Below are 57,469 nucleotides of genomic sequence, written 5' to 3'. Positions count from 1 at the left end.
ACGATGGTGCAGTCGCCGCTGGTTCGCGAGACCATCGTCGAGACGGTGTTCGACACGCGCAGCCTGCCCTTCCTCGCCGACCACAAGGTGGCGGACGAAGTCGTCGTGCCCGGGGCAGCGTACCTGGCCATGCTGGCCAGCGCCGCGGACGTGATGGGCTGGCGCGGCTGCCGGCTCGAGCAGGTGTTCTTCCTGAACCCGCTGGCGCTCGGCGAGCCGGCCCGGCGCACCGTGCAAGCCGTGCTGTCGCCCGAGGGCGAACAAGCGTTCACCTTCGACATCGTGAGCCTGCCCGCCGCCGGCAGCGAGGCGGCGGTCAAGCATGCGAGCGGGCGCCTGGTTGCCGCCAGCGCACCCGGCGATCCCGTGCGGGTGGAAGCGATCGAAGGACGCTGCCCGCGGGTGCTGCCCACCGAGGAACTGTTCGCGGCCATCGCCGAACACGGGGTCGACTTGGGACCCGCGTTCCGTTGGGTCCAGTCCCTGCGCGTCGGCGATCGCGAGGCAGTCGCCACGCTGGCCGCCCCGCCCGCCACGGGACCGCTGCAAGGCCACGCTTTCCATCCCGCACTGCTCGATGCCTGCTTCCAGGTCGCCAGCGCGACGCTGTCCGATGCGGGTGCCGAGATGCAGTTGCCGTTCGCGATCCGGTCCTTGACGGTCGGCGCGCAAGCGGGCGCGGGCCCATGGCATTGCCACGCGGTGCGCGTCGCTGACAGCACCTGGGACATGCGCTTGACGGATGCGGCCGGCGCCGTGCTCGCGGCCTTCGAGGGCTTCGAGCTGCGCCGCGTGCCGCAACAGGCCTTGCAGCAGCGCCGGCTCGCCGACTGGTTCTACCGCCCGGAGTGGGTTGCGCAGCCCCCAGCTCCCTCCCCCGAGACCGCGCAGCTGCGAACGTGGCTCGTCGTGGGCGCTGCCGCCGACGTGGCGGGGCGACTGGCGACCGCGTTGCGGCTCCAGGGCCTGCACGTCGTGCTTGCCGCGGCCGTCCAGGCCGACGACCTGCGACGGCTGGGCAGTGCGAGCGGTGCGGGCACCATCGGCGTGGTGGACGCATCCGCGCTTCCGGGCGACCCGAAAGCGCCAGCCCTCCCCGCGCAGGCGGAGGCGACGTGCGTGGCGCATCTGCATGCCACGCAAGCGGTGCTGGCCAGCGGCGTCGCGGCGCGCCTGTTCACCGTCACGGCGGGGGCGCAACCGGTGCAGGACAGCGAAGCGCCCGACCCGGCGCAGGCTGCGCTGTGGGGCATGACGCGCGCGCTCATCCTCGAATGCCCCGACCTGCGGGCGACGGCGATCGACCTGGAGAGCGGCGAGCTGGCGGCCACCGAGCTCGATGCACTGCTCGCCGAACTGGCGCAGCCGCCGGGCGAGGCGCAGGTGGCGTTCCGGGCCGGGACGCGCTACGTGGCGCGACTGGCGCGCGCGCGCGACACGCTCGCGCCCACGGCCGGCGCACCGTTCCGCCTGCAGCTGGCCGAATACGGCAGCCCGGACCAACTGCGGGTGGTGCCGCAGGCGCGACGCGCGCCGGGGCCCTCGCAGGTGGAGATCGAGGTGCGGGCCGTTGCGCTCAATTTCCGCGACGTCCTGATGTCGCTCGGCCTGCTGAAGGAGTTCTACGCGGAGCGCTTCGGCATCACGCGCGCCTCCGACATCCAGCTCGGGTTCGACTGCGCCGGCGTCGTGACTGCCGTGGGCGAAGGCGTCCTCACGCTGAAGGTCGGCGACGAGGTCATGGCTGCCGCCCCCGGATCGTTCGCCAGCCATGTGGTCGCCTACGAACAGGTCACGGTGCGCAAGCCGCCAGGCCTGGACTTCACCGCGGCCTCCGCCGTCCCGAGCGTGTTTTGCACGGCGTGGCACGCCCTGGTCGACCTCGCGGGCGTGAAGCGGGGCGAACGCGTGCTGGTCCACGCCGCTGCCGGCGGCGTGGGGATGGCGGCGCTGCAGGTCGCGCTCGCCGCGGGCGCCGAAGTGTTCGCGACCGCCAGTCCCTCGAAGTGGGAGGCGCTGCGTGCGATGGGCGTGCAGCACCTGATGAATTCCCGCGACACCGGATTCGCGGACGAGGTGCTTCGCGCGACGCGCGGCGAAGGCGTGCACGTGGTGCTGAACAGCCTCAATGGCGCGGCGATCGAAGCAAGCTTCCGCTGCCTCAAGCTGGGAGGCAGCTTCGTGGAGATCGGCAAGATCGGCATCCTGACGGCCGAACAGGCGGCGGCGCTGCGGCCCGATGCGGCGTACCACACGTTCGACCTCGGCGAACTGCCGGGCGCCGACCCCGATGCGTTCCATGCCATGCTGGACCACCTCCGCACGCAGTTCGAGCGTGGCGAGCTCACCGCCCTGCCGCAGGTGGTCTATCCGCTGCAGCAAGCCGTGGAGGCGTACCGGTACATGCAGCAGGCGCGGCAGGTGGGCAAGGTGGTCCTGCGCTTCCCGCAGCAGCAGCCGCGCCGCCTGCGGCCCGATGCGAGCTATCTCGTGACGGGCGGGCTCGGCGGGCTCGGGCTCAAGGTGGCGCAGCAGCTGGTGGCACAAGGCGCGCGGCACGTCGTGCTGGCCGGCCGCAGCGCCCCGCGGCCGGAAGCGGAAGCCGCCGTCGCGCAGATGCGCGAGACGGGAGCGCAGGTGATGGTGCTGGCCGCGGACGTGGCCGAACCGGAGCACGTCCAGCGGCTGCTCGCCGCCTGCGCGGGCATGGCGCCGCTCGCGGGCATCGTGCATGCGGCGGGCGTGCTGCGCATCGAGCTGGTGGCGCAGCAGACGCCTGCGACCTTCGCCGAAGTGATGGCGGCCAAGGTCCGCGGCGCGTGGAACCTGCACCAGGCCACGCGCACCATGGCGCTGGACCATTTCGTGTGCTTCTCGTCCATGGCCGCTCTCGTGGGCTCGCCAGGACAGAGCAACTACGCCGCAGCCAACGCCTTCCTCGATGCGCTGGTGCACTCGCGTCGCAGCCAGGGGCTCGCCGGCCTCGCGATCGACTGGGGGCCGTGGGCCGAGGTCGGCATGGCCGCGGACATCGACATGAGCCGCGCCGGGATCGACCGGCTGGACGCCGCGGGCGGCCTTGCCGCCGTGCAGGGGCTGATGGCGCTGGACCCGGACCTCGCGCCGGCGCAGCTCGGCGTGCTGCGCGTGCGCTGGGACGTGTTCCGCGAAGCCGGCATGCCGGCGGACTACGCGAGCTTCGTAAGCCAACTGGCGCGCCAGGCGGGGGCGGCGGGCACTAAGCAATCCGACATCCTGCAGCAACTGGGCCAGGCCGACGACTCGCAACGGCCTGCGCTGGTTGCGGCCCACATTCGCGCGACTCTCGCCACGGTGCTGGGCCTGGCTGCGGACCATGCCATCGCGCCGGAGACGCCCTGGATCGACCTGGGCCTGGACTCGCTGATGATGGTCGAGATCAAGAACCGGCTGGAACGCTCGCTGCGGGTGAGCCTGCCGGTCGAACTGATGATGGCCAACGTGAGCCTCGCCGCGATCGCGAACCATGTTCTCGCCAAGCTGCCGGCGCAGGTGGCCGAGGCGCAGCAGCCGGCGCCGGCCACCGCAACGGCCGATGCGTCGAACCCGGACGAAACCGTCTGGAACGAGATCCTGGCGCGCGTGGAAGCCATTCCGCAGGCGTTCCGGACCGCGAGCGAGCAACGCGGACGGCAGGTGCTGGTGGACGGGCGCTGGCGGACCGACTTCGCGTCCTGCAACTACCTGGGCCTGGACCTGCATGCGGAGGTGATGGCGGCAGTGCCGCCGGCGCTGCAGCAGTGGGGGACGCATCCGAGCTGGACGCGGGCTGTCGCCTCGCCGGCGCCGTACGCCGAACTCGAAGGCGAACTGGCGCGGATGGTGGGTGCGCCGGACACATTGGTCTTCCCCTCCATCTCGCTGCTGCACCTGGGCGTACTGCCGACGCTGGCCGGCTTCGACGGCATCATCCTGAAGGATGCAGCGGCGCACCACTCGATCCAGGAAGCCTGCCTGCGCGCGCGCTCCGATGGCGTGGAATGGCAGGCCTTCGGCCACAACGATGCGGAGGACCTCGCCGGCAAGCTCGCCCGCCAGCCGCCGGGTCGCACCAAGGTCATCGCCACCGACGGCGCCTATTCCATGGGTGGCGCCTACCCGCCGCTCGCGGAGTACGCGCGGCTCGCCAGGAAGCACAACGCCGTCGTCTATGTCGACGACGCGCATGGCTTCGGCATCCTGGGCGAAGCTCCGGACGCGGCAATGCCTTACGGGCACGGCGGCAACGGCATGCTGCGGCACATGGGCCTGGACTGCGTGGCCGACCGCATCGTCTACGTCGCGGGCCTGTCGAAGGCCTTCTCTTCGTACGCGGCGTTCGTCACCTGCACCGACGCCCGCGAGAAGCTGAAGCTGCAGACTTCCGGGCCGTACGTCTTCTCGGGTCCCACCTCCACGGCCAGCCTCGCGACCGCGCTCGCCGGCTTGCGGCAGAACCGCATCGACGGCGAGGCCAGGCGCGCGCGGATCCTGCAGCTCACGCGCCAGCTGGTGCAAGGCGCGCGCGGCCTGGGCTTCGAGGTGGACAACGAGGGCGACTTCCCGATCGTGGGCGTGGTGATGGGCCACTGGGAGGCGATGCAGCGAGGATGCCGCACCCTTTGGGAGCACGACATCCTCATCACGCCGGCGACGTATCCCGCCGTGCCCGAGAACCGGAACCTCGTGCGCTTCTCGCTCACGGCCGCCAACACCGACGCCGAAGTGGCGCGTGCGCTCGCCGCCTTGCGCGCAGTGCACGAATCGGCGCCGTGAGCGTGCGCATCTTCACCAGCCAGCCGGGCGCCGGACCGCCGCGGCTGCGGGTGCTGTGCTTCGCCCATGCGGGCGCCGGTGCGGCCATCTTCCGCACCTGGCCCGAGCACCTGCCGGCCGGCATCGAACTCGCCTGCCCGAGCCTGCCGGGCCGCGATGCGCGCGCGATGGAAGCGCCGCTGTCCGACATGCAGGCGCTGGTCGCCGACGTGGCCGGGACGGTGTTGCCGCTGCTGGACTTGCCGTATTGCCTGTACGGCCACAGCCTCGGCGCGTTCGTCGCCTTCGACCTGGCGCATGAACTCGCCAGGCAAGGCGCACCGCGGCCACTGCACCTGTTCGTGGGCGCGCAGCGCGCCCCGCGCCTGCCGCATTCGCAGGAGCCGATCTACCAGCTGCCGGACGCGGCCTTTCTCGACGGCGTGCGCAGCCGCCACGATGCACTGCCCGCGGCGCTGCTGGCGGACGCGGGGATGCGGAGCTATCTCACGCGCCTGCTCCGCGCCGACTTCACGCTGGTCGAGGCGTACCGCCATGCCGCGCGCGAGCCGCTCTCGTGCGGCATCACCGTCTTCGGAGGCAGGGAGGACACGGCGGTTCCGCCTGCTCTCCTCGCGGGCTGGGCCGAAGAAACCACCGCCCCTTGCGAGACCGTGCTGCTTCCGGGCGGCCACTTCTTCTTCCGCAGCCACGCCGCTGCGTTCTTCGCGGAGTTCAGGCCGCGCCTGGCAGGCGCCATGCCTGCAGGAGCGCTTCCGTAGCGGGGCCGGTGGCCAGCACGATCGCCGCCCGGGCAATGCCTTCGTGCACGGAACTGCAGCCTGCGACTTCGCCGCGCGAATCCACCGCGCCGGGCGGGCGGATCACGAAGCGCCCGGATTCCCAGTTGACCGCGACGTCCGCATCGGCGAAGCCTAGCCGCCGCCGCAGCAACGGGAACTGGCACTTGAACCACGCTTCCTTCGCGCAGAACAGGACGGCGGCGCGGGCCTGGCGCGCGTCATGGCTCACGGCCTCGACCTGCCCCCTCTCGCGACCGGAAAGCACCAGCGGCTCCAGTCCCCTGTGGAAGCGGCCGACCGCTTCCATGTCGATGCCGATGCCTCGCACATCGCCTCGCGACGCAACCGCAACGGCCACCCGGCCCGCTCCATGGGTGATGCAACCGGTCGTGGCCGGCGGCCACGCTGGCACCCCATCCCCGTCTGCTCCGATGGACCCGTGTCCCGGGTCCAGTGCGGCCAAGGCTCGATGCGCGAGCAGGCGGCCCGCTGCGAACTCGCGCCTGCGCTTCTCGGTGGCGCGCAGCACGAGCGCCGCCTCGGCTCCAGCAACGGTCTCTCCGAGCTTCGCGATGGAGTCTTCGAGAACGGCAGTTGAAACAGGCAGCAACTGGAGAAACGACCCGTAGTGCGATTCCATGGAAGCAGATCGTCCTAAGTTTTTGATCGTTCGCGAATACTCCGAGGTGCTCACGCACGCTCGTTCCGACGGAAGGGAACAGAACGCGCGGTTTGGCCATCCCACCCCTCTTGACATCAACTTTACGCAGGATCAATCTTGAGTTACTAGACCTATTACAGGTTGGGACCACTGGATTGGGAGTTCAAGAACAAAAGTAAAGCACCGTATCCAGTAACGGTTTCGCAGGAGGGAATGTGGGACGCATTTCTCTCACCCGGCCCCGCACAGGGCACGCCGGTCGATTTTCCCGTGCCTTCACGTCAAGCGCCAGCATCGCAAAGGCGCAGGCCACTTCCACTGGAGGGCTCGCACCGTGAGACTCCTGCTGGTAGAGGCCGATACGCAGCTGGCGACAGCGGCCCAGGAGTACCTTCGCCGCAGCGGTCTCGCGGTCGACCAGGTCTGCTCGGGCCGGCAGATGATCGACGCGGTGGAGGACCACTGCTACGAGGCGGTCGTCCTGAGCACGAACCTGCCAGGGGACGACCCGGTCGCCCTCCTGGCGCGCCTGAGGCGGCAGTCACGCCGTCTTGCCGTTCTCGTCACCATCGCCATGAGCAGCTGGTGTGAACCGCTGGAGCTGCTGGAACTCGGAGCCGACGACTACCTCAGGCGGCCCTACACGCTCAGGGACCTCGCCGCCCGGATCACCGCCACGACGCGCCGGCTGCCCCCCCACGAGCCCGACGACGGCGCCACCAGCTTCGCCGGCATCAAGCTCTCTCCCCTGACTCACGCAGTCACGGTGGACGGCAAGCCGGTGGCCCTCACGCGTCGTGAGTACTCGATCCTGGAGCTCTTCATCCGCCGCAAGAACCAGGTTCTCACACGCTCGCAGATCGAGGAGTCGGTATACGGCTGGAACGAGGAAGTCGCCAGCAACACCGTGGAGGTCTACATCCATGGACTGCGCCGCAAGCTCGGCACCCCGCTCATTCACACGATCCGGGGGGTCGGCTACCAGCTCGCCTCCGAAGCGCAGCCGATCATGATGTCGCGGCGAAGCCCGGCGGAAGGTTCTTCAGAACCCGCCTGACATAGGCCCGGGTCTCGGGGTAGGCCGGGACCTGCCGCCCGGCCCTGACCACGGCCTGCTCGCCCGCGTTGTAGCCGGCAAGCGCCAGCTCCAGCCGGCCATCGAAATAGTCCATCAGCCATTTGAGGTAGGTCGCGCCTGCGAGGACATTGCTCCGGATGTCATTCAGGTCGGCGACCCCGAAGCGCCTGGCGGTCTCCGGCATCACCTGCATCAGCCCGATGGCACCCTTGGGCGAAACCGCGCCCTGCTCGTAGCTCGACTCGGCCTGGATGACGGCGTGCAGCAATACGGCCGGGACGCCGACGTCGCTCGCAACCGCCTTGACCACCTCGTCGATCTGGGCCCGCAGGCGAACGGCCCGCAGCAGGCTGGAATCCCGGCCCGCTGCCCCTTCTTTTCCGCCTTGTGCGGGCGAGGCATCGCCTGGCCTGACGACGAGATTGGGCGTGGCTTCCGATGCGAAATTCGACAGGACCAGGGACCCTTGCGGATCCGGGTTGCTTGCATAGATCTGCGCGCCGCAAGGCGCGGCGAGCGCAAGGATGGAACAGGAAAAAAGCCAGCGCCGCACGTCAGTGATCGCCTGTGCATTCGAGCGAGCAAGCGTGTCACGCATCGCCTGCATGTCAAGTGCGCACCACCCGATCCAACGCCGGTTCGCCCCCCCGTTTGCGTGGGGTGGCTCCTACTTTCAACGCGCTCTTAACGCGTTCTTAACGCGGGGAAGGTCCTCTCTTTAAGGGTTTCTTAAGACGGGTACGCACACTTGCCGCCATGCGACCGATACCACCTTCGAGAGGGACAACCCACACTCCGATGGACTTGCGGGCAGCGCCACGATCCCGTGGCTTCACGCTGCTCGAACTGCTGGTCGTCATCGTCATCATCGGCCTGCTCGCGGGGTTGGTCGCGCCCCGCTACTTCGACCAAGTCAGCAAGTCCAACACCAAGATTGCCAAGGCGCAGATCGACTCGCTGGGCAAGGCCCTCGACCAGTACCGCCTCGACGTCGGGGCCTACCCCACCACCGAGATGGGGCTCGCCGCGTTGAACACCAAGCCTCCGAATCTGGAGAAATGGGCCGGCCCTTACCTGAAGAAGGCGGTTCCCCCCGATCCCTGGGGCAATGCCTATGTCTACAAGGCTCCGGGCGATCACGGCGACTACGACCTGAGCTCGCTCGGCTCCGACGGCCAGCCCGGCGGCACCGGCGAAGCGCAAGACGTCACCTCGTGGGGCCCGTGAGGGGAAGGCACGCATGGCCATCACTTTCGAGCTCGTCGTCCGGTCGGCCGCAGGCGCGATCCAGACGCTTGCCTTCTCCGCGGCGGACGCCGCCGACGCGCGCAGCCACGCGGTGCGCGATGGCTTCCAGGTCCTGGCGTGCACGCCCCGCGCGTCGATCTCGAGGCGGCACGCCCGCAATTCGGCGCAAGCCCGCCGCGGCCTCGACATCACCACTTTTTCGTACGAGCTCGCGTCGCTGCTCTCGGCGGGACTGTCCGTGCTCGAAGCACTGCGCACGCTGGCCGCCAAGGAAGGAGTCGCGGCACGCAGGGCGATGGTGCTCGACCTGATCCAGGACGTGGGCGAAGGCCTGCCGCTCTCCGGCGCGCTGGCCAAGCATCCGGGGCGCTATCCCCCGCTGATGATCGCCACCGTCAGCGCGAGCGAGCAGACGGGCGACCTCGGCCTGTCGCTGCGCCGCTATGCCGAACACCAGCAAAGCGTGCGCACCTTGCGCGACAAGGTGGTGGGCGCGACCATCTATCCAGCCCTGCTGCTCGGCATCGGCCTGCTCGTGGTCGCGCTCCTGCTGGGGGTGGTCGTCCCCAAGTTCGCGGTCCTCATCGAGAGCACCCGGAAGGAATTGCCCTGGACCTCGCAGCTGATGATGTCCTGGGGGCGTTTCGCGGCCGCCCATGCCTGGGAACTGGGCGCCGGCGCACTGGTCCTGGCGATCGCTGTCGTGAGCACGGTTCGCCGGGTCCTGCGCGATGGCGCCAAGGCACGGTGGATCGACGCACTGCCCTTCGTCGGCAGCACGGTCCGCAAGTTCCGCCATGCCCAGCTCTATCGGACGACCGGAATGCTGGTGCGCGGCGGCATCCCCGCACCGCGCGCCTTGAAGCTCTCGTCCAGCCTGCTTGGCGACGCTGACGCGGCGCGCCTGGACACAGCGCTGCGGATGATCCAGGAAGGGCGTGGCCTGAGCAGCGCCCTGAACGACGCCGGCTTCGCCGATCCGGTGGCCGGCAGCATGCTCGCCGTCGCCGAGCGGACCGGCGCGCTCGCCGAGATCCTGGAGCGCATCGCGCAGTTCAACGAATCCAGCCTGCAACGATCGGTCGAACTGACGAGCCGGCTGTTCGAACCGATTCTCATGATCGTCATCGGCCTCGTCATCGGCGCGATCGTGGTCCTGATGTACCTGCCGATCTTCGACCTTGCATCGAGCCTGCAATGAGCACGATGACCTTGGACCAGGATCCAGGCCCGGCGACGCCGGCCTTCGACGCCGCCCTGGTGCGCGAAGCGCGGCGATCGGCCGGCTCCCGGCCGGTGCTCGAATGGCTCGCCGAGCAGGTCGGCACGAGCGAGGAAGAACTGCTGCCGGCCGCCGCCCGCCACTTCGGCCTTCGCCCCCTGGGCATGACCGAGTTGCGGCTGCTGAAGCCGGACTTCGGCCTCGCCTCCTTCGCCGACTGCAAGCGCCGCGGCTGCCTGGTCGGCGCGCTGGCCGATGGCCGCCTGACCGTCGTCGTCGCCGATCCGACCGACGCGCGCTTGCGCCGCTGGATCGAAATCCGCACGCGGGGCCGCAGCGCCGACTTCGCCTTGACGACGCGAGCCGACCTGCTCGCCTTCCTCGTCACCGCCGAAAAGAGCGTGCGCGCGATGGACGCGGTGCGCCTGCAGCAAGGACGCGCCGCGCTCACCGAGGCCGGGAATTCGATCACGATCGCCAACATCGACGCGACCGAAAGCCCGATCGTCCGCCTGGTCGACTCCACGCTGTACGACGCCCTGCGGACCGGCGCCAGCGACATCCACCTCGAGACGCAGCCTGACGGCATGGTCATCAAGTACCGCCTCGACGGCGTGCTCGAGGTCGTCAAGGAAATCGACGACCTCGAGACCGCGCACCAGGCGATCTCGCGGATCAAGGTCGTCTCCGAGCTGGACATCGCCGAGCGCCGGATCCCGCAGGACGGCCGCTTCCAGGTCGTCGTCGACAACCGGGAGATCGACTTCCGTGTCTCGATCATGCCCAACCTGTTCGGCGAAGACGCCGTCCTGCGCGTGCTCGATCGCAAGCACCTGACCGGCCAGTTCAAGGCGCTGACCCTGGACACGCTCGGCTTCGACGCGCCGGTACTGAGCTTCATTCGCGAGGCCGCGCAGATGCCTTATGGCCTCCTGCTGGTCACCGGCCCGACCGGCAGCGGGAAGACGACCACGCTCTATGCCGCGCTTTCCGAGATCAACACGGGGCTCGACAAGATCGTGACCATCGAAGACCCGATCGAGTACCAGTTGCCCGGCGTGCTGCAGATCCCGGTCAACGAGAAGAAGGGGCTGACCTTCGTGCGCGGCCTGCGCTCGATCCTGCGCCACGACCCGGACAAGATCATGGTCGGCGAGATCCGCGACGCGGAGACGGCACACATCGCCGTGCAGGCCGCGCTCACCGGCCACCAGGTGTTCACGACGGTTCACGCCAACAACGTGTTCGACGTGATCGGCCGCTTTGCCAACATGGGGGTCGACACGTACAGCCTCGTGGCGGCGCTCAACGGCGTGGTCGCGCAGCGGCTCGTGCGAATGAGTTGCACCCACTGCGCCGAAGCGACGGATCCGCCGGCCGAACTGTTGCGGCGCAGCGGCATCGACGCGGCGAGGCGAGACGCCGCGCGCTTCAAGCGCGGATTGGGCTGCGCGCAATGCCGCGGGACCGGCTACCGCGGCCGCCGCGCGATCGCCGAGACGCTGCCCATGAACGACATCCTGCGCGACCAGCTGGTGGGACGCGCGCCGCTCTCGCAGATCCGCCAGTCGGCGCGCAGCGGCGGTTTCACGAGCCTGCGAGACGCTGCGGTCAACCTGGCCTGCGACGGCAGCACCACCCTGGAGGAGATCAATCGTGTCACTCCCGTGGAATAGATCGCTGCTGCTGCAGGTAGCGCCGGAGGGCATCGTCGCCACGCTGTCGACCGGCTGGCCGCGGCCGCGGCACATCCAGGCGTCGGCGGCGTCTGCCGACAAGCTGCCACTCACGCCCGCCGGCGAAGGCAATTCCGCAACTCTCGACGCCGACGCGCTGAACGCCGTGCTGGACGAACTCGAACTGGCCTCGCCATTGCGCGGCGCGCGGCTGGTCGTCGAGGTCGCCGATCCGCTGGTCCAGTTCGATGTTGCCGAAGGCGACTTCGCAGCCCTGGGTGGTCGCCAGTTGCAGGCGATCGCGCTCGCCTGCATGGGGGAACTGCTTGGCCATGCAGTCGACGACTACGAGGTGCGCTGGAGCCTGCAGCCCGGTGAACGCCATCTCGTCATCGCCGCCTTGCCGCGCGAATTGGTCACCGCCCTCGCAGAGGCAGCGAACCTTCGCGGCGCTCGCCTCGCCAGCGTGCAGCCCACCTTCGCCCGGCGCTGGAACACCTATGCACGCGGCGTCGTGGCACCGACTGCGGTCTTCGCGAGCACGTCCGGCGCGCATGCCGTGGTTTCGTGCGTGGTCGAGCGCGCCTTGTGCGCGGTCAGCACCGGCCCCTGGCAGGATGACGACAAGCCAGCCGGCGCCCTCACGCTGCTGGACGAGCGGGCCGATCGGCTGCTCGCCAGCCTTGGCGTGGAGGCGACCGATGCCCTCGCCTGCATGGTCGTCAGCGCAGACGTCGATGCCCAGGCGGCGCCGTCTCGATGGACCGTGATCGAGCCCGCCGAGGTGCCCGCATGAAGGCGCCGCCGCTCCGCCTGGAGTTCGCGCCCGGAGCGCGTCCGCGCTCGCGCCTCGGGTGGGCGATGCTGGCCTGCGCCATCGCCGTCCTCGCCGTTCAATTGACGACGCTTGGCTTCGCCTTGTCGGAACGCCGCCATCAATTGCAGGCCCTGGCCCACCTGGACGGCCGCCAGCGCGACGCGGCCCGGCCACGGCCGGCCGCGGGCAAGCCCGACCCCGCCTACCTGGCCAAGGTGAAGTCGACGCAGCAGGTGTCCAGGAGCCTCGCCGCGCCGTGGCCCGACCTGCTGGGGGCGATCGAGTCGGCGCCGCAGCAGTCGGTGGCGCTTCTGGCGGCCGAACCGACGACTGCGAAGCAATCGTTCCGCCTGACCGCCGAGGCACGCGACCTGGACGCCATGCTCGCCTACCTGGCTGCATTGCAGAAGGACCCGCGGCTGGTGTCGGTCGTCCTCGTCTCCCACCAGGTGCAAGCGCAGACGCCGGGGCGGCCCATCCGCTTCCAGGTGCAGGCAGGATGGGGAGCGCCCTTGTGAAGCCGCTCCTGTCTCGCTTCTGGCGGCGCGCGGTCCGCGCCATCGGCTACTCCGGGCCGGCGGCCCTGCTGCTCCTGCTGGTGGCACTGGGCGTAGCGCTCTGGCTGCCTCGCCTGCACCGCGAGCTCCAGCGCACGCAGGCCGAAGTGTCCGATCGCACGGCCAGGCTGCGCACCCATGGCGCGGTCCCGTTGCGCGAGCCCAGCGGCGAGGAGCGGCTGGCGCAGTACATCGAGGGCTTTCCCCTGCCGACCCAGATGGCCGCCGATCTCGGCGCGATCTACGCGAGCGCCGGGCGCAACAGGCTCGATCTTCCGAAAGGCGACTATCAGCTGAAGGCGGAGCCGGGTTCGCCGTTCGTCACTTACGTCGTCACCCTGCCCGTGCATGCGGAATACGCGCCGGTGAAGGCGTTCGCCGCCAACGTGCTGCTGGAATTGCCGCACGCCTCGCTGGACGAACTGCGCCTCAGTCGCGACAGCGCGCAGGGCGAGGTGCTCGATGCGGTGGTCCGCTTCACCCTCGTCTACCGGAGCCGGTGAGATGGGCGCGTCGAACCGGCTGATGCTGCGCACACTGGCCCTCGGGGGCGCCGGACTGGTCACCTTCTACGTCGCGGCGGAATGGTCGCGCGCGGAGAAGGATGCCGTCGCCGCGGAAGAAGTCGGCCTGCCGGCAGCGCCCGCCAGCGCGCCGATCCCCGCACCGCCGCGACCCGCGGCCTCGGCAGCGGAGCCCGCGGCTGCGAACGGACCCGCGGCTGCGGCGTCACGAGCCGTGCCCTCGGCCGAAGGGCAGGCCTTCAGCCGCCTCGACTGGCTGCCGCCGCCGCCGCCGCCCGCTCCGCCTCCGCCACCACCGCCGCCCGCTCCGGTCGCTCCGACCGCGCCGCCGCTTCCCTTCACCTTCATCGGCATGGTCGAAAACGGCATGGGCAAGCCGCAGGCCTTCCTCGCCAAAGGCGACGCCCTGCTCGTCGTCTCCAAAGGCGAACTGCTCGAGAACAACACCTACCGCGTGGACTCGTTCGACGCGAACCAGGTCGTCATCACCTACCTGCCATTGAGCATGAAGCAAACCATCGATGTCTCGGGGGCGGCGAAATGAACAACGGACGACGCGGTCTTGGGGTGCTGGCGAGCGCCGTGGCGCTCCTGGTGGCCGGTTGCGCCGGGCAGCAGGTGCACCAGGACGCGATGGACTTGTTGAACCGGGGCGACCACGATGCGGCACTGCTGAAGCTGCAGGAAGCCGCGCGGCTCAACCCGGGGAACGCGTCCTACCGCGTCGACCTGCTGAACGAAGTGAACACCTATTCCGCCGCCCTGGCGCACCAGGGCGACGAAGCGCGCGCCAATGGCCAGCTCGACGAAGCCGCCGCCCTGTATCACAAGGCCCAGAAGGTCAATCCAGCCAACGAAAGGGCGCTGCGCGGCCTCGGCGCCATCGAAGCCGACATCCGGATGGCCGGGCTCCTGGCCGAATCGGAACGCCTGTTGCGCGATGGCCAGCTCGAAGCAGCCCGCGACAAGGCCAACGCGGCGCTCCAGGTGGGGCCGCGCAACCCCGCCGCGCTGCACCAGCTCGAGGCCGTGCAGCAACAGATCGACAAGGCGAAGGCGGCCCGGGCGGCCCAGGCGGCGGCGCAATCGGTGATGAACCGGCCGGTCACCCTGCAGTTCCGCGACGCCAACCTGCGCATGGTCTTCGAGGCGCTCTCGCGGACCACGGGCCTGAACGTGATCCTGGATCGCGACGTGCGGGCCGACCTCAAGACGACCATCTTCGTCAAGGACGCCTCCGTCGAAGACACGGTGGACCTGATCCTGCTGCAGAACCAGCTCGAGAAGCGCACGCTGAACGCCAACACGATGTTCGTCTACCCGGCGACGGCGGCCAAGCAGAAGGAATACCAGGACCTCCAGGTCCGCACCTTCCAGATCTCCAACTCCGACGTCAAGTACCTGCAGACGGTGCTGAAGACGGTCCTGAAGATCAAGGAGGTCTCGATCGACGATCGCAGCAGCACGCTCGTGGTCCGCGACACGCCGGAAGCCATCGCCGTCGCGGCCAAGGTCATCGCCGCCCATGACGTGCCCGAGCCGGAGGTGATGCTCGAGGTCGCCGTCCTCGAGGTCAGCCACGACCGGCTGTCCAACCTGGGCATCGAATTCCCGACCGCCTTCTCGCTCACGACCCCCACCGACGTCACGACGCTGGGCGACTTGAGGGGGCTGAGTTCGGGGCGCCTGCTCATCTCGCCGCTCACCACCAACTTCAACTTCAAGCTGCAGGACACCGACGCCAACCTGCTGGCGAGCCCGCGCATCCGCGCCCGCAACAAGGAAAAGGCGCGCATCCTGATCGGCGACCGGGTGCCGACCATCACGAACTCGGTGACTCCCGTGGCCAGCGGCAGCAGCGTCGTCACCGGGCAGGTGCAGTACCAGGACGTCGGGCTCAAGCTGGAGTTCGAGCCGCAGGTGTACTCGGACGATGAGGTCGGCATCAAGATCAACCTCGAGGTGAGCAACATCGCGAAGGAGATCCCCGGGCCGAACGGCTCGCTGGCCTACCAGATCGGCACCCGCAACGCGCAGACCGTGCTTCGCCTGCGCGACGGCGAGACGCAGATCCTCGGCGGGCTGATCTCGTCGGAGGACCGCAACACGGCCTCGAAGATCCCGGGGCTCGGCCAGCTGCCCGTGGTGGGCCGGCTGTTCAGCAACAACAACGGCACCAACAACAAGACCGAGATCATCCTGTCGATCACGCCGCGCATCATCCGCCCGCCGGCGGTGATCGATCCGGCGGTCCGGGAGGTCTTCTCGGGAACCGAAAGCAGCATCCGGCAACGCGCCTTGCAGCTCGATCCCGTGGGCAGCGTGAGGGTCCAGTCGACCGGTGGTGGCGCCGGTGCCGTCGGCGGCGGTGCGACGGGTCCCGCGCCGGCCACGGCGCCGGTGCGCACGCCCGCGGCGACGACGCCGCCCCCGGCCGCGCTGCCGCCGGCCGCGCCGCCACCGCGGCCGGCCACCAGCGCGCCGGCCACGGGGACGCCTGCGCCTGCGGGCGCGGCTGCGGGTCCGACGCCGCCCGCGGGCGCGACGAACTACTTGCGCAACCTGAACCAGTACCTGAACAGCCGTGCGGGAGGAGGCGCCGCACCAGCGGCCCCGTCCGCTCCACAGGCCGCTCCACAGCCGGCTCCACAACCCGCTCCACAACCCGCTCCACAACCCGAGCCGCCGGCGACACCGGCTGCCGAACCCGCGGCACCGGCAGCGCCCGACGCCGCGGCCAGCGAACCGAAGGAAGGCTCATGAACGCTGCCCGCAGCCGCGCGCCCGCGCGCGGCTTCACGCTCATCGAGCTGCTGATCACGCTGGCGCTGGTCGGCTTGCTGGCGATGACGAGCCTGCCGCTGTACCAGGTCACGGAGCGGCGGCTCAAGGAAAGCGAGCTGCGCGAAGCGCTGCGGACCATTCGCAGCGGACTCGATGCCTACAAGGCCGCAGTCGACGCCGGCGCACTGAAGAAGGAGGCCGGGCAATCGGGCTATCCGCCGACGCTCGAGATCCTCACCGAGTCCTTGCAGCGCGCCGACGCTGCCGACCCGAACGGCACGGACGCGGCGAGCCGGATCCAGATCCTCCGGCGCCTGCCACGCGACCCCTTCTTTGCCGACCCGCAGGTGCCGGCTGCGCAGACCTGGAACCTCCGCGGCTACGCCAGCCGGGCGGACGACCCGCAGCCGGCCGCTGACGTCTTCGACGTGTCTTCGAAGTCGACCGCGACCGCGCTCGACGGCACACCGTACGCATCGTGGTAGCGGCCATGCGCAAACTCCGCCACGGGTTCACCTTGATCGAGATCCTCGTCGTCATGACCCTGATCGCGCTGCTGCTGACGCTCGCCGTACCGCGCTACTTCCGCTCCGTCGACAGCGGAAAGGCCACTGTCCAGCGGCAGAACCTGGCGACGATCCGCGACGCGATCGACAAGTTCAGCGCCGACCTCGGCCGCTACCCCGAATCGCTCGACGAACTGGTCGCCAGGCACTACCTGCGCCAGGTTCCCGTCGATCCGGTCAGCGAGCTGGCCACCTGGACCATCGTCGCGCCAGCCGATCCGACGCAGGGCAACGTCTACGACGTGATGCCGGCCTCATCGCCGGCTTCGTCGCCCGCCGCACCACCGGCCGCACCACCGGCCGCATCACCGGCCTCGTCGGGGGCCGCATCATGAGCGCGAGCGCTTTCCTGCATCGCACGCCTTCCCGCGTTGGCCAGCGCGGCGCCGTCCTGCTCGCCCTGCTGGTCGCACTGGCGCTGCTCGCGGTCGGCCTGATGCACACGGTCGATGTCTGGAGCATGTCGCGCCAGCGTGAGCGTGAGACCGAACTGCTCTTCGTCGGCGACCAGTACCGGCAAGCGATCCAGCGCTACTACACGTCGGCGCCTCGGGGCGGGCAGCGCGGTTATCCGCCCAATCTGGAAGTCCTGCTAGATGACGACCGCTTTCCGACCCCCGTGCACCACCTGCGTCGCGCCTATCCCGATCCGATCACCGGCAAGGCCGAATGGGGGCTGCTGAAGGCCGGCGACCGCATCGTGGGGGTCTACAGCCTGTCGGAGGCCGCGCCGCTCAAGAAGGCCAACTTCAGCCCGGCGCACCAGGCCTTCAAGGACGCGGCGTCGTACCAGGACTGGGTCTTCGCCTACGTGCCCCGCCGCGGAGTGGTCGTGCCCGCAACGCCTGCGTCCGCGGCCCCCCCGGCGACACCGCCACGCAAACCGCCTACCTCGCCCCGCCGGAGCCCGTCATGAGCATCCGCGTTCTCCTCGTCGACGACAACAACCTCTTTCGCAAGGGGCTGGCCGCCTTGATCTCGGCGCACCCCGACTTCACGGTGGTGGCCGACGTCAGCACCTGCAAGGAGGCGGTCCAGGCGGCGCTCCACATCGACCCCGACGTCGTGGTCACGGACATCGCGCTCGGCGGCGTCAACGGCCTCGAGTGCGTGGCGGAGCTCAAGCGCCGCCAGCCGCACGTTCGTATCATCCTCCTGACCAGCCTGCGCACCGAAGGGCACGTGCGCGCCGCCCTGCGCATCGGCGCCGACGGCTACCTGCTGAAGAACGCCACGATCGAGGAAGTGCAGCTGGCGCTGCGCAATGTCGCGATGGGCAAGAAGTACCTGAGCCCCGACGTCTCCGAGCACGTCTTCGACACCTTCCTCCACCCGCAACGCGCCCAGGCGCCGATCTCCCGCCTCGACGGGCTGACGACACGCGAGCGCAGCATCCTGCAACTGATCGCCGAAGGGCGCACCAACAAGGGCGCCGCGGAGTTCCTGAGCGTGAGCCCCAAGACGGTGGAAAAGCATCGGGCGACCCTGATGCGCAAGCTCGGCCTGCGCAACGCCGCGGAATTGACGATGGTCGCGATCGAGCTCGGCCTGGTCGAAAGGCCCGATTCGCTCGCGCGCCTGAACCCGGACTCGCTCAGCGCCGGCGAGCCGCGCAGCTATCGCACTCGCCAGCCCCTGGAGCGCGAGCCAGGCAGCTTCGATGGGGCGCCGCTCGACCCCGACATCCCGCCCGCGTACGCGCCACGCTGCGAGGCGAACGACGGCTGAAGCCCTTCAGGGCACTTTCCAGCCCTGGTCCGGGAGCAGGCGCGAACCCTGGCCGTCGGCGAAGTGAACCAGGTAGCCGCCCTTCGAAGCGAAGCGCTGGCCGGTGGCCATGGCCAGCCGCGGGTAGTAACCCGTGACGATGCGGTGCTCCAGCATCGACTGCATGCGCTCCACCAGGTAGTCCCGCCCCAGGGCGTCCACCATGTGGCTCAAGGTCTCCGAAAGCAGGCCACAGGCCAGGTAGGTGTCGGTCTGCACCTGCAGGTCGACGATGGGAATCTTGCGCATCCGGAACCAGCCCAGCACGAAGTCGACCCGCACCCGCCGCCGATCCGGAAGGTCGAACGGATAGGCCAGTTGCGCGCGGGCTCGCCAGTCTGGAGGCAGCGGCGCACCCTCGAGTCCTCCGAGCAGGCCGGAGAGGTACACGGCCGTCCCCGCTGCCGGTGCGGCACCGAGCGTCGCCATGTCCCGGGGGCGCAGCCACAGGACCAGTGCGTCGGGCGCCGCGGAGCTCGAAAGCTCCTCGCCAACGGTCCTGCCCGGCACTAGCGCCTGGCTCGTGACTTCGACGCCGTGGCCCTTGAGCGCAGCGGCGAGTGCGGCGGCCCCGGCCGCGCCGCTGTCTCCCGGGCGGTAGAACTGGCGCACGGTCCTCGCCTTGCCGCCTTCTTCCGGTTGCAGGATGGCGTCGGCCATCAAGTCGGCCTCGAGCATCACGCCCCGCGTGAAGTACAGCGAGTAGAAGTCGCGCTGCTGGTCGACCGGGACTTCGACGTTGGGGAACAGGCAAGGGACCGCCGCGCGTTCGCAGAAGGCGTGCACGGGCGCCCAGGTGCTGCCGCCCAGGCCGGAGACGACGGCCAGCACCGGCTGGCTGGCCAGGAACTGATCGAGCTGGCGTTGCCAGTCCGACGGCGGCCCCGCCAGCTCCCAGACATGCAGTTCCCAGCGGCGATGCTCCATCTCGAGCGTTCCGGCGTACACCGACTTGCCCTGGCCCATGATGCGGGGCGCGGCGCCGAGTTGCCGCACGTTGCGCGCCGCGAAGAACTGCTGCAGCACCTCCAGCATTCCACGCCGCTTCACCGGATCGGCATCCGGGGTGATGATCGTGGCGAAGTGCAGCGCCGTCGCGGAAATGCCGGGCACGTGGCGCTGATCGAGCTGCTTCAGGTAGCCGACGAGCGCCGCCATGTCGGCCTCTCCCAGCTCGTAGCGAGGCATCAGGTAGCTCAGTGGCTTGTCCTGCGAATCCACGCCTTCCCGAATGGCACGCGCCAGCGTCGCATCCGTGTAAGGGGGTCGATCGGGCCGCATCCCTTCGACGTAAGGCAGGTCGAAATCCTTGTTGACCTGCGTGAGCGGGCGGAACAGGTAGCGGCCGGTGATCGGCGGGATGAAGCTGCGGCCTTCCCGGCTGCCCAGGCCGCTGCGCTGGTGGCAGTTCGCGCAGGCGGCTGCAGTGCCCTGGACCTTCGAGGCTGCGCTGCGGCTGCCGGCGACAGCCTGGCCGGAGCTCGCCGTGCCGCGCAGGTAGATGCCCGCGCCGGTGTCATTGTTCGGATCGGGCAAGGAAGCCGCTCCGGCTGCCCACGCCGGGTCCGACAGCAGTGCCGCGAGCGCCAGGCCAGGGACGAGCGCTCGCCAATTCACGGCAGGTTTGCCGGTGGCTGTCCGCCACGACCCGTGGCTATGCTGCGGGTGTCGACGATGACGCTGTTCTTGCGGCTGGTCGGCACTTCCGGCCGCGCGAAAGCGCGGTCGTCGAGGTCTGGATTGAGCGCCACGCGTTCGATGACGAGCTTGTTCGCAGCGCCGCTGATGCCTGCCCCGGTTTCGATCTCGGTCGGCAGCCGCAGGCCCTCGAACTCGCGGTATTCGCGGAACAGCACGGACACGGTGCCCACCTGGCCCGTGCCGGCGCGGACCTGCCGGTCATGGCGGACCTCGAGAAAGGTCTCGGCGTCGATCCAGATGCGCTGCTCGCCCCCCGAAAAGGGCAGCGCCACCTTCAGGATGTAGGCACGCCGGCCCCCCGCTTCGCCCTGCCCCGCGAGCGTGACGACCGCTCCCTTGGCGACGGCGTCCATCAGGGGCCCGTCGATCACCGGAGCAGTGCGTGCGAAGCGGATCTCGTCTTCGGTGTACGGTGCAAGCTCCGGCCTGCCGTTGCCCGCGTTCGGCCGCAACTTCCAGCCGCCCTTGCCATCGTAGATGCGGATGAACCGGCGGCCGTCGGTGACCAGCTCGAAGCGCGTCTTGCCGGGCCGCTTCTGCTCCAGCAGGAACTGGCGGTCGGGCTCCGTCCGCGCGCCGCTCTCGACGTGGCCCGTCCACGCCATGGTCTCGAGGCGTTTCCATGCCCCGACCCCGCCGCGCGCTGCGGCGTTCCTCTCGACGATCTCCGCGACGTCGACGTTCGCTGTGGCCTGGGCGAAAACGACCGGCGCGATGCACCCTCCGGCCAGGCCGATCAGGAGGGATCTGCGCAGCATGGGCACGAGCGGCCCCTAGAGTGCCGAGGCCTTGGGACTGCCCGCGCCAGGCTCGCCGGGCTGCGGCTTGCCGAACAGCGCGTCATCGAGCTTCGGGTTGATGGCCACCGACTTGACCACGATCTTGCGCGTCTGCTTGACGCCTTCGACGACGGTCTCGAGCGTGTGGGGAATGTTCAAGCCGTTCACGGTCTTGTAGTCGCGGAAGAACACCGCCACCTTGTGCACGCGGCCATCGAGCTTGCGCGGTTCACCGTCGATCTTGACCTCGAGGAAGCTGGCGGCGTCGATCCACAGGTTGCGCGACGCACCGGCGGCATTCGTGAGCTTGAGCCGGTAGGCATCCTTGCCTTCGACCTTGTCGACGCCGGCCACCTCGACCCGGGTGCCCTTGCGCTCCGCGTCGATGAGGGGCCCATCGAGTTCGTCGCTGGCCTGCTCCGACTTGAGCTCCGCCGGGGTCATCGGCTCGGCCTCGATGCGCCCCAGGTAGGGCCGGTACTTCCAGCCCTGCCTGCCGTCGAAGGTCTGCACCGCCGTCTGGTTCTCGAAGCGGATTTCCAGCCGGCTCATGTGCGGCCGCTTCAGGACCAGCGTGTAAGGCAGCTTGGCGTCGGTCTTGCCGCCGGCATCCATGTCACCGCTCATGGACATCGTCTGCACGGCACGCCAGGCCGCCGCGCCGCCCCGCGCCGTGGCGTTGCGTTCGGAAATCTGCGCCGCCGTCAGGTCGGCCGCCGAGGCGGCGGAGCCGAGGAGCGCCAGCGAGGCGGCGCACAGCGCCAGGGACATCGGGATTGTTTTCACAGCAGGGCCTCCGTTGCAGCAATCAAGCGCGTCACTCCACCATCAGGCCATCGGCATGGAAGCTGCCGATCAGCACGTCCACCCGGTCACCGGGCTTGACGAAGTTCCCCTTGTTGGAGAACACCATCCAGTACTCCTTCCCGGCCTCGGGGGCCATGGCCTGGCGCAGCGGCCCGACCTTTTCCATGACCGGCACCTGGAGCACCACATGGGCGCGCGGGCTGAGCAGGGCCGCGGTGTTGTGCTTGTCGTTCAGCCCCTGCGCGAGATCGACGTTCACGACCCGGTAGCTGAACCGGATCAGGTTGCCGGAATTGGTCGAGCGCACCCGCAGGTCGTCGATGCCCCAGCGCGAGGCATAGAAGTTCTGCGCCTTGGAGCTCTCCCGCTGCTGGCGGAACGGGGACTTCTTCGGCCCGGACGCCGCTGCCGATGCGCTCGCCGCGGCCGCTGTTCCAGAGGGCAGCGGGGCGGCGGCGGCGGCGCCAGCCACGAGGAACAGCGGGGCCATCGCTCCGGCGAACACCGCGCGCACGGACGGCGCGAACCGGCTCATCGGGCACCCACCTGGCTGTGCGGCTTGCGCCTGTCGGTGAACGGCGAGTAGCGGACACCGGCCGGCCCGGATGCGGCCTGCGCCGCGGCCTGCGCCGCAGCACGCTCGCGTGCAGCGCGCGCATGCGGCGACATGCGTGCGCTGGCCGGCGCGGCCGGCGGCGCAGCGGCAACCAAGGTGTTTGCTTTCCCCGCTGCAGGGCCGCCGGCGGGGGCAGGCTGCGCGACGGAAGTGCCCAGGACCAGCGACAGGAGCATCACCGCGAACGCGCGCCCGGCAGCTCGGTGGGAAGCTTGGCGCGCGCTCACGGCGTGACCCCCTTGCCCGGCGTGGCCGTGGCGGGCGGCATCCCGCTGCGCTTGCCGGGGGGCCCCGCCTGGGCCACGGTCGCGGCGCGCGGCTGGATGTACTGGGCGCGCTGGGCGTCCGTCAGCTGCGCGCGAATCTGTTCGGAGGAACGGTCGCCAATGGCGAGAGCGCGCTGGCGCCGCTCGGTCGGCGTCAGCTGCGTGTCCTGCTGCAGGCGCTGCATCTGCTCGCTTCGCGCCACCAGAATCGGCTTGATCTTCGCCTGCTGCGCCGCGTCGAGCTTCAGGTCGATGGCCAGTCGCTTCAGTTGCCCGTCCACGCCGGTCGGGGCCTTTGGCCGCTTGTTCCAGGGCCCGGACGCTTCTTCGGCATGCGACATGGCGCCGGGCCCCGCCGCGCCCTGAGGCTCGCTTGGCGCCTCCGTCTTCTCGCCGGCTGTGGCGTCCGCGGGCGCCTGTGCCAGCGCACCCAGCGACACGGCGCCGGCGAGCACCACCCAGGCCGCCGCCCGGATCCAGCGCAGCATTCCGTCGCGGGAGGGTCGCGACTGACTTTCGAAGAACGTTGCGGTCGACTGCATGTCGGGTACCCTCCTGAAACTGCGCTCAGCGCCGGTTCATCTTGTCCACGTAGGTCGCCAGATCGTCATCCGACGTCCCGCCGATCGGGCCGCGCTCCATGCGCGGCTTGAAGTACTTCTGCTTTTGCGCATCGGTCAGCAACGCGCGGATTCCGTCCTCGGTCTGCTCGCTGATCGCCTGGGTGCGTGCGATGCGCAATGCGCCGGGAACCGATTCGTCCTGCCAGGCCCGCACGATCTGTTCGCGCTGGCCTTCGAGCAAGGCCCTGACCTTGAGCTGCTGGGTCGCATCCAGGTCCAGCTCCCGGGCGAGCAGTGCGATGCGCCGGTCGAGCGGCGACACCGCATCCGCGGCGATGGCGGTGTGGGCCGCCGCGGCCACCCCAAGTGCTCCCAGCACCCTGAGCAGCCGCCGCCTGGCAAGAACCCGGATCATGGCGTTGCGAATCCGGTCAGGGTCGCGGCTTGCGGCGAGCCGGTTCCGGTATCCGTGAACGTGATCGTTCCGGTCCTGTTGGTGCCGCGTGCGGAGCCCGTGTTGGTAAACCTCACCGCCACCGTGCACGATGCGCCAGGTGCCAAGGCCACGCCGGTGCAGTTGTCAGGTCCTGCGAGCGTACCGTTGGTGAAGAGGTAAGTCAGCGCCGTACCTCCGGTCGCGGCAACGTTCGTGACGCTGACCTGCGAACCGCCGGCAGCGGCCGTGTTGGCAAACGTCACCGTGCCCGTTCCGGTGTTGACACCGCTAGCCAGCGTGATCGTCGGCGCCGCGATCGTCACCGCCGCGCGATTGGCCACGCTCGCCCCGGTCAGGTTCTCCACCGTCGGCGCGAGCGTCCCGGCCGTCGTCGAAGCCACCGTCAGCGTCCGCGTGTAGCTGGTGCCGCCGGTTCCCGTTCCAGGCGCGAACTGGACCTTCACCGTGCACACGGCTCCGACGGCCAGGGTCGCCCCGCAGTTCGGCGCGCTGGCCGGGAAGGTCCCGGTCGTCACGCGGCTGAACGGCTGCGGCGTGCCGCCACCGAAGGTGTAGGTCAGGTTGGTCAGGCCGTTGCTGCCGGTGTTGGCCACCGTCAGGTTCAACACCGCGCTGGTCGTGCCGGCCGCCCAGTTGCCGAAGGCCAGCGGGTTCGGAGTCAGCGTCACGGCATAGGTCGGCGCACTTGCCACGCGTTCGACCGCGCCGATCGCAATCGCTCCCGACGTCGCACGGCTGTTGCCGAAGAAGTCGTGGTTGTTGCCGGCTTGACCGACACCGCCCCCGATCGCCTGCGAGTTGCCAGGAATCGAATAGGCGCCGGTGTCCAGGGCCGTGCTGGCGACTGCGAGCATCTGCTCGCCGGCGGTAGCCGTCGCCACGCCGGGGCGGGCCAGCGTCAGCGGACCGTAGACCAGGTTCAGCCAGTTATGGCCCTCGTCGACCGTCGCCGTCGGCTGGATGCTGTTGAAGACGAACAGCTGTGACGTGCTGGTGGTCTCCGACGCGCCCACGGGTGCGTTGTAGCCCAGGCAGGTCGCGGCGCCGCTCAGGCTGGTGTTGCCTCCACCCGCGCACAGTTCGGGCGGGACGCGGGCGCCGTTGCAGATCTGCGCGACGACCGGATTGGCCACGCCGACCCGATTGGTGGGACTCGCCTGCACGTCGTTCATGTTGGAGATGTCGCCCGTACCGGTCAGGATCGAGTTGGTGATCACAAGCTTGTTGTTCGTGGGACCGATCAGGCCCGCCTGGACATCGTCGGTCCGCAGGCCGACGTCCCAGTAGGACGCACCGGCCGGACACTGCCCCGACGCGGTCTGTGCCGCCAGCGGCGTGTTGTTGGACGCGGCTCCCGGGGCGATCACCACCAGGTTCTGCTGCGAGATCAGGCCGCTGCCAGGACCCACGATATTCACGTGGAAGGTGCGGTTCTGCCAGAACAGGTCGTTGACCATCGCCGGCCGCGAGAACGTCATGCAGTCGGCATTCACCAGGGTGCTGGCGGTGCCGTTGGCGTAGCCGAAGCCGTTCGGGCAGATCATCTTCTGGCCGGCGATGGACGGCAGCGCCGCGATTGCGCTGACCAGGTTCTGCGTATGCGCCATCGTCACCAGGCCGGAAGGCTGGGGACCGTGCGGGGCGTCCCGGCCCAGGCAGCTCGGATCCTGCGGCAGCGACGGGTCGGTCTGCGAGTTGCAGCCAGGCGGCGGGTTGCTCGCGTTGATCGCGCCGAGCGTCTTGAACAGCACGCCGGCCGAAGCGGTGGTGTCGTTCGAGGCGATCGTGTTGTTGATCATGCTGACCTTCAGCGCATCGCGCATCGACACGCCGCCGCCGTCGTAGCCGGCCACGTTGTTGGCGATGATGTTGTTGGTCACCGTCACGTCGTACCAGAGGTTGGGCCTGGCCTGGAAGGCGATCACTTCGCTGCCGTTGATCTGCTCCAGCGCGATGCCGCCGCCCGTGCCGCTCTCGGCACTGTTGCCGTAGATCAGGTTGGCGTCGATCACCAGGCCCGGGCCGGTGCCGTCACCCAGGCCAGGCGGGCAGTCGGTGTCGGAGGCGCCACCGCACTCGTTGCCGTTCAACGTACGCGGCTCGTTGGCTCCCTGGATCACGATGCCGCCGCCGTTGGTGGGCAGGGTCGGGTTGGTGCTCTGGTTGAACAGGATGGCGTTGTTGGCGATCCTGCCGTTGAAGGTCACGCCCAGCGACTGGATGCCGCCACCGTCGCCCGTGCTCAGGTTGCCGGCGATCCAGTTGTGGTCGATGCTGTAACCATCGCCCCCGGCGCTGACCGTGACGCCGCCCGCGCCGGCGGGGGTGCCCGTCCACAGCGCATCGCCGATGGAGGCGTTGTTCCACAGCATGTTGTGGTGAACGCGCACGTTGGTGTTGAAGCCGAACGGAATCGCCGCGCCGTTGGGGGTGTTGGCCGAGGAGTAGATCGGCGGGCAGAGCGGCGCCGGCGTGAGACCGGTGTTGCAGATGACGCCGTCGTTCAGGTACACGCCCGGCGTTTCGCCGTTGCCGACGTTGACCGCCCCGGCCAGCGTGCCGTGGTTGGCCGAGATGCGGTTGTTCGCCACGTCCAGGCTGTGGTTCCAGCCGTGGATGAAGATGCCGCCGCCGCCCTGCGAGCTGTTGAGGACGGCCAGGCCGTCGATCCGCGACGGATTGCAGCGGTAGTTGCTGGTGCCGTAGTTGCCACCGTTCTTCGCGACGGCACCGGTGTGGACGACGCAGTCGTCGGAGTTGGCTGGCACGTTGCCGAGCGCCGTCGAGCCGTCGGTCAGGTAGATCGAACCGTCGGGGAAGGCGCCGGCCGCGGTCGGATCGTTGCCGAGGAAGAAGGGATCATTGGCAGGGGCGCGCACGCCGCGGCCCACGACCGTGATGCCCGCGCCTTCGTAGGCGCCCAGCAGCGTGGGTTCCTGCAGCACCTGGGCCAGGTTGCCGTTGCCGCTGGCCTGCCAGCCGGTGATCGCCTCGAACGGAATGCGGTCGCCCGTCAGGAACATGTCGTCGGGGCACAGGTACTGGCCGGTCGGGTCGAACTTGCCCGGGTCGTTGCCGATGTTGGGCACGCCGTTCAGGTCGAGACCGAACACGCAGACCATCTGGCGCCGCCATTGGTCCATGTGACCGGCCGGATGCGCGTCGGCATTGATCGTCGCCGCGGCCGCGCCTACGCCTTGCAGGCGAACCGGCTTCCACATGATCAGGTTCTCGCGATAGGTCCCGGGTTGCACCAGGATCAGGTCGCCCGGGCTCGCGCTGTCGATCGCCACCTGGATCGGGCTCTGGTTGACCGCGCCCGGAGTGAGGCTCATGCGGCCGAAGGCGGCGCCGTAGTCCTTGACCGACTTGCCGGACGGCGCGGTGACGGCCGTCTGGGACACGACCCACGGCGCGCTGCCGCCGACGGTGACCGTGATCGCATCGATCGAACGCTTGCCGTTGTCGCCGCGCGTGATCACGAGCTGGCCGCACTGGGCCGCCTGGCCTGGTGGCGTGCCGTGCTGCTGGACCTTGCAGTTGAACGCGTTCGACAGGTTGTTGGGCACCGTGGCCGTGATGGCCGTGTCGCTCCACGCCGTGATCGTCAGGCTCGCCGTCGTCGCTCCGTCGGGCGCGACCAGGACCGCGGTCCCGCTGCTGCCGAAGCCGTAGTGGCGGGTGATGGTCTTCTGGTTGTAGGGCGACGTGCTCGCGTTGGGGCCGGAGAAGTGCGGGTTCTGGATCGTCTTGTCACCCAGGGCGGTGATCCGGATCGCCATCGCGCCCGAATGGACCCAGGGACCCTGGGGTTCGGAAGCGCTGGAGTTCACCACGGTCTTGATCGCCGGCGTCTGGTTCGGGTACTCCGTATCCGGCAGGTTGTAGTTGTCCGCGAACGCCTGGGTCGGAATGACCGGCGTATCCATGTAGGTCATCGTGCCCGGCATGAACGGCTGCTCGTAGCAGAAATTGCTGTAGGCCGGGTTGTAGGACGGGTCGGTCATCGAGACGCCGTTGACCATGATGGGGCCCGGATCGTTCATGCACGCGATCGACATCATCGGCGCGTAGCCGGTCGGGTTCGGCGGGTTCGGCGACCAGGTCGAGAAGTACAGGCCGTTGTAGACGCCCCACTGGTCGGCATAGACGCGGGCCACCTCGTTGCCGTTGAAATCACGCAGGCCGACCGGCAGGTTCGGTGGGCCGAACTTTTCGCCGAACTGCGGCGAGAACGGGTCGAACTCCGACGCGAAGTCGTTCGTGATCAGGCCGGTGAAGTGTCCGGCGATATGGGGGCCGCTGAAAAGGTAGAACTTGGCCGTCACCGATGCTTCGTCGGCGAGCTTGATTTCCTTGCGGTCGCAGAGGCGGCGGATCGCACCGGCGAACGGCGAAGCCTGCTGCGAGCCCGGGAATTCGCTCATGTAGTCAGGCACCTGGCGCTGCGCACCGACGCACGGCCAGAACGCCTCGATGCTGCCGGTGTCGCCTTCGTGGCGCGGGAAGGTCTTGGAACCGAGATCGACAGTCTTGTTGAGGCCGCCGGGACTCGCGGCGTTGAAGGCGGAATTGACCGCCGCCTGGTCGGGCATGATGAAGATGTTGCTGACACCGGCGAACTGCTGGCTCACCGGCGCGACCATCACGTCACCCATCAGGATGTTCTTGTCTTCTTCCTTGACCAGCTGGTAACCCTCAGGAACGATGACTTCGACCACGTACGTGCCGGACGGCAGCATCGGGGTGCCGTCATCGGGGTTGGTGACGCACGACGTGCAGTTCGTCTTCGCCGGCTTGCCGGTCGAGGGATTCATGGCCGTGACGCTCGGGAAGCGGTAATAGCCGTCGTAAGGCGCGGGCTGGGCCTGGTTCAGTTGCGACCACCCGTCGTAGCACTTGAACTGCGCCTGGTAAGCCAGCGCCTTCTTGTTGCCGCTGCCGTCCGGCGTGTCGAGCCACATCTTGCTGTTCTTCAGCGTGGCGAAGAACGGGCTGTCACCGGCTTGCCCCGGGCAGTTCATGTTGGGAACGAAACCGGCGTTCGCGCCCGAGCCCGCAGTCAGCAGCGAGGTGCCGTCGGCGCCGGTGCGGAAGCCCTGCGCCCAGTCGTCCCAGCTCGCGCTCTTCGTCGTGTCGACCAGCTTCAGGGTCTCGTTGCCCTGGGCGTCGACGTCCTTGCGATAGAGGTTGATGGTCGCGTGCGGGATGCCCGGCTCCCAGGACAGCTGCAGCAGCAGCGAGGGGTCGTCGAACGGACGGGTGGACGCATAGATCACCTGGCCCTGGATGCCGCCGTTCTCGGCGGGCGCGGTGCCAGCCGCCTTCTTGAACGGCTTGACGCCGAACTCGATGAAGGTGTTCTGGCCAAGCAGGCCCTGCCAGCCCATCGTGTTGCCGAAGGCCTGGGGCGGGAACAGCGCGCCGGTGGAGCCGCCGTTTCCGGCGTCGCCCGGGAGGCAGTCCGCGGTGTCGCAATACTTCGCGCCCGGCACGCGCAGGTCCGTCGGCAGCTTGACGCGAACGTTGGTGTTCGCCAGGTTGGCCGCGACCGTCGTGCAGCCGGTGTAGCCGGTCGTTGCATCCGGAACCGCCTGCGACGAACAGTCCACCGGACCACCCGCGTCGTAGACGCTGTGCGTCAACGTGGGCTTGAACCGCGTCTGCGTGGTCTCCACGACCAGCCAGTTCATGAGCGGGAAGACTTCGTTCCACGCGGCGTAGCCGTTCAGGTCGGTGTTGTTGAAGAAGCCGATCGAACCATCGCGATAGCGGATGTTGGTGTTGACCAGGGCCAGGCCGGGCTTGGCGTCGCTGGAGACACCGCTGCCGTCCGTGTCGATGTACGTGCGGGTGTAGAGGTTCGAGCGCCACTGCGTCACCGGGAACTTCTTGGCTGTCGTGCCACCGGCGCCGATCTCCACGGTGCCGACCAGGCCGTCCAGCATGATGTCGTTCCACTGGTCGAAGACGGACAGCTTGAACGTTCCAGCGGGCATGCCGGTGAAGGTGGCCGTAGCGTGCGTCTTGCCGTCGGCGTCAGTCGTGAACACGCAGGGCTGGAGGGCGAAATCCTCGGCGTCCGCCACCCCGATCGAGACGTAGCACTGGGTGAAGCTGTAGTGGTCGTAGCTCTCGCTGTCGTACGTCCGCTGGTCGGGCGTGCGGCTCATGTGGTTGTTGGTGACTTCGACGGTCAGCGTGTTGCTGCAGGAAGCAGCGCCGCCCGGATTGAGCGACGACGCGCAGTAGCCAGCCTTGCGCGCATTGATCATCGCCGGGTTGGCGAAGCCGATCGCGACGTGGAAGCCGCCGGGACCGAATTCCTGGAAGTACCCGGGCTCGTTCGGGATGATGAATGCCTCGTGCGGCTTGCCGCCGTCGAGCGTGTTCGTCTGCAGCCATTGCTCGCCCCGCGCGATGCGGTCAGCCGCCGGGAACGCCTGGATCTCGTACAGCCCGGGGTACAGGTTGGCGATCACCGCCTGGCCGGCCAGCGGCGACGGGGTGATGCCGTCGGACTCGTACTTCGGGCAGGTCGGGATCATGCCGACGAGCGTGTCGGTGCGGGCGGTGATGGGGCAGGCGTCGAGGCCGGTCAGCGGATCGATGTAGCCGGCGAGCGAATTGCTCACGGGCATGTTGAATTCGTCGTAGGTGATCTGCCCGGTGGCGTCACCCAGCTGGCCGGCCTGGTCGAACAGCTTGATCTCGAAGCCACCGAGGCCGGCCTCGGTCGGCGCGATGACGTCGACGCCGCCACCGGCATCGTTCTCGCCGTTCAGCGGGTTGTCGTCCTGGAAGACGAAGACGGAAATCTTCGCGGTCGGCAGCGGGATCTGCTGCAGGTTGACGGTGGCCGCCGTCGTGCCCGGGGGCAACTGGACGCCGCCCTGCTCGTGGCCGCAATTGCCGGCGGTGCCGCTGGCCGGGTCGTAGAGCACCCAGTTCGGACCAGTCGCGCTGTTCGGGTCGGTGCTGAAGGCGCCGCAGTCCTTGACCGTGCCGCCGAAGCCGGAGATCGTCGGATTGATCGCGTCGCCCGGCAGGATCGAGAGGAAGTACCGCTTCTTGGGGTCGAGCAGGACGTCGCCCGGGCTGACCGGGGTCTTCTGCGACGCGTCGGTACGGCAGACGCCGTTGCCCACGTCGCATGCCGCAGGGGCGCCTTGCAGCGTCTGGCCCACTTCGCACGACACCGTGCCGACGCAACCGGAGGCGACCACCGGCATGCTGGAGCTGTGGAAGTTGTAGCCGAGGCTCTCGACCGGCAGGGGCGGACAGCTCGAAGGCCGGATCGCGGGGTCCGTCGAATTGACCTGGCACTTGGGGTCGATCCAGAAAGTGCGGTCCTCCTCGATGATCCAGCGGTAGTCGGAGATGGCCCCACCGGTCGGGCCGTCCTTCACGGCCACGGAGAGGCCGCTGCCCTTGACGAAGTTCACGGTGGCGAGGGCAGTGTTCGACGAGGTGCCCTGCGCGTTCTTGACGCTGTAGTTGAAGGTCAGGCTGCAGGGCGCCGCGCAGGACGGCGTCGCGACGAAGGACCCATCGGGGTTCACCGTGACGGTGCCGTTGGTCACGCCGGCCGGCGGGTTCGCGGTGAGCACCAGGCCCGAGGCGTTGGTGACTCCCGACAACAACCCCGGCGGCGCCGATGTGAAGCGCGATGCGATCGCGCTGTTGAACGTGATCGGCCCGGCAACTGGCGCGGCGGCAGCGGCCGCGACCGAGACCGTCACCGTCGAACAGAGATTGGCGTCGCCCGACGGTGCATTGTTGGCGCAGTAGTTGAACGTGACGGGCGCAGCGAGGCTGGCATCGCTCGCGTACGTAAAGGTGCCGTTGGCATTGAGGGTCAGCGTGCCGGTGGCTGGTGCGGCGCCGTCCAGGCGCACGCCATAGACGCCGATGTCGTTGGCCATCAGGCCCTTGCTCGCGTCGCTCACGGTGAGGGTCGCCCCGGGAACGACTTTGTAGGCGTCGGGGTTCGCCTTGGCCAGCACCGCGGAGGCAGCCGAGCCGGTGCCGCTGGTGGCGCCGCCGGCGACGGCGATGTAGGCCTGCATGCCGCCATCGCGCTGGTTGTTGGTCGACAGGCTCAACTGCCGGTCGTAGACGGCGTAGGTTGCCGGTGCATAGGCCGTCGCACCGGATCTTGTCGGCGCGATGATCGCGTCGAAGGTCTTGCCCGGAGGCATCGGGATCGATGCCTGCACGCCCGTGGCCTTCGAGACCTTGTTCCCATCCTCGGCGAGCGGCGTCATGTTGGCGCCGACGACGGCAGGCGCGTGCATGCGCTGGCCGGCGTTGACGATGCGCAGCAGCACGTTGCCGGTGGTCGCCACCGCGCCCGGGCCGGGCAAGGTCGATGCCGCCAGGTTGCCGCGGTCGAATGAGGTTCCGTTGATCAGGTAGTAGCGCGGCGAGTAGTTGACCGCCGGCGGGTAGCAGGCGATCGTTGCGCTCACGGCTCCACTATCGGGATCCTTGCAGTTGCCCGGCCCAGCGTAGTTTGCGCGTTCGTTGAACGTGGGGCTGGCTACCGCGGTGGCTACCGCGGCGTTCTGGTCGGGGTCGATCTCGCTGAAAAGCAGCGGCACGTCGGTGTCGAAGCCCGTGCCGTAGGCGGTGTTCGGCGTAGCTTCGGTGACGACGAGCACACCGTACAGGCCCATGGCATGCTGGATCGAGGGCTGGGTGCCCGAGTGGAGCAGGTAGGTTCCCGGCCGCAGGTTGAGCCACGTGAGGGCGGTATTGGTGGCAGCCGGCGCCACTTCGGTCGCGAACGAGCGGACGCGGTCGGCCTGCGCCGGTGGCTGGAAGGTCGGTTGCTGCGCCAGGGAGACGGCGAGAACCGCACCCGTCCCCGTGCCGCTGGTGACGGCCGCGGACGGCGCGGATGTGTACGCGTCACCGGGGCTGTCGACCTGCACGGCGGTGATGTTGCCGCCCGCGCCGACGCTGGCGACTTCCGCCGTGGCGCCGCTGCCGCCGCCGCCGCTGATGGTGACGACGTCACCGACGTGGTAGCCCGTACCGGCCGTGGAAACAGTGACCGCATCCACTGCACCGAACGTGCCGCCCAGCGATCCCGGCCACGTCGTGCCCTGCGCCGGGTGCGCGGGACTGACCATGCGGGAGGGCGCGTTGCCGAGGCCACCCCCCAGCTGGCCGTCGATGACGATCGAGGTCGGCACCTTCAGGTTGTTGACGAGGGTGATCGTCAGCTGGCCGGCAGGGACGCGTATCAGGGGTGGCGTCCAGCCAGGCCCGGTTCCGTTGATCGCGCCGCACGAGGCGCCCGTCCCCGTCACCGCGCCGCATGCGTACCCCCACATGGGCACGGACTGGCCGTCGGGAAGGACGGCCGTCGCGGACGCGGCGGTCAGTGTGACCGTGCTCTGCGCGATGGCTGCGCCGGCCGCATGCGCGAGGAACATCGCGGCGAGGACGGTGCGAACCAGGCTCATCTTGATCGTAGCCATGTCTTTGTCCCTTTCCTCACTTCGACTCGTCGATGAGGTAGACCCACGGGTCCACCAGCAGCATGGTCATCAACCCACCGGGAAAGATGTTGTTCGTCGTGATCTCTCGCTCGTTATGCGAGTGCCACATGAACGCGAAGCCCGCTTCCGAACTGGGGGAGTTGGCGATGGTCCCGAACGGCGGAATCGGCGTCGGTCCGACCGAGCGCAGGTTCGCATCGGGCCCAAGGTAAGGGCTACCGCTGTACCACGGGCCATTGGTCAGGACGTTCGGGTCCGGCAAGGTGACGGGGCCGCCGCTGCCCACGTTCCCGAACGGCTTGACCTCGAGCGCCTTGCGATGGTCTCCGCACCATTCGTAGAAGTTGTTCGCCGTCGGCGTCTTCGTGAAGAAGCCGTTGGCGTCGCAGTCCGTGGCCGGATTGAAGTCGACATCGCCGCCCGACGCCGCGACACCGACACCATGGCCGTAGATGTCCCAGTTCAGGTTCTTGCCGACGTACTGGAACAAGGCGTCGATCGTCTGGCCGGGGCTCGTCGTGGTCGTGAACAGCAGCGGGCCGGAAAGCTTGCCGTTCGCGTTCAACAGCATCTGGCCGTCGCGCGCGAGGACGCGGACATGGTTCGCGTGCTCGTGGAAGGGATGCTGCAGGCGCCCCTGCCCGATGATCCGCAGCAGCATGACCTCCCCGGGGTGCAGGTGCGGGTTGGCGTTGTACGGCTGGTTCGGATACTGGGGCGTGTAGTTCGGGTCCAGGGTGTCGGGCATGGACCGGCCATTGAGAAGGAAGTAGGCCGGGTGGTAAGGCTCGGTCTCGACGTTCATGCAGCCGGCCGGGCTGTTGCACGCGATCGCCGCCTGCGCGGCCGCCTGCTCGTGGATGCGCGGGTCCATCTCGGAGGTCTGGAACACGTATTCGCGGTCGTAGCAGGCCGAGCCGTGGTCGTATGCGGCGCCTGCGAGGCGGAAGTCGGACGGGCTGCCGGATCCCCGGTCGGCCTGCTGCGCCGCCGTCACCTGGGTGGCGGCGCAGGACACTGACAGGCCGGTGGTGCTTGGCAGGACGATCAGCGCGCCGTACATGCCCATCTCGACCTGCAGGTCGCCCTGCGTGCCGCTGTAGTACGAGTGGGTGCCTTCAGCGTCCGCCTTGAACGTGTAGGTGACTGCGCCTGCGTGAGCCGCTTCCTGGGTCAGCAGGCCCGGCGTGCCGCTGGCCGTTCCGGTGCACGTGCCATCCGGATTCAGCGTCGCCGCGCAGGCCTTGAACCCGGAGAACACGATGGACGTGTTGCCGGCGGCCGCGGGCAGGTTGTTGTGCAGCGTGACCGCGACCGTGTCGCCCTTGTGGACGATGAGGGTCGGGCCCGGGAGCTGCATCTGCCCGCAGAAGCCGGCGATCGCCGCAGGCGCGAAACCGGCCGGCGGGGTGTTGCAGCCATAACCCCAGGTATAGATCGACGCGCCGTCGGGTTGCGTCGTGTAGCCGGCGGAGGCGACGAGGTCGAAGCTCGCCGAGCCGCTGACCGACCCACCCGTGATTCCCGGCGCGGCGGCCTGCGCCGCCCCTGCGACCAGGAGGCTTGCCAGGCCGCCGATGAAACGATGGCGGCGTGCGACGGCAAAGAGCTTGTGGTTGTCTTGCATCGCGGCTCTCCTCAGTTGCACTGCTTCGTGGCGGCATTGACGGTCGTCGGGCAGATGTTCACCTCGGTCATCATTCCGCCGAAGTTCTCGGCGTCGTTCGACAGGTGATCGAGCTCCGCCGCGTACAGGTAGAACTTCTGGCCGGCGACGGCGCCGCTGGCCTCGAGGATCACGTCCACCGACTCCCCGCCACCGAGGTGGATCGAGTTGGAGTAATAGTCGGTGTTGTTGCCGTCGGCGTCGCGCAGGAGGCGCGCGTTGTAGCCGACGACGTGCATCCGCACGCCTAGCGATGCGAGCGTGTGGTACTCGGTGACGTTCAGGTCGCTGAAGCGAAGCAGCGCGCGGCCATCACCGCAGACGTTGCCGCTGCCCTGGTTCAGGCAGGGGATGTTGATGATCGTCGGCAGCGGCTGCGAGAAGCGCTCGACGCCGTCGGACGACTGCGTCTTCATCGGGTCCGGGTTGACCGTGTCCGGGTAGCTGCGTCCATTGAGCAGGAAGTACTTGTCCTTGTTGTCGACGAACGATTCCGGATTGAAGGTCATGCCCACGAAATGGAAGTTCGGGTCGAATCCGTGCAGCTGGATCGGGTACTCGACGTCGTAGGCCGTGCTGCCATCGCCGTCGTTGTAGGCGTACATGCGCCCCGCGGCGCGCGTGGCGCCGTTGTCGGAGCCGGGGCTCTGCGTCGAGCACAGCAGGTCGGTGCCGGCACACTTCGTCGCGACCGCGGTGGGCGCATTGCTGGCCGTCAGCGCCGCATAGAGCGAGGCGTTGGTGGCGACCGTGTTCTGCCTGGGCCGCACGTAGATCTGGCCGACCATCCCCATCTGCAGGTGCTCGGGCGGGGAGATGTGGCAGTGCCAGATGTAGGTGCCGGCCTCCGGCGCCAGGTAGTAGTAGGTGAAGCTGCCGCCGATGTTGATCGCCACCGATGCGTCAGGCACGCCGTCGTAGAACGACGAGGCATTGGGATAGCCGTGGAAGTGCACGGTGTGCTGTTCGAACAGGTCGGGCCGCATGATCATCCCGACGTTGGTCAGGGTCAGGAAGAGTTCGTCCCCCTCCTCGATCGACATCGTCGGTGCCGGCGCGCTGCCATTCAGGACGCCGACGTCCATGACCAGCCGGGGGTCGACGTGCCCGGTGAGCTCCGTGCCGGGCGCGGCCGTGTTGTTGCCGGTGGTCGGATCCTGGTTGTCGACCGCCTGGCTGTCCGGAACCAGGCCGATCGCGCCGTTGAACGCGTAGGCGTAGCTGTCAGGCGCGCCGACCTTGACGGCCTCCAGCACGCCGTCGGCGCCATATCCGGCTGTGTTCGGCACACCTACGTTGCTTTGCAGGAAGTCCTGGGCCGTCGTCGTGCCCGGGAGGCCCTTGACGATGTTGCTCAGGCCGGAAAGCGGCCCGAACGCGAACAGGTAGGTCTGCGTCCCGTCCCCCATCGTCGCGAAGCCGTCGCCACCGGAGATCTGCTGGCACTTGATGTGCGGGTTCGCCATCGAGGGCAAGGGGTTCAGCTTGCCCGAGATGTTCCTGGTCCCGGTGGGGTTGGTCGCCGGGTTGGTGTCGAGCGGCCGGGTGATCGTGTCGTAGTTCGGGTCGCCGCCGGTGTTGGCGGGGTGCAGCGTGGTGCCGGCAGGGCACTGCACGCGGAAGCTTTGGGCCTGCGCGTTGAGCCCAAGGATCGCCAGTGCCAGGACAGGCAGCAGTCGGAGCAGGCGTGACTGATCGCTGAACATGAAGGCTCCTTCTTCGTCGTGGGTCTCTTATCGCGACGCGTGCCGCGTCGGAAGCTCGGCCAGCAACTGGTCGGCGGTGGCGAATCCGTCGATGCGGACCCAGCTGGCGCCGGGCGCTGCGCGAACCAGCATCACGGGGGCGTGGTCCATCTTGTTGCCTCGATAGACGTCGAACGCGCGTTGCACCGTCTGGCTGGCCGCCAGGGTGCCCGTGTAGTGCCGCCACTCCGGCCCCGCCCCGAAGCGCTGCGCGTATTCGCGCAGCTTCGCCGGCGTGTCCTGCTCGGGGTCGATCGAAATCGAGACGATGTGCACCGAGTCCCGGGACGTCCCGAGCTTGCGCTGCAGCTCCGCAAGCGTCTGGCTGGTGAGCGGGCAGACGGTGGTGCAGGTGGTGTAGATGAAGGTCAGCACCACCGGCCTGCCGTCGTTCATTTCGTCCGCCAGGACGACGGGCTTGCCGTCCTCGCGAACGAGCGACACCGCGGGCAGCCGGTAATCGCGCACCGAACGGAGGGTCTCGGGGGTCACGTGGTGATGGGCGTGCGCATGGGCGTCGTCCATGGCCGGTTCGGGCATCGAACCGTGGGCGAGGGCCCCCATGCTCAGGATTGCGGCGCAAAAAGCCACCACCCGCCGGATGACGTGAGCGGCATTCAACGGATGATGGATGCGCATGGACGCCTCGCAAAAAAATTGACGATGGGTCCCGAACGACTTGCAATGCCTGGTGCCTGTGCGAGTCATGGTAAAGAGCCGTCCGTTGGCGGCAATGGACTCGCTTCCTACTTTCAAGGGTGGGGTGACCCTACCGATCCCCCCCTCGCCAGGGTTGCTGAACCCGTTCCTTAAAGTCTCCTTAAGAAATCGGGCACCGGCCCGCATTTCCGGACGCGTATTCCCTCAGGTGCCCGGCGCGCCGTCGGCGAATACTGGCTGCGGGCCCGGCCACATGAGTTGAGAGCGGTCCGTGTGGACAGACCCGGATGTTCTGGCACTTGGTACGAGTTCAATCCAACTTCTCGAAGGAGCTTCCCATGAAGTCCATCCAGTTCGCAGGGGCCATTGCAATCACGGTGCTGGCCTGCACCGCCGCATATGCGGGTGACGAGCAGTCGTTCTCCGCGTTGCAGGGGGTCGAGGCGCAGGCCCTGTCATCGTCCGAGATGAACGCCGTCTACGGCCAGCTGACGATCGACGAGATCAAGGCTGCGGTCATCGCGAAGGTGCAAAACCCGGTGCTCGAGGCCTACCTGCTCGCGCAGATCGACCACCTCGTCGCGACGTATCCCAACGCGGTCGCCCGCGTCCTGGCGTTCCTCACCGCTCGCGGTTACTGAGCGTTGCGGTCCACGCCGTGGAGGAGAGAGCGTGCCGATTTCCGGCGCGCTCTCTCCGGCCCGATGACCAGAGCGCTTGCCCTCCTCCTCGCCGCAAGCGCCCTGCTGCCGCTCCGGTGCGCCGCCCAGGACGCCGGCAACGCACCGGCCCGGCCCTCTTCCCGGGTCGCGTCCGTCCGCGAGCTGCGCGACGCGGGTGTGGTGCGGCAGCGATACGACTATTCCTGTGGCGCCGCCGCCCTGGCGACGCTGCTGACCTACGGACTGTCCGATCCCGTCGACGAGCAGGCCCTCCTCACCGAGCTGCTGGAGATGATCTCCGCCGAAGACCAGACGACGGTGCAGCGCAAGGGACTCTCGCTTCTCGACCTCCAGCATCTCGCTGCCGTCCACCGCCACGCGGCGCAAGGCTTCCGCATTCCGGTGTCGCAGCTGGAAAAGCTGCGCCGGCCGGTGATCGTGTTCGTGCAGTCCCGTGGCTACCCGCACTTCACGGTCCTCAAGGGCGTGCGCGGCGACCGCGCCTGGCTGGCCGATCCGTCGCTGGGCAACGTCCGCATGCCGCTCTATCGCTTCGTCGACATGTGGGCGGATGCGGAGGGCCGCGGCATCGTCTTCGCCGTGGAGCCGAGCATTGGCAGAGCCTGGCCGGAGACGTCCGCTCTGGACGTGCCTGACCGCCCCGTCAACCTGGAGGCGGTCACGGCGCGGCGCCTGTTCGAAACCGCATCACCCTCGCGAGGAGACCATGGCATTCGCTGAAACGCTGCGTTCCGCCACGATCGCGTGTTCCATCACGCTCCTCGTCGGCTGCCTTCCCTCCGGCGCCATGGCCGCGGGAGAATTGCCTGCGCCAGCGGCGAGCTCTTCCCAGCCCGAGGTGCTCACGCTCGATGAAGCGGCGCGCTTCCTGCGCGTGGAGCCGCAGGCGCTCGCCGACCTTGCGAAATCCAGTTCGGTGCCGGCGCGCTCCGTGCAGGGTCAGTGGCGCTTCCTCCGCGCGGCCCTGGCGGACTGGCTTCGAGGCGACCGGTTCGTGGCCGCAGCCACCCCGCCCCAGGCGGCGCGCGCCGCCGCTTCCGCGCCCCAGGCCGTCGGCGAAAAGCCGAACGCGCGCACGGCGGAAGAGACCGCGCTGCGCGACCAGGGCGTCCTCATGCCGGCGGGGCGGACCAGCGTCGAGGCGGGGCTGTCGTATTCACGCTCGGAGCGCCAGAACTTCGGACTGCTGCGCGTCGTGCAGAACACCACGACCGCGAGTTTCACCGCGCGCTACGGGCTGCGTGACGACCTGCAGGTCTCCGCGCGCCTGCCGGCGACCTACCGCCGGATCTCCACCGACGTCGTGCCCGCGTTGGGCAACTCCACGTCGACGAGCGACACCTATGCAGGGGACCTCTCGTCGAGCGTGCTCGGGGTGCTGGCGCGCGAAGGGGTTGGCCGTCCGAACGTCGTGGTGAGCGGCGACGTCGTCGTGCCCACGGGGCCGGGCGACCGGGGCGTCGGCGCGGGCATCGTCCTGAGCAAAAGCTTCGACCCCGTGGTCCTGTTCGGCGGCGCCAACTACATGCGCGGATTCCAGGTGGACGGCGTCGATCCGCGGCGCACGCTGGGCGAGAACAACGTGGGCTTCAACTTCGGCTACGTGTACGCGCTGAACGACTCCGTGGCGCTGAGCGGCACTTTCATCGGCTCGTACAAGACCTATCCACGCAGCTTCGGCACGAGCACCCTCACGCCGAGCCGGGAAAGCTATCAGCTGCAGCTCGGGGCCACCATGCAGGTCGGTCGCGGCGTCTTCGTGGAGCCGGCGATAGGCATCGGCATCGGGGGCGCCTCGCCGGATGTGACGCTGTCCGTCAACGTGCCGTTCGCATTCTGAGCGGGTCGCTCCGCCAGACGTCAGCTGCAGCATGTGGAATAAATGACAGGCGGGCGCTTGCCCGCGAGGCCCAGGCCGCGGCACGCTTGAATTGCGGCGGTCCGCAGGCAAGTATGGCGCCTCACGGTCCGGTGGCGGACCGGTTCCCCGGAATACTGCGATGTTCAAGCGCGTGGCTTTGTTGTTCAACCTGATGCGCGGCGACGCGCGCACGCTCTGGTTCGCGTTGCGCCACCCGGAAGCACCGGCGTGGCTGAAAGTGGGGGTCGCGCTCCTCGTCCTCTACGTCCTTTGGCCCGGCATTCCCGTCATCGGGCTGATCGACGACATGATCGTCGTGCCCTTGGCCATTCGATTCCTGCTGAAGCGGCTTCCCGCGGAAATCGCCGCGCAGGCGGCAGCACGCGCAGGGCGCTGAACGTCTTTCGTGCGGTGCCCGCTCAGGTCGATCGGCCAGCGGAATTGGTCCGCATGTAGGCCATGATGCTTTCGCTGCCCGTGCCGGAACGGCGTCCCGAAGGAGAAAAATCCGCCGTGACCGGCAGCTGCTTCAACTCGTCCTGGTAGACCGACTCCCGCCTGGACCGCTCGACGGCCGCAGCGGCAATCGTGGCCAGATAGCGGAGGGTTTCAGCCTGGGCGCTCGTCGGTGCCGTGGGCACCTCGTGGTACACGGCAAGCGTCCCCAGCACACCGATCTCGGACAGCAGGGGAAACGACCAGCACGCCTGGATGGCATGCGCGTCGGCCAGGCCCGAATAGGGCTGCCAACGGGCATCCAGCCTGATCTCGGGAACGATATCTTCGGCGCCCAGGTACGCCACGCGGCCGCACGCCGGCTGTTCTTCGGCGACCTTGAAGCCCTGGACCGCGTCCACATACCCCTGAGGCAAGCCGCCGTTGACCCCCAGGTTGAGGCAGGCCGCCCCCAGGTCATGCAGGTACAGCGCCGCCCGGCATCCCTCGCTGGTGATCGCCCTCGCCGCACTCACGACCTCCGACAGCACGCGCGCAAGCGGCGCCTCACGCCCCGCGGCTTCCACCAGCTTTGCCGTCTCGCTCCACACCTTCTTCGATTCCATCTTCGCCTCTATGGGGACCGAAGAGATTCTAGGGAGACTTCGCCATTTGCAAGTAGGACTACTCCCACTTTGCCCCGTCGAAGCTGACGGTTTCGGTGCCGGTCACCCGTTCGTCGACGCTAGGCGGACCACCGTCTTGTCGTCCCGGGCCGCGGACCCCATGGGCCGCAGCTGGCCGAGGATCGTGGCGCCCTGGTGCATTTCGAGGGCCACGTACTGGACGTCGCCCTCGATCCGGGCCTTGGCCTGCAGCTCCAGCACTTCGCGCGCTTCCACCGGGCCCTTGACCGTGCCGTTGATGATGACGTGGTCCGCCTTGAGGCCGCCCTCCGCCACCGCGCCTTCGGAGATGACCAGCAGGCTGCCGCTGTCGGAAGTCGCGTGGATCGAGCCATGGACTTCACCGTCCACCCGCAGGCCGTCCTCGAACTTGAGGTCGCCGTTGATGTGCGTTCCCTGGGCGATCAGGGTCTTGATGTTGGTGGTGGTGTCCTTCTTGCCGAACATGGAGTGCTCCTCAAAGATTTGGGCTGCCGTGGCCGACCCGATGAAGTGCATGCTGCCGGAACCATCCGCTCCGCGAAGGCGACCAGTCGTGCGTGTCCGTGTCGGACGGCTGCTCGACTGCCTGTCTGGCGCTGGCTTGCTGCAGGGCTTGCTGCCGCGCTCAGGCAGGTGAAGCCTCAGCCTGCACTTCGGCACGGAAGCGCCCCGGGCTCTGGCCCTGCGCCCGGCGAAAAGCGGCGCTGAACGCGGTTTCCGACTGGTAGCCCACCCGCTCGGCGATCGCGGCGAGCGGCTCGCTGCCCTGTGACAGCGAACGCCGCGCCACCGTCATGCGCCAGGCCGTCAGGTACTCCAGCGGCGCGCTTCCCACCAGCTCCTTGAAGCGCACGGCAAAGGCCGTGCGCGACATGCCGGCGACCGCGGCCAGGCCTTCGACGGTCCAGCGCTGTGCCAGGTCGCCATGCAACGCAGACAGCGCCACGCTGATGCGCCGGTCACCCATCGCCCGCAGCCAGCCTTCGGGCTGCGGACCGCTTTCCAGGTGGATGCGCAAAGCCTGCACGAGCACCAGCGTCGCGATGCTCTCCTTGGCGACGAAGGCGCCCGGACGCGCCGCGGCCATCTCCCAGCCAAGCAATTCCAGCAGGCCGGCCAGCGGCCGCGAGGCCGGGTCGCTGGCGCGCAGGTGCACGAGCGGTGGCAGGTGGCGCAGCAGCAGCGCCTTCACGTCGGCATCGATGCTGAAGCCGCTGCTGGCCATGACCACCGCGGGCGCTTCGTGCTCGCCCGGGCCGGCGTAGCGCACCGTGCCGTCGGGACCTCGGTGGTCGCGGAAGGACAACACGCCGTCCTGCATGGTGCCCGCGGGAACGCTGGCGCAACTGAAGGACCGCCCGTTGGACAGCAGGTAGAAGTCACCAGGCTCCAGCGTCGCCGGCTTCAGGCCCTCGACACGCAGCTGCACGCGGCCGGCCAGCGCCGCGCCGAACTTCAGGTCGGAGACATGCGACGGGAAGCGGAAGGCCCAGCGGCCACTGGCCTCGAAGCGGGACGTGGTGCTGGTGCCCAGCTTCAGCATCGCCAGCACGTCCGACAGCGGATCGACGGAATTGAACGAACTCATAGGATTCCTGAAGGGCCGATTATTCATTCATTCGGGTTCGGCCGGCAACATGGCCGCATGTCCTCCACCAAATCCTCGCTCCGGCTCGCCGTCGTGCTGGGCCTGCTCACCGCCATCGGGCCCTCGGGCATCGACATGTACCTGCCGGCATTGCCCGCCATCTCCACCGGCCTGGGCGCCTCGGCGCAGGCCACCCAGGCGAGCCTGATGGCCTTCTACCTCGCGCTCGGCGCCGGCCAGCTGGTGGCCGGCCCGCTGTCGGACCAGTGGGGCCGCCGGCCGCCCGTGCTGGCCGGCCTCGCCCTGTTCATCGCGGCCAGCCTCGGCTGCGCACTGGCGCCCGACATCCACTGGCTCGTCGCGTTCCGCCTGCTGCAGGGGCTGGGCGCCTGCGCCAGCATGGTGACGCCGCGCGCCGTGGTGCGCGACCTGCATGCGGGCGCAGAAGCCGCGCGCCTGCTGTCGCTGCTGATGACGGTCTATACCGTGTCGCCCATCCTCGCGCCGCTCGCGGGCAGCGTGGTGGCCGCGGCGAGCGGCTGGCGCGCGGTGTTCTGGGTGCTCGCAGCGGTCGGCGCGACCGGCGTGGCGCTGGTGGCCTTCGCGCTGCCCGAGTCGCGGCCTCGCCATGCGCGGCAAGCCGCTGGCTTGGGCACGGCGCTACGTGGCTACGGGGCGCTGCTGCGCGACCGTCGCTTCCTCGCGCCCGCCTTGCTGGCCTCGTCCAGCCTCGCAGCCTTCTTCGTCTACGTGGCCAACTCCTCGTTCGTGTTCACCGGGCACTACGGTTTGTCCGGCCGGACCTACGCCCTGCTCTTCGCCTTGAACGCGGTGGGCTTTGTTGCGGGCACGAGCTTCGGCCCGCGGCTCACGGCGCGCATCGGGCCGGCGCGCAGCCTGCGCCTGGCCGTCGCCGTGCAGGCCGGCTCCGTCGCCCTGCTCACGGTGTGCATCGCGCTCGGCGTGGACAGCCTGGCGCTGCTCGTGTTGCTGCTGGCGTTGACCTACGGTCTCAACAGCCTCGTGGTGCCGTCCTGCTTCGTGCTGGCCATGCAGGACCACCCGCAACTGGCAGGCAGCGCGTCGGCCCTGATCGGCACGTTCAACTTCGCGGGCGGCGCGCTGGCGATGGCCATCGCGGCGCCGTTCATGGACGGCAAGCCGCTTTCGATGGTGCTCGCGGTCGCCGCCTGCTGCGCCGTCGCCCTGGCGATCAGCTGGCGGATGGATGCCGGCGCTCAGCGCATGCCAGGCGCGGACGCGTTGCTCGGGCGGCGATAGGTCGTCTGCGGCGGTTCGTACGAAGGAGGGGCGTAGCCGGAGCCGCCGCTGTAGCCGCTGCTCCGGCTCTCGGACCGGTTCGCTCGCTCGAGGATCGCCGTGGCCCGATTCCTCCAGCCATCCATCTCCGCGCCGATCTCTTCGCGCTCGCGCGTGAAGGCAGCCCGCCGGTCGCTGGCGTTGAAGACCAATTCCTTGTTGGCAGGGGTCAGCACGGCGGCCAGCGGCTGCCAGGCCGCGTCCGGGATGCAATTGGGTCTGCCCCAACGCGAGCAGGCGTAGCGACCGACGCCCACGTTGTCCTGGTAGGCCTTGCCGTAATAGAGCCAGTCGACGATGCCATCCGACCTGGGTGCGGAGTTCGCGTTGAAGCAGCCCACGTACTGGTTGAACTCCGCAGCCGCCGCATTGAAGCCATCGGGATCCGAGGGGATCGGGATGTTGAAGGAGCCGCAGGTCTGCTTGAACGTCTTCACCGCATGCGCCGCCTTGACGATGTCCCGCAGGCTGTCGGCGTCCGCCTTGCGCAGGTTCTCCATGAAGAAGGACGAAGGGTCGGCGTCCACCGCCGCCCGGGCCTTGGCGATGGCGCGCGCAACGTCGTCGAAGGCCCGGTTCTCGAATGCCTGCGCGACCGTCTGGACCGACGGATTGCCTGCGTACTTCTCCTTCACCTTGCCCAGGCATTTCGTCGCGCTTTCGGCGAACGGGGGGACCAGCCGCCGCTCGACGCTGGCGGTGTCCTGGTCCGACTCCGCCAGGGCCTTGGCGACGAACTCCGGCGGGAACTCGCGCATGAAGCGGGCGCATGCCTCGATCTCGCTGGCCGGCGTCGCCTCGGGCTTGCGGGCCTCGACGACGCCATCGCCGAAGGCATATCCGGCCTTGCCCCAGCCTTCGTTGCCCTCCCGCATCCAGAAGATGTTCTCGTAGCCTGCCATCACCGCGCGCTTGGACGCGATCTCGGAATACGGGCACGAGGCGTGGTGGCAGTAGATCAGCAGCGGTCGCTTCAGGTCGCCGCCGGTGAGCCTGGCGTACTGCTCCTTGACCATGGCGTTCCCGTCGCCGCGCAGGTGCAGGTTGCCGGCATCAGGCAACGCGTTCGCATTGGGCAGGCGCCGGTCGGCGTCGTCCATGGCCTGGATGATCACCAGCCGGCTCCCGAGCTTGTCGACCAGGCACTTCGCCTCGCGCGGGGAGACGGTCGTCACGCCATTGATCTGCGCCTGCGTGCTGCCGCGGGCGGCGGGGTCGGCGCCGGCATTGCAGGCCTTGGCGACCGCGGCCAGGTTCTGGGCGGACGCAGTCACGGACGCGCCGGCGGCAAGAAGGGTCACGGCAAGGACCAGTGCAATGCGCATTCGGATGGGCCTGGTTGGGAGGTACACCGAATCTAGCGAGCGGAGCCCGACCCATGCACCCCCTGGCTGGGGGGTGTGGCCGAAATAGCGGACGCCGGTGTGGCGCCGCCGCCGCATCGGCAACGCATGTCGATCCGGGCGTGCGCCATTCGTCGTGCAAGCGAAAGGAAACTCTGAATGCACGCCCAAACCCTCCCCACCACGACGCCGTCTTCCGCCGGCTGGTCCAACGTCGCCGTCCTCGTCGGCCGCTTCATCTTCGTGGCCATGTTCGCGATGGCGCTCGCCATGAAGCTCATGGACATCCGCGCCACCGCCGCCTACATCGGCAGCGCCGGCTTCCCCGCGGCGCTCGTGCTGGCCTGGCTGGCCGCCCTGTTCGAGGCTGCGCTGGTCGTGTGCCTGGCCACCGGTGGCTGGTTTCGGCCGGCGGCGCTGGCGGCGGCTGTGTACGTCGTGTTCCTCGGCTTCGCTTTCCATGGGCCGTCGAAGTGGGCGGCGAACCAGATGGAGTTCGGCTTCTTCGTCGACCACTTCACCTTCCTCGCCGGCCTGCTGTATGCGGCGGCGCATGGGCCGGGGAAGCTGGCGAGGCGCGCCTGACGCGGCGTGCAAGCCATCCCTGCTGGAAAACTTCGCGGGCGGCGCGGGGACTCAGGCCTTTCCCAGCGAGCGCAGCAGCGTCGTCAAAGCCAGGCCCAGAGCGACGAGGGCCGGCACTTGGCGCAAAAACAGCATTTTGATCGACCGCGCATGGCGAGCCGAGGCTTCGAGCTCCACGATGCGGCTCTCCAGCCCACCGATCCGCTCTTTCAAGCCCGCGGCCAACGCGGCGTCCTGCGAGTCCTTGCCAAGCCGCCATAGATCGAGTTCAACGAGCCGCTGCGCCAGCGCCGCCGCAGCCGCCTCCGCCAGTGCCATCTGCCGAGCCGAATCCGCGTCGCGCTTGTCCTTGTCAAGCTGCCACTCGGCGACCTTGCCCAGTTGCTGGCCGATGGCATCCACGCGCTGGCGCTCCGTTGCGAAATTCGCCTGCACTTCGTCAAGGCGCCTCACGGATTCGGCGTGCGCGTTCGCGGCTTCGAACAGATCCTGGTCGTGGACCCTGAGCCGGTCATCGTGGCTTTGCACCAGGTGCTGCTGCTGGATCTGGTCCTCGACTTGCTGCTGCAGTTCGCCAAGGAATGCAAGCGCTGCGCCCTTCTGGTTGCTGTCAAGGGTCCGGGTATCCCCCTCGATTCTGGAGATCTTGTCCGTCAGTGCCGCGTTGAAGGCGTGCAACAAGCGGTTCTTCTGCGTCTGCACCTTCAGCATCACGCGCACCACCTGTTGCGTCACGCCGATGCTGTTGCTCAAGGCCAGGACCTGCGTAGTCAACTCCTGGGTGCTCGAGCCGGTGATGCCGGCTTTCATGGCCCCGAACCAGCCACGCTTTTCCAGCTTGTCCTTGAGGTCGCTGACCTCTTTGTTGGTCGCCTCCCCCTTTTTGACGGCAGCGTTGATGTCACGAAGCGCAGCTTCGAGGTCCGCGACAAAGTTGGAGACCTCGCGTTCCTCGGAAGCGACGAGGGCCAGCGGGCCGGCCGGTGCAGGGACGGGAGGGGTCGTTTTCGAATTCAGATACGCAAGCACGGCTTGGATCGCGGGAATGGACACGGCGACGAATACTCAGGAACGTTTGGGAAGAAGAGCGCGAATGTCCAGCGGCTGGATCGCCTGGTGCTGCGACAGGACGGCGGTCTGCCGCCGCATCTGGTCCATGACCTGGATCGTGGACGCCAGGTAGTCGCGCAGGTCGGCCATCATTTCCAGCTCCCGCTCCGCGTTTCGAATGAGCTGCTCGCAGCTTGCGCGTGCGTTCTCGAGCGATTCCAGGAAGCCCTGCTTGAACGCGACGATCGCATCGATGATCCGGGTCACGATACCTTGCAGCGCATGGCTGGACAGCCCGAAGCCGATGGCCGCGACCGCCGATGAAACGTACGGGGCGAAGGGGCCGAGCACCGCCAGGTTGCTCTCCATCACCTGGTCCAGCGCATCCCAGATCACGAGCGAGCCGCTGACGATGACCGTTTCGCTGATCTTGCGTACGAGTTCCTCGCGCGACATGTTGGCCGCGCCGCGATAGAGATTCCACGCGCCGTTGGCAAGGTCGAACAGGTTGCGAGCCATGTTCAGGACCTGGCCGATGGCTTTGGAGAGCGCATTGACCACGAACTCCACTACACCCCGAAGCAGCTGCAGCGGCTTCTCGATGACGCCGCGCAGGACAACGAGAATCTTGTCGAGGAAACGCTGGATGCGGGCAGCCATCTTCGCCTTCCCGCCGCCGAAGACGTCCACGAGCTCGTCCTTCACCGCCTTGATGGCGGCGTTGGCCAGGCGTTCGAGCACGTCATAACCGACGTTCTTGAACGCCTCTCCGGCGGCTCCCTTGGCCAGCGATGCCGTGCTCCCCGAGGCGTCCTTGAGCTTCTTGGCCTCCTGGTTGCTGCGGGTTCCCTGCTCCGTCAGCAGTTCCTCCCGCTTGTTCTTCAGCCGGTCGTCGCCCTCCTCGAACTCGCCGAAGTTCTCGCGGATCAGGTGCGCTTCCAGGGCAGCCGCCGACTCCTTCGACTCCATCTTGATGAACTTGACGGTGCAGCCGTTCTCGAACTGGTCCGCCAGCTTGTAGCGTTCACCCCCCGCGCGCTCGGCCTGCTGGTACTCGTTGAAATGCCCTGCGTGCCAGCGCTTGCGCATGTTCTCGCTGTCGCCGACATAGGTGGGCTTCCCCGTGCTGTCGTCGAAGACGACATAGACGCCGGGAGTGTTCGGCATGCGCTGGTCGAAATCGTCGGGACGTTGGCCGGCGCGGACCTGGAACTCGCCGTCGAACTGGATGGTGCCGATGGACGAAATGCCTGCGCTCAGGCTCTTCTGGATCAACTCCTTCCAGGCCTGGCCGCGGTTGGCAACCTGCACCACGGACTCCGCGGACACCGCTGCGAGCGTCTCCTTCGTTTCGGCGCCAAGATCGATGGTCTTGGCATTGGGCCTCGCGTTTCGCTTGTTGCGATAGCCCGCCACCAGCTTGCGCGTCATGTTGTCGACCGCCTTTTCGATGATCCGGTCCGCCAACGGGGGCAGGGCCTTGAGCGCCTGTGCTTCAGTCATTCGGAACTGCTACTCCTCGTTCTTTCCTGTCAACTTCAAAAGAGCAGGTTCGCCTTCGCCTGCTTCAAACGGAGGCGCGCGTCCGGGTCCTCGACGGCTTCGCAGGCCTTCACGACGCACGAGCGCAAGGCCTTCAGCAGCTTTTCCTCGTCGCTGAGTGTCCGGGCGAACGCGGCATAGTCTTTCGCCCGGTCCTGCGCCCTGCGCACCAGTGGCATGGTGACTCCGCCCTTCTCGGTTCCGCCCACGGTGAAGCAGCTGTAGATGGAAAGGCTGTAGATGCCCTTCTCCGCCCCCGACTCCGCCTTCTCGATGTCCAGGAAAAGGCCGAACTCGTGGTACAGGTCAGCCTGCTTGTTGCCGCCCTTCTTCGTTCCGCGGTCGGCCGCATAGCGTGAATAGAGCGCCCAATGGCCGCCGGTCTTCCTGCTGCCGCCTCCGCGCTGCTCGGCCACGAACTTCACCACGGGGTTGCGCACGACCGCACCCTTCTTTCGCAGCAGATCCGCGTAATGGCCCGAGAGCAATTGCCAGTTCTGCACGATGGTGGCGAACGCCTTGGGCCCGTTCGTGACCCTCTCGCTCGAGGTCACGCGGCCCTGCCCGCCCAGGTGCGGCAAAAAAGAGAATGCAAGGAAGGTATGGAGCGCCTCCATGTCCTGTGCGTCGAGCGGCGTCATCACCAGGCCTTTGCTGTACAGGTATTCGAGAAATGTGCCGGTCAGTTCGGAGCCGCCGGAGGTGCGCGCAAGGGCTCGTGCGAAGCTCCCGATCGAACACTCCAGGAGGGCGCCACCACTGGACGCGATGATTGCGCGCGTCTCCGCTGGCAGCGGGTACTGGGTGAGGACGACCACATGCCTCTGTCCGGCCGGGGCCTCGTTCGCCCACTTGGCGTAGGCCTTCAGCTGCGGATGGTTGTGCGCTGTGTTCGCGCCGTCAGCGGCCTTGATTTCGACCAGCAGGAACGGTGCAGCTTCCCCCTCGGCGAAGACCGCGAGGTCGGCGATGCGTTCCTTGCCCTTCGAATACCGGAACTCCGGTTCGCATCGCGCCGGCTTGCGATCGACATCGGTCGGCAGGCAATCGAGAATGCGCGGCCTGTGAAGCGACAGGGCATGGAGGATGTGGCCGATGTACCTGCCCTGGAAATCCGGCCCCTTCTCGTCTCCCAACGTCCTCGTGAACTTGCCCTGGATCTGCGCAAAGAAGTTGCGGTCGAACTCACGCCCCACTGCCTTTGTTCCTGTTTTTGTATCTATATATTCCGCATCTTCACCGAAGGCGGAACGAGCGGCAAGCCACGGCGGTGAGTTTGCGGCGAAGACGCGACAGGACTTAAGTGCTAGGGCCTCGCACGCCCGGCGCGCATCACGGGTGCAGCACCAGCTTCTGCACCCGCCAGTTCAGCAGCTCCGCGACGTACAGCACGTTCTCCGACGGGCACGCGATTTCGTGGATCCAGCCGAACTGCTTCAGCTGCTTGCCCGCTTCGCCGAGCACGCCCAGCACCTTGCCATCGAGCGACAGCTTGTAGATGCGGCCGGGATAAGCGTCCGACGCATACAGCACCTGGTGCGGCCCCGGCGTGATGCACAGCGCCCACGGCGCGCCCGGCGTCTGCGTGAGGTTCGCGCCATCCGCTTCCATCTTCTCGACGTTCGGCACCGCGCCCAGCATCGGCTGGATGCGCGGGTCGAAGGGCACGTCGATCCTGATCTCGCGCAGGAACTTGCCTTCGCCGTCCATCACCTGGATGCGGCGGTTGCCGCGATCGGCCACGTAGATGTTGCCCTGCGCGTCGGCCGCGATGCTGTGCGGCTGCACGAACTGCCCCGGCCCGTGGCCCGGCTCGCCGAAGGACTTGAGCCAGCGCCCGTCGCTGCCGACTTTCGCCACCCGCGAGTTGATGTAGCCGTCGCTGATGTAGGCATTGCCCGCGGGATCCCAGGTGACGTCGGTGACCTGCCGGAAGCGGCCGATTTCCGGCGGGGCCGGCGGCTTCGGGTGCTTGACGGGTCCCGTCTCTTCGTCGGAGGCTTCCTGCTTGCGCCCGAACACCATCGCGACGCGCCCTTGCGGATCGAACTTGACGACGACGTCCGAGCCCTTGTCGGTGACCCAGATGTTGTCCTCCTTGTCGACCCGCACGGCATGCGCGAACGACCAGCCATAGAGGTTGTGGCCGATCTCGCGCAGGTACTTGCCGCTGGCGTCGAATTCGAGCAGTTGCGCCGCCGCGGCGGCGTAGGCCGGGCCGGTGGTGTTGCCGCGCGAGAAGACGAAGATGTGTCCCTTCGAATTCACTGCGACGCCGGCGACTTCACCCAGGTAGACGTCCTTGGGCAGTTTCAGCGGATTCGGCACCGAATCGAAGCTGATCGCCGGCACGGAGCTTTGCGCGCACGCGGCCGCGGAAACGAAGAACAGCAGCGCGAACAACCAACGGATCATGCTTGCCTCCCTCTGCCCGGTGGGCTGGATGGGCCGGCAGCGCGGGCTGCGATGTCCCGCGCGCCGACCGCGGGATCATAGCCGGATCAAGCCTCGGGGACGAGGTGGGCGGCACATGCCCTGGCATGGGCCCGCACGGAGACATTCTTCCGCGGCGTGGAGGCTTTCTTCACATCCGGCCCAACGGGGCGGCTTGCGCTGCACGATGGGTCCATGAACAACGTCTCGTCGATCCGTGCTCCGCGCAGGCACTTGCGCATCTGCCTGCTCAATCCCACCCACACGGCCATCGGCAGCCGCATCCCCAGCGACCACTTGCCGCCGCTGGGGCTGCTGGCGGTCGGCGGGCCGCTGCTGGATGACGGCTTCGCCGTGCGGCTGGTCGATGCCGACCGCGCGGGGCTGGACGCACGGCAGACGCTCGTCGCCGTCCTGGCGGAGCCGGTGGACGTGGTGATGATGGGCCACTCGGGTTCGTCCTCGGCGCATCGGACCGTGTTGAACCTGGCGCTGCGGCTGAAGCGCCTGCATCCGCGCCTGATCATCGTCTGTGGCGGCGTTCATCCGACCTACCACTGGCAGGAGACGCTGGCGCAGTGCAAGGCCATCGACTTCGTCGTGCGCGGGGAAGGCGAGCGCACCACGCGCGACCTGCTGCGCCTGCTGGACGCGGGCGCCGACTGGCGGCAGCTGCCCGGCATCGCCTGGCGCGAGGCCGATGGTCCGGCGGCCAGCGCCAAGGCGACCATGCTGGAATGCCTGGACGACTGGCGCGTCGGCTGGGAACTGATCGCGCATGAAAACTACTCGTACTGGGGCGGCATGCGGGCCGTGGTGGTGCAGTTCTCGCGCGGGTGCCCCTACCTGTGCAGCTACTGCGGCCAGCGCGGTTTCTGGACGCGCTGGCGGCATCGCGACCCGGCGCGCTTCGCGGCGGAACTGGCGCGGCTGCATCGCGAACATGGCGTGCAGTTGATCAACTTCGCCGACGAACTGCCCACGGGTTCGCGCAAGGCCTGGCGGGCTTTCCTGGAAGCACTGATCGCGCAGAACGTGCCGCTCACGCTGGTCGGGTCGACGCGCGCGGGTGACATCGTCCGCGACGCCGACATCCTGCACCTGTACAAGCGCGCCGGCGTCATCCGCTTCCTGCTTGGCATCGAGAGCTATTCACAAGCCACGCTGGCCGCCATCCGCAAAGGGGCGACGCAAAGCGAGGACCGCGAAGCGATCCGGCTGCTGCGCCAGCACGGCATCCTGTCCATGGCCAGTTGCGTGGTGGGCTTCGACGAGCGCAGCGACGCCGACTTCCTGCGCACGCTGCGGCACCTGCGGGACTACGACCCCGACCAGATCCAGACCCTCTATGCCACGCCGCACCGGTGGACGCCCTTCTACGGCGAGGTGGCGCGGCGGCGCGTGCTGGAGCCGGACACGCGCAAGTGGGACTACAAGCACCAGGTCCTCGAGACGCCCGGCGTGCCGGCGTGGCGCGTGTTCGCCTGGGTGAAGTTCATCGAGGTCGCCGTGCAGCTGCGGCCCAAGGCCTTGTGGCGCACCTTCTTCAACCGCGACCCCGACCAGGCGCATGCCATGCGCTGGTACACGGCCATCGGGCGGAAGGTGTGGTTCCACGAGCTGGCCGAGTTCCTGTTCCGCCGGCGGCACTTCCAGGCCCCGCCCGCGCTGGAAGATCTTGCGGGGAGCTCGATGGCCGATGAGGAGGAGTCGATGGCGGTGGGGCGGGCGCGCGGGCGGGTTGTGCGGCTCGTCGCGCAGCGCTAGCCAGCGGCCACCCTCACGCCCGCGTCATCCCCGACATGTAGAACCGCGCCGCCATCTCGCCATACCGCGGCAACTGCCCCAGCGGCACATCAGGATTCTCTGCAAACAGCGGCTCGATGCCGATTTCGGTGTCCGGCGTGATGCTCACCGTGACCCAGGCGCCGGCAGGGACCTGCGCGGTGACGTCGGCCAGGTCGAAGACCGTGGCCCAATCGGAGCGGCGCTGCACCAGGTTCGCGTGGGTCTGGTCATGCAGCGGGTTGCCGTCGACCGCGACCACCAGGCGCACGGAGTAGGGATTCTGGTTGATGCCCATGCGGATACCGAGCTCGTTGGGCACGCCACCCGTAGCCGCGCGGAAGCGCTGCTCGAAGGTGGTGTGGGCCCCCAACGCCCAGCTCCTGCCGCTGCTCTGGTCCATGGTGGAGCGGAAGGTCACCGGCTGCGGCTGCGGTTGCTCCACCAGCAGCGTGCCGCGCCCCGAACCCACGTCGCTGGACTGGAAGGTGCCGAAGCGCTGGAAGGTGCCGTGCGGGAAACCATACGAGAAGGCGCCGCCCGTTTGCCAGTCGTTGAACTGCAGCATGTCCCCCAGGGGATGCTGCAGGAAGTGGAAGCCGCGGCAGCCCTCGCAGGAGAAGCCGCCCTGGCCGGGCAGCAGGAAGGTGTCCGGCTGGCTGGCCGGGATGAAGGCGTCGGTACTGAAGACGGCCGAGATGTCACGCCCGTCGCGGGTGCGTGCGCTGAAGCGGTAGTTCACAGTCATGGACCTCCTTGGGGTGGCGCGAGACTACTGCTCGGGCCGGGAGGGCGCCTCCACCATCGATGGTAGGAACGACCGGCTCAGCCCTTCGCCATGGGAATGGCCTGCCGCGACGCGAAGCCGACCGGCACCGACGTGTGTTCGTGCACGACGCTCCAGCCCTCCGATTGCCGTCGCAGCACCAGGCTCATGCGGTTCGCCATCGAGCGCAGGGCCTTGCCGTCGGCGGCGACTGCGGTGTAGGTGACCAGGGCCGACACGGCTGCCAGCTCGGCGCCGGCGTGGCCGTGGACTTCCGCGTAGGTGACCTGGACCCGGTCCTCACCCAGGGACTGGAACCAGGCGGTGGCCATGGCGTGCATGGCCGCCCTGCCCTGCATGCGCCAGCGGTCCCAGGCATCGAACACCTGGACGTCGGCATCGTAAAGGGCCGCGAAGCCGGCGACGTCCTTGCGCAGGACGCAGTCGGCGTAGGCGTGCAGGACGTCGGCGATGGGGGTAGGAGCGTCGTTCATCGATCAGTCGGATGGTTGGCGAGGAGGATCCCTCGCATCACGACGAACGAGCGGGCCGCAAATCGACACCGCTCAGTCCGTGAACGCCCCTAGCGGCTGATCGCATCCACCACCACCCGCGACTGCACCGCCACCAGCGCCACCTGGCCATCCACCTGCACGTACTGGTGGCCTGGCGGCAGCATCGGCAAGGCGGCGCGCAGGTCGGCGGGCACGCCGGTGAGCTCGGCACGTTGCGGGATGCGTTCGCCGATGTTCCATTGGGCAACCTGTGCCGACGCGGGGTGCGCTTCGTAGTACCGGTGGACCAGCGCGGAATCCTTGCTGCTGAAGTAGCCGGGTCCGGGCGACCTGCTGGCAATAGCGGGGCTGCTGCCCATCACTTGCGCTGGAGGAAGCGCCCGCGCCGGCATCTGCTGCGGCGCGGGCACGGCAATGGCGACACGCGCAGGCGGCGGCGTGCGCACGGCCTGGTTGGCGACTGCCACGTCGCGCTCGCGAACCGGCTTGGCCACCGCGGGCTGGGTCCGGTGCGGCCGCGCGGGCCGGATCTGGTCGAGCGGACGCCCGATCACCGCGGGAGCGATCGGTTCCGGCATCGGTGACTCAGCGCGGGCGAAGGGCGCGGCGAGCAGCAGCAGCGCAGCCGCGCAATGCGGGAAGCGGGACGGGACAGGCATGGTTTCCCTCGAAGCAGGCAGAGCAGTAGCCGCGAACTTTGGACTCGCGGCGAGGACCACGCCTGTCGGCATCCCTCCGCTTCCCCGGTCGGACTCAGCCGACAGGGTGACGGGCTGCCTGGCCCAGGCAGCCCGCCGGCTCAGTTGCCGTAGTAGTAGCCATAACCCGGGTTGTAGTAGGTCGTGGGCGCCGGAGCGTAGTAGGTCGCGGGCGGCGGGGCGTAGTACGTGGCGGGCGGCGCGTAGTTGTACGCGTTGGCGGTCTGCCCCACCAGCGCGCCCGCGAGGGCACCCAGGATCAGCGCGCCGGCGACGTCGCCGTTGTCACGGCGGTAGCTGTACGTCGGACCGTAGTACCGCGGGGCGGCGTGGCCCCAGTTACCGCGGAACTGGTCCGCGCGCTGGTGCTGCCAGGCCCCTTGCGCGTGGCCGCCGTCATGGTGGCGATCCTGCGCGAAGGCGGAAATCGAGCCGAGGCCCAGGGTGGCGGCGACGGCGAGGGCAACGAATCTGGTTTTCATGAACTGCTCCTTGTGTTGACTGGATGCAGTTCGGTGCGGATCGCGCCCTGACAAGGGCAGCCCAGGCAAAGCTCCCGTACACGACGTAAGCGAAAGCACAAGGCTGAGGCAGCTCCCAGCCATTCTGTAGACAGATAGTCTGAAAATACCTCGGTATCAACAAAAACCCGGGCCTGCCATTAACTTCTGTCGACAGATCAACCCTATACTCCCGCCATGACAGCAGCCACGACCCGCCCGCCCACCTCGTTTCTCCGACCGGTTCCGGTGCCTGGGCAGCAGGTCGTGCAGGGCTATAGCCTGGCCGCCGCAGCGCCCGGTGTGGCGCTCGATCGCTTGCCCTATTGCGTGCGCGTCCTGGCGGAGAACGTGCTTCGCCACATCGGCCAGAACGGCCTCACCAGCGACGACCTGATGGCCTTGCTGGCGTGGAAACCGGACCAGGCCGAGCCGATCGAAGTGCCGTTCCATCCCGGGCGGGTCCTGATGCAGGACTACACCGGCATTCCCGCGCTGGTCGACCTCGCGACCCTGCGCAATGGCATGCAGGACGCCGGCGGCAGCCCGCGCAGCGTCAACCCGCAGATCCCCGTCGACCTGGTGATCGACCACTCGATGGTGGTCGACGTGGCCGGCCGCCCGGATGCGCTGTTGCGGAACATGGAGCTCGAGTTCTCGCGCAATTCCGAGCGCTTCGCCCTGGCCAAGTGGGCCCAGCGCACTTTCGACAACGTGCGGGTCGTGCCGCCCGGGCGCGGCATCCTGCACCAGGTCAACATCGAACACATCGCGACGGTCGTGCGCAGTGAGGAAGCTGCAGCCAAGGTCGTCGCCTTCCCGGACACGATGGTCGGCACCGACAGCCACAGCACCATGGTCAACGGCCTGGGCGTGCTGGGCTGGGGCGTAGGCGGCATCGAAGCCGAGGCCGCCATGATGGGGCTGCCGCTGGTGACGCCGCTGCGCCGCGTCGTCGGCGTGAAGCTCACTGGCAAGCTCGCCGCCGGCGTCACGGCGACCGACCTGGTGCTGACGCTCACGCAGCGACTTCGCGCCGCCGGCGTGGTCGACGCCATGGTCGAATTCTTCGGCCCTGCCCTCGCCTCGCTGCCGGTGGCCGACCGGGCCACGATCGCGAACATGGCGCCCGAGTACGGCTCCACTTGCGCGCTGTTCCCGATCGACGCCGCGACGACGGCCTACCTGGCGCTCACGGGCCGCAGCGCGGAGCAAGTCGCGCTCGTCGAAGCCTATGCGCGCTTCCAGGGCCTCTGGCGCGACGCCGGCAGTGTCGATCCGGCCTACTCGGACCTGGTGGCGCTGGACCTGTCGGAGGTCCAACCCTGCGTGGCCGGCCCGGGCAAGCCCCACCAGAAGGTCCTGCTGCAAGACGTCGCCGCGCAGTTCGACGCGCACTCGATGCGGCCCTCCGACGTGAAGCTGGCCAACGGCGCGGTGGTGATCGCCGCCATCACCAGCTGCACCAACACGTCCAACCCCGCCGTCATGATCGCGGCGGGGCTGCTGGCGCGCAACGCCGCGCGGCGCGGGCTGCGCAGCCGCCCCTGGGTCAAGACTTCGCTCACGCCCGGCTCGCGCGTTGTCGGCGAATATCTCGAGGCCGCGGGCCTGATGGCGCCGCTGGCCGAACTGGGCTTCCACATCGCCGGCTTCGGCTGCGGAACCTGTGGCGGCAACTCCGGTCCGCTGGCCCCGGCGGTCGAAGCCGCCATCCGCGACCAGCAGTTGCATGTCTGCTCCGTGCTTTCCGGCAACCGCAACTTCGAAGCCCGCATCCACCTGCAGGTGCGCGGCAACTACCTGATGTCGCCGCCGCTGGTGGTGGCCTACGCCATCGCGGGCCACATGGGTCTCGACCTCACGCGCGATCCCATCGGCGTCGACAGCGACGGCCAGGACGTCCATCTCGCGGACATCTGGCCGAGCGCCGAAGAGGTCGAGCAGATGGTCGTCCGGCACGTCGGCCCCGCCGCCTTCGCGGCCGGCTACGCGGATATCTTCCAGGGCGACAAGAGCTGGGAGCAGCTCGATGCCCCCAAGGGCGAACTGTTCCCCTGGGACGATGGCAGCACCTACATCCGCCGTCCGCCCTATCTCGACCTGCGGCGCGCCACCGGCAGCGAGACGCCGACCGGCATCCACGGCGCACGCGCATTGCTGATGCTTGGCGACAGCATTACCACCGACCACATCTCCCCAGCCGGCGCGATCGCAAGCGGCTCGCCCGCCGCGGCCTACCTGCAATCGCGCGGCGTGACGCCGCTGGACTTCAACTCCTATGGCTCGCGGCGCTCCAACCACGAAGTGATGGTGCGTGGCACCTTCGCCAACACGCGGCTGCGCAATGAACTCGTTCCGGGGCACGAAGGCGGCGTGACGCGCCACGCCTCGCAGGCCGATCCCCTCAGCGTGTACCAGGCAGCCGAACGCTATGCCGCCGACAACGTGC

At 68.5% G+C, this 57,469-nt stretch carries 47 protein-coding genes (2 of these 47 cut by a window edge); 23 read left to right on the top strand and 24 right to left on the bottom strand.

The window, feature by feature from the left end; all coding sequences use genetic code 11:
• Positions 1 to 4,794, top strand: partial view of a type I polyketide synthase gene (locus HHL11_RS12055; RefSeq protein ID WP_169418609.1) — the 3' portion only. Its footprint begins 2,691 nt before the window's first position; 4,794 of the gene's 7,485 nt are visible here — the last part of the coding sequence; its start codon lies beyond the left edge, outside the window; it ends in the stop codon at positions 4,792 to 4,794.
• Complete coding sequence (locus HHL11_RS12050; RefSeq protein WP_169418608.1) at positions 4,791 to 5,555, top strand: alpha/beta fold hydrolase; 765 nt, start codon at positions 4,791 to 4,793, stop codon at positions 5,553 to 5,555. Before HHL11_RS12055 ends, HHL11_RS12050 begins: the two co-directional genes overlap by 4 nt.
• Here the strand turns inward: HHL11_RS12050 and HHL11_RS12045 are convergent.
• On the bottom strand, positions 5,509 to 6,216 hold the full coding sequence (locus HHL11_RS12045) for a 4'-phosphopantetheinyl transferase family protein (protein ID WP_169418607.1): 708 nt from the start codon (positions 6,214 to 6,216) through the stop codon (positions 5,509 to 5,511). The genes HHL11_RS12050 and HHL11_RS12045 overlap by 47 nt on opposite strands.
• A gap of 355 nt (positions 6,217 to 6,571) precedes the next feature.
• Here HHL11_RS12045 and HHL11_RS12040 point away from each other — a divergent pair, with 355 nt between their 5' ends.
• Positions 6,572 to 7,294, top strand: a complete 723-nt coding sequence (locus HHL11_RS12040) for a winged helix-turn-helix domain-containing protein (RefSeq protein WP_169418606.1) — start codon at positions 6,572 to 6,574, stop codon at positions 7,292 to 7,294.
• Here HHL11_RS12040 and HHL11_RS12035 read toward each other — a convergent pair.
• Complete coding sequence (locus HHL11_RS12035; protein ID WP_169418605.1) at positions 7,245 to 7,913, bottom strand: lytic transglycosylase domain-containing protein; 669 nt, start codon at positions 7,911 to 7,913, stop codon at positions 7,245 to 7,247. The genes HHL11_RS12040 and HHL11_RS12035 overlap by 50 nt on opposite strands.
• 200 nt (positions 7,914 to 8,113) lie before the next feature.
• Between HHL11_RS12035 and gspG the strand changes: the two genes are divergently transcribed.
• From gspG to HHL11_RS11975, 12 genes are read left to right on the top strand one after another with little or no spacing between them, the layout of a single operon-like run.
• A complete protein-coding gene (gene gspG, locus HHL11_RS12030; RefSeq protein ID WP_205964259.1) occupies positions 8,114 to 8,542 on the top strand; it encodes a type II secretion system major pseudopilin GspG in 429 nt (142 codons plus the stop codon).
• 13 nt (positions 8,543 to 8,555) lie between these two features.
• The gene (locus tag HHL11_RS12025; protein WP_169418603.1) at positions 8,556 to 9,764 is read left to right on the top strand and encodes a type II secretion system F family protein; all 1,209 of its coding nucleotides are present in this window, start codon (positions 8,556 to 8,558) and stop codon (positions 9,762 to 9,764) included.
• Between the two features lie 5 nt (positions 9,765 to 9,769).
• Positions 9,770 to 11,461, top strand: coding sequence for a GspE/PulE family protein (locus tag HHL11_RS12020; protein ID WP_169418602.1), 1,692 nt, complete (start codon positions 9,770 to 9,772; stop codon positions 11,459 to 11,461).
• The gene (locus HHL11_RS12015; RefSeq protein ID WP_169418601.1) at positions 11,442 to 12,257 is read left to right on the top strand and encodes a hypothetical protein; all 816 of its coding nucleotides are present in this window, start codon (positions 11,442 to 11,444) and stop codon (positions 12,255 to 12,257) included. The genes HHL11_RS12020 and HHL11_RS12015 overlap by 20 nt, the downstream gene beginning before the upstream one ends.
• Complete coding sequence (locus tag HHL11_RS12010; protein ID WP_169418600.1) at positions 12,254 to 12,796, top strand: hypothetical protein; 543 nt, start codon at positions 12,254 to 12,256, stop codon at positions 12,794 to 12,796. The genes HHL11_RS12015 and HHL11_RS12010 overlap by 4 nt, the downstream gene beginning before the upstream one ends.
• Positions 12,793 to 13,338 (top strand): hypothetical protein, encoded by a 546-nt coding sequence (locus HHL11_RS12005; RefSeq protein ID WP_169418599.1) that lies wholly within the window; start codon positions 12,793 to 12,795, stop codon positions 13,336 to 13,338. The genes HHL11_RS12010 and HHL11_RS12005 overlap by 4 nt, the downstream gene beginning before the upstream one ends.
• A 1-nt stretch (position 13,339) precedes the next feature.
• Entirely contained in the window at positions 13,340 to 13,903 is a 564-nt protein-coding gene (locus HHL11_RS12000; RefSeq protein ID WP_169418598.1) for a hypothetical protein, read from the top strand.
• A complete protein-coding gene (locus HHL11_RS11995; protein WP_240980061.1) occupies positions 13,900 to 16,122 on the top strand; it encodes a secretin N-terminal domain-containing protein in 2,223 nt (740 codons plus the stop codon). The genes HHL11_RS12000 and HHL11_RS11995 overlap by 4 nt, the downstream gene beginning before the upstream one ends.
• Positions 16,119 to 16,628, top strand: coding sequence for a type II secretion system protein (locus HHL11_RS11990; protein WP_169418597.1), 510 nt, complete (start codon positions 16,119 to 16,121; stop codon positions 16,626 to 16,628). Before HHL11_RS11995 ends, HHL11_RS11990 begins: the two co-directional genes overlap by 4 nt.
• A gap of 5 nt (positions 16,629 to 16,633) precedes the next feature.
• Positions 16,634 to 17,044 (top strand): type II secretion system protein, encoded by a 411-nt coding sequence (locus tag HHL11_RS11985; protein WP_169418596.1) that lies wholly within the window; start codon positions 16,634 to 16,636, stop codon positions 17,042 to 17,044.
• Positions 17,041 to 17,625 (top strand): type II secretion system protein, encoded by a 585-nt coding sequence (locus HHL11_RS11980; protein ID WP_240980060.1) that lies wholly within the window; start codon positions 17,041 to 17,043, stop codon positions 17,623 to 17,625. The genes HHL11_RS11985 and HHL11_RS11980 overlap by 4 nt, the downstream gene beginning before the upstream one ends.
• Entirely contained in the window at positions 17,622 to 18,437 is an 816-nt protein-coding gene (locus HHL11_RS11975; protein WP_169418595.1) for a response regulator, read from the top strand. Before HHL11_RS11980 ends, HHL11_RS11975 begins: the two co-directional genes overlap by 4 nt.
• Positions 18,438 to 18,443: 6 nt before the next feature.
• On the opposite strand, the gene HHL11_RS11970 is transcribed toward HHL11_RS11975, so the two are convergent.
• From HHL11_RS11970 to HHL11_RS11925, 10 genes are all read right to left on the bottom strand, one after another.
• Positions 18,444 to 20,012, bottom strand: coding sequence for a c-type cytochrome (locus tag HHL11_RS11970; RefSeq protein ID WP_342593205.1), 1,569 nt, complete (start codon positions 20,010 to 20,012; stop codon positions 18,444 to 18,446).
• 77 nt (positions 20,013 to 20,089) lie between these two features.
• Positions 20,090 to 20,935 carry a hypothetical protein gene (locus HHL11_RS11965; RefSeq protein WP_169418593.1) on the bottom strand — a complete coding sequence of 282 codons (846 nt, stop codon included), beginning with the start codon at positions 20,933 to 20,935 and terminating at the stop codon, positions 20,090 to 20,092.
• A 15-nt stretch (positions 20,936 to 20,950) separates the two neighbouring features.
• Entirely contained in the window at positions 20,951 to 21,727 is a 777-nt protein-coding gene (locus HHL11_RS11960) for a LolA-like protein (RefSeq protein WP_169420023.1), read from the bottom strand.
• A gap of 46 nt (positions 21,728 to 21,773) precedes the next feature.
• The gene (locus tag HHL11_RS11955; RefSeq protein ID WP_240980059.1) at positions 21,774 to 22,298 is read right to left on the bottom strand and encodes a hypothetical protein; all 525 of its coding nucleotides are present in this window, start codon (positions 22,296 to 22,298) and stop codon (positions 21,774 to 21,776) included.
• Between the two features lie 304 nt (positions 22,299 to 22,602).
• Complete coding sequence (locus HHL11_RS11950; protein WP_169418592.1) at positions 22,603 to 23,187, bottom strand: hypothetical protein; 585 nt, start codon at positions 23,185 to 23,187, stop codon at positions 22,603 to 22,605.
• Positions 23,188 to 23,212: 25 nt separating this feature from the next.
• Complete coding sequence (locus HHL11_RS11945) at positions 23,213 to 23,623, bottom strand: hypothetical protein (RefSeq protein WP_169418591.1); 411 nt, start codon at positions 23,621 to 23,623, stop codon at positions 23,213 to 23,215.
• Entirely contained in the window at positions 23,620 to 33,153 is a 9,534-nt protein-coding gene (locus tag HHL11_RS11940) for an Ig-like domain-containing protein (protein ID WP_169418590.1), read from the bottom strand. Before HHL11_RS11940 ends, HHL11_RS11945 begins: the two co-directional genes overlap by 4 nt.
• Before the next feature lie 16 nt (positions 33,154 to 33,169).
• Positions 33,170 to 34,801: a multicopper oxidase domain-containing protein gene (locus HHL11_RS11935; protein ID WP_169418589.1), complete on the bottom strand. Its 1,632-nt coding sequence runs from the start codon at positions 34,799 to 34,801 to the stop codon at positions 33,170 to 33,172.
• An 11-nt stretch (positions 34,802 to 34,812) separates the two neighbouring features.
• Complete coding sequence (locus HHL11_RS11930; protein WP_169418588.1) at positions 34,813 to 36,546, bottom strand: multicopper oxidase domain-containing protein; 1,734 nt, start codon at positions 36,544 to 36,546, stop codon at positions 34,813 to 34,815.
• A gap of 27 nt (positions 36,547 to 36,573) precedes the next feature.
• Positions 36,574 to 37,224, bottom strand: a complete 651-nt coding sequence (locus HHL11_RS11925; protein ID WP_425355194.1) for an SCO family protein — start codon at positions 37,222 to 37,224, stop codon at positions 36,574 to 36,576.
• A gap of 359 nt (positions 37,225 to 37,583) precedes the next feature.
• On the opposite strand from HHL11_RS11925, the gene HHL11_RS11920 reads away from it, so the two are divergent.
• The 4 genes from HHL11_RS11920 to HHL11_RS11905 all read left to right on the top strand — a co-directional run bounded on the left by HHL11_RS11920 (position 37,584) and on the right by HHL11_RS11905 (position 40,186).
• Entirely contained in the window at positions 37,584 to 37,886 is a 303-nt protein-coding gene (locus HHL11_RS11920; protein WP_169418587.1) for a hypothetical protein, read from the top strand.
• 63 nt (positions 37,887 to 37,949) lie between these two features.
• Positions 37,950 to 38,648 (top strand): C39 family peptidase, encoded by a 699-nt coding sequence (locus tag HHL11_RS11915; protein ID WP_169418586.1) that lies wholly within the window; start codon positions 37,950 to 37,952, stop codon positions 38,646 to 38,648.
• Positions 38,635 to 39,768: a helix-turn-helix domain-containing protein gene (locus HHL11_RS11910; RefSeq protein ID WP_169418585.1), complete on the top strand. Its 1,134-nt coding sequence runs from the start codon at positions 38,635 to 38,637 to the stop codon at positions 39,766 to 39,768. The genes HHL11_RS11915 and HHL11_RS11910 overlap by 14 nt, the downstream gene beginning before the upstream one ends.
• A 160-nt stretch (positions 39,769 to 39,928) precedes the next feature.
• The gene (locus HHL11_RS11905) at positions 39,929 to 40,186 is read left to right on the top strand and encodes a YkvA family protein (RefSeq protein ID WP_169418584.1); all 258 of its coding nucleotides are present in this window, start codon (positions 39,929 to 39,931) and stop codon (positions 40,184 to 40,186) included.
• Between the two features lie 22 nt (positions 40,187 to 40,208).
• On the opposite strand, the gene HHL11_RS11900 is transcribed toward HHL11_RS11905, so the two are convergent.
• The 3 genes from HHL11_RS11900 to HHL11_RS11890 all read right to left on the bottom strand — a co-directional run bounded on the left by HHL11_RS11900 (position 40,209) and on the right by HHL11_RS11890 (position 42,480).
• Positions 40,209 to 40,850, bottom strand: coding sequence for a GAF domain-containing protein (locus HHL11_RS11900; protein WP_169418583.1), 642 nt, complete (start codon positions 40,848 to 40,850; stop codon positions 40,209 to 40,211).
• A gap of 102 nt (positions 40,851 to 40,952) precedes the next feature.
• Positions 40,953 to 41,357 (bottom strand): bactofilin family protein, encoded by a 405-nt coding sequence (locus tag HHL11_RS11895; RefSeq protein WP_169418582.1) that lies wholly within the window; start codon positions 41,355 to 41,357, stop codon positions 40,953 to 40,955.
• Between the two features lie 160 nt (positions 41,358 to 41,517).
• Positions 41,518 to 42,480 (bottom strand): AraC family transcriptional regulator, encoded by a 963-nt coding sequence (locus HHL11_RS11890; protein WP_169418581.1) that lies wholly within the window; start codon positions 42,478 to 42,480, stop codon positions 41,518 to 41,520.
• 57 nt (positions 42,481 to 42,537) lie between these two features.
• Here HHL11_RS11890 and HHL11_RS11885 point away from each other — a divergent pair, with 57 nt between their 5' ends.
• Positions 42,538 to 43,761, top strand: coding sequence for a multidrug effflux MFS transporter (locus HHL11_RS11885; RefSeq protein WP_169418580.1), 1,224 nt, complete (start codon positions 42,538 to 42,540; stop codon positions 43,759 to 43,761).
• On the opposite strand, the gene HHL11_RS11880 is transcribed toward HHL11_RS11885, so the two are convergent.
• Positions 43,719 to 45,101 carry a rhodanese-like domain-containing protein gene (locus tag HHL11_RS11880; RefSeq protein ID WP_169418579.1) on the bottom strand — a complete coding sequence of 461 codons (1,383 nt, stop codon included), beginning with the start codon at positions 45,099 to 45,101 and terminating at the stop codon, positions 43,719 to 43,721. The genes HHL11_RS11885 and HHL11_RS11880 overlap by 43 nt on opposite strands.
• A gap of 201 nt (positions 45,102 to 45,302) precedes the next feature.
• Between HHL11_RS11880 and HHL11_RS11875 the strand changes: the two genes are divergently transcribed.
• A complete protein-coding gene (locus HHL11_RS11875; protein ID WP_169418578.1) occupies positions 45,303 to 45,728 on the top strand; it encodes a DoxX family protein in 426 nt (141 codons plus the stop codon).
• A gap of 51 nt (positions 45,729 to 45,779) precedes the next feature.
• On the opposite strand, the gene HHL11_RS11870 is transcribed toward HHL11_RS11875, so the two are convergent.
• The 4 genes from HHL11_RS11870 to HHL11_RS11855 form a co-directional block, all read right to left on the bottom strand.
• Positions 45,780 to 46,781 (bottom strand): hypothetical protein, encoded by a 1,002-nt coding sequence (locus HHL11_RS11870; RefSeq protein ID WP_169418577.1) that lies wholly within the window; start codon positions 46,779 to 46,781, stop codon positions 45,780 to 45,782.
• Positions 46,782 to 46,793: 12 nt separating this feature from the next.
• Positions 46,794 to 48,281, bottom strand: a complete 1,488-nt coding sequence (locus tag HHL11_RS11865) for a GIY-YIG nuclease family protein (protein WP_169418576.1) — start codon at positions 48,279 to 48,281, stop codon at positions 46,794 to 46,796.
• A 35-nt stretch (positions 48,282 to 48,316) separates the two neighbouring features.
• Positions 48,317 to 49,516: a hypothetical protein gene (locus HHL11_RS11860; RefSeq protein WP_169418575.1), complete on the bottom strand. Its 1,200-nt coding sequence runs from the start codon at positions 49,514 to 49,516 to the stop codon at positions 48,317 to 48,319.
• Positions 49,517 to 49,652: 136 nt separating this feature from the next.
• Positions 49,653 to 50,735 carry a peptidyl-alpha-hydroxyglycine alpha-amidating lyase family protein gene (locus tag HHL11_RS11855; RefSeq protein WP_169418574.1) on the bottom strand — a complete coding sequence of 361 codons (1,083 nt, stop codon included), beginning with the start codon at positions 50,733 to 50,735 and terminating at the stop codon, positions 49,653 to 49,655.
• Between the two features lie 213 nt (positions 50,736 to 50,948).
• Here HHL11_RS11855 and HHL11_RS11850 point away from each other — a divergent pair, with 213 nt between their 5' ends.
• Entirely contained in the window at positions 50,949 to 52,520 is a 1,572-nt protein-coding gene (locus tag HHL11_RS11850) for a B12-binding domain-containing radical SAM protein (RefSeq protein ID WP_205964258.1), read from the top strand.
• Between the two features lie 13 nt (positions 52,521 to 52,533).
• Here the strand turns inward: HHL11_RS11850 and HHL11_RS11845 are convergent, their stop codons facing one another.
• From HHL11_RS11845 to HHL11_RS11830, 4 genes are all read right to left on the bottom strand, one after another.
• The gene (locus HHL11_RS11845) at positions 52,534 to 53,286 is read right to left on the bottom strand and encodes a hypothetical protein (protein ID WP_169418573.1); all 753 of its coding nucleotides are present in this window, start codon (positions 53,284 to 53,286) and stop codon (positions 52,534 to 52,536) included.
• Between the two features lie 77 nt (positions 53,287 to 53,363).
• On the bottom strand, positions 53,364 to 53,798 hold the full coding sequence (locus tag HHL11_RS11840) for a YybH family protein (RefSeq protein WP_169418572.1): 435 nt from the start codon (positions 53,796 to 53,798) through the stop codon (positions 53,364 to 53,366).
• An 89-nt stretch (positions 53,799 to 53,887) separates the two neighbouring features.
• Entirely contained in the window at positions 53,888 to 54,478 is a 591-nt protein-coding gene (locus tag HHL11_RS11835; RefSeq protein WP_169418571.1) for a hypothetical protein, read from the bottom strand.
• Between the two features lie 140 nt (positions 54,479 to 54,618).
• Positions 54,619 to 54,999: a hypothetical protein gene (locus HHL11_RS11830; protein WP_169418570.1), complete on the bottom strand. Its 381-nt coding sequence runs from the start codon at positions 54,997 to 54,999 to the stop codon at positions 54,619 to 54,621.
• 216 nt (positions 55,000 to 55,215) lie between these two features.
• Here HHL11_RS11830 and acnA point away from each other — a divergent pair, with 216 nt between their 5' ends.
• On the top strand, positions 55,216 to 57,469 hold the 5' portion of the coding sequence (gene acnA, locus HHL11_RS11825; RefSeq protein WP_169418569.1) for an aconitate hydratase AcnA. Its footprint extends 401 nt past the window's final position; only the first 2,254 of its 2,655 coding nucleotides appear in the window; it begins with the start codon at positions 55,216 to 55,218; its stop codon lies off the right edge, out of view.

The sequence above is a fragment of the Ramlibacter agri genome (genome assembly GCF_012927085.1).
GTDB classification, from domain to species: Bacteria; Pseudomonadota; Gammaproteobacteria; order Burkholderiales; family Burkholderiaceae_C; genus Ramlibacter; species Ramlibacter agri.
This window is presented reverse-complemented; position numbering and strand designations above follow the sequence as displayed.

Bases quoted from the DNA above. Each gene is read 5' to 3' on its own strand.
- HHL11_RS12045 (WP_169418607.1), bottom strand. From the start codon at position 6,216: ATGGAATCGCACTACGGGTCGTTTCTCCAGTTGCTGCCTGTTTCAACT.
- HHL11_RS12035 (WP_169418605.1), bottom strand. From the start codon at position 7,913: ATGCGTGACACGCTTGCTCGCTCGAATGCACAGGCGATCACTGACGTG.
- gspG (WP_205964259.1), top strand. From the start codon at position 8,114: ATGGACTTGCGGGCAGCGCCACGATCCCGTGGCTTCACGCTGCTCGAA.
- HHL11_RS12025 (WP_169418603.1), top strand. From the start codon at position 8,556: ATGGCCATCACTTTCGAGCTCGTCGTCCGGTCGGCCGCAGGCGCGATC.
- HHL11_RS12020 (WP_169418602.1), top strand. From the start codon at position 9,770: ATGACCTTGGACCAGGATCCAGGCCCGGCGACGCCGGCCTTCGACGCC.
- HHL11_RS12010 (WP_169418600.1), top strand. From the start codon at position 12,254: ATGAAGGCGCCGCCGCTCCGCCTGGAGTTCGCGCCCGGAGCGCGTCCG.
- HHL11_RS12000 (WP_169418598.1), top strand. From the start codon at position 13,340: ATGGGCGCGTCGAACCGGCTGATGCTGCGCACACTGGCCCTCGGGGGC.
- HHL11_RS11995 (WP_240980061.1), top strand. From the start codon at position 13,900: ATGAACAACGGACGACGCGGTCTTGGGGTGCTGGCGAGCGCCGTGGCG.
- HHL11_RS11990 (WP_169418597.1), top strand. From the start codon at position 16,119: ATGAACGCTGCCCGCAGCCGCGCGCCCGCGCGCGGCTTCACGCTCATC.
- HHL11_RS11985 (WP_169418596.1), top strand. From the start codon at position 16,634: ATGCGCAAACTCCGCCACGGGTTCACCTTGATCGAGATCCTCGTCGTC.
- HHL11_RS11980 (WP_240980060.1), top strand. From the start codon at position 17,041: ATGAGCGCGAGCGCTTTCCTGCATCGCACGCCTTCCCGCGTTGGCCAG.
- HHL11_RS11975 (WP_169418595.1), top strand. From the start codon at position 17,622: ATGAGCATCCGCGTTCTCCTCGTCGACGACAACAACCTCTTTCGCAAG.
- HHL11_RS11965 (WP_169418593.1), bottom strand. From the start codon at position 20,935: ATGCTGCGCAGATCCCTCCTGATCGGCCTGGCCGGAGGGTGCATCGCG.
- HHL11_RS11960 (WP_169420023.1), bottom strand. From the start codon at position 21,727: ATGTCCCTGGCGCTGTGCGCCGCCTCGCTGGCGCTCCTCGGCTCCGCC.
- HHL11_RS11955 (WP_240980059.1), bottom strand. From the start codon at position 22,298: ATGAGCCGGTTCGCGCCGTCCGTGCGCGCGGTGTTCGCCGGAGCGATG.
- HHL11_RS11950 (WP_169418592.1), bottom strand. From the start codon at position 23,187: ATGCAGTCGACCGCAACGTTCTTCGAAAGTCAGTCGCGACCCTCCCGC.
- HHL11_RS11945 (WP_169418591.1), bottom strand. From the start codon at position 23,623: ATGATCCGGGTTCTTGCCAGGCGGCGGCTGCTCAGGGTGCTGGGAGCA.
- HHL11_RS11940 (WP_169418590.1), bottom strand. From the start codon at position 33,153: ATGGCTACGATCAAGATGAGCCTGGTTCGCACCGTCCTCGCCGCGATG.
- HHL11_RS11935 (WP_169418589.1), bottom strand. From the start codon at position 34,801: ATGCAAGACAACCACAAGCTCTTTGCCGTCGCACGCCGCCATCGTTTC.
- HHL11_RS11930 (WP_169418588.1), bottom strand. From the start codon at position 36,546: ATGTTCAGCGATCAGTCACGCCTGCTCCGACTGCTGCCTGTCCTGGCA.
- HHL11_RS11925 (WP_425355194.1), bottom strand. From the start codon at position 37,224: ATGCGCATCCATCATCCGTTGAATGCCGCTCACGTCATCCGGCGGGTG.
- HHL11_RS11920 (WP_169418587.1), top strand. From the start codon at position 37,584: ATGAAGTCCATCCAGTTCGCAGGGGCCATTGCAATCACGGTGCTGGCC.
- HHL11_RS11915 (WP_169418586.1), top strand. From the start codon at position 37,950: ATGACCAGAGCGCTTGCCCTCCTCCTCGCCGCAAGCGCCCTGCTGCCG.
- HHL11_RS11910 (WP_169418585.1), top strand. From the start codon at position 38,635: ATGGCATTCGCTGAAACGCTGCGTTCCGCCACGATCGCGTGTTCCATC.
- HHL11_RS11905 (WP_169418584.1), top strand. From the start codon at position 39,929: ATGTTCAAGCGCGTGGCTTTGTTGTTCAACCTGATGCGCGGCGACGCG.
- HHL11_RS11900 (WP_169418583.1), bottom strand. From the start codon at position 40,850: ATGGAATCGAAGAAGGTGTGGAGCGAGACGGCAAAGCTGGTGGAAGCC.
- HHL11_RS11895 (WP_169418582.1), bottom strand. From the start codon at position 41,357: ATGTTCGGCAAGAAGGACACCACCACCAACATCAAGACCCTGATCGCC.
- HHL11_RS11890 (WP_169418581.1), bottom strand. From the start codon at position 42,480: ATGAGTTCGTTCAATTCCGTCGATCCGCTGTCGGACGTGCTGGCGATG.
- HHL11_RS11885 (WP_169418580.1), top strand. From the start codon at position 42,538: ATGTCCTCCACCAAATCCTCGCTCCGGCTCGCCGTCGTGCTGGGCCTG.
- HHL11_RS11875 (WP_169418578.1), top strand. From the start codon at position 45,303: ATGCACGCCCAAACCCTCCCCACCACGACGCCGTCTTCCGCCGGCTGG.
- HHL11_RS11865 (WP_169418576.1), bottom strand. From the start codon at position 48,281: ATGACTGAAGCACAGGCGCTCAAGGCCCTGCCCCCGTTGGCGGACCGG.
- HHL11_RS11855 (WP_169418574.1), bottom strand. From the start codon at position 50,735: ATGATCCGTTGGTTGTTCGCGCTGCTGTTCTTCGTTTCCGCGGCCGCG.
- HHL11_RS11850 (WP_205964258.1), top strand. From the start codon at position 50,949: ATGAACAACGTCTCGTCGATCCGTGCTCCGCGCAGGCACTTGCGCATC.
- HHL11_RS11845 (WP_169418573.1), bottom strand. From the start codon at position 53,286: ATGACTGTGAACTACCGCTTCAGCGCACGCACCCGCGACGGGCGTGAC.
- HHL11_RS11840 (WP_169418572.1), bottom strand. From the start codon at position 53,798: ATGAACGACGCTCCTACCCCCATCGCCGACGTCCTGCACGCCTACGCC.
- HHL11_RS11835 (WP_169418571.1), bottom strand. From the start codon at position 54,478: ATGCCTGTCCCGTCCCGCTTCCCGCATTGCGCGGCTGCGCTGCTGCTG.
- HHL11_RS11830 (WP_169418570.1), bottom strand. From the start codon at position 54,999: ATGAAAACCAGATTCGTTGCCCTCGCCGTCGCCGCCACCCTGGGCCTC.